The sequence below is a fragment of the Paenibacillus xylanilyticus genome, assembly GCF_013359935.1.
Classification (GTDB): Bacteria; Bacillota; Bacilli; order Paenibacillales; family Paenibacillaceae; genus Paenibacillus; species Paenibacillus xylanilyticus.
Genome location: NZ_JABMCB010000178.1, coordinates 57,672 through 115,342, shown reverse-complemented (window position 1 = coordinate 115,342; position 57,671 = coordinate 57,672). Strand labels below are relative to the sequence as shown.

The window sequence follows — 57,671 nt, the reverse complement described above, 5'->3', positions numbered from 1 at the left end:
GAGGCTATGGATATCAAACGTACACATAGTACGCGTGTGAATAAAGGTGAGCATCCAGCAGAATCTACGAATCTGAAAGGCTCTGTTTTCAAACGAATGGCAATCACAGCTTTATCCAAACTGTCTTTTCTCTGGAGATTTCTGTTGTAGGAAAGAACTCACAATCTTTTGAGTTGAATTTTGCTCCAGTTCATCAAAGCTTGCTTATATTTCTTGCGCCAAGACAAATGGATCTGTATCGGGTAAGAACTAGACCAATGGATTCAGAAATCTCATTTAGAATTCGCGATGTATGGACCGCGCCAACCGGCAAGTCATCACACGGGAGATATAATTTCATTGGAGTACCCGTCTGAATGTTCACAGAATGTTCACTTATGTGGAGGGTTTCCTCATCTCTATAATTACGAAGGTAAACAGAGAGGATGAGTGAATTGCCAACAAGCAAGAGGGATCAAATCATTTTCGGATTAATGATGTGTACAGGAATGGTCGTCGTCATGATGACTTTCAATTTATGGCACAGTGGGTTACTCGGTAAGATGTCCCCGCTTGAGATACTGCTTCAATTCATATTATGTTTTGTCATCGCGTTTGTGGTAGAGTCCTTCATTGTCGGACCTGTAGCGAGAAAGATTGCTTTTTCCTTGCCCTTTGACAAGTCCAACAAGATTTTGAGTGTGCTCGCCATGTCATTTTTCATGGTGATTGGCATGGTTCTGATCATGTCCTTGTATGGGATGGTTTCAGCATACCTGGCGGATCAATTAAATGGGGCATCCGTACTCCGTAAGTACCTTCATACAATCGCTCGTAACTTCAGCCTGGCGCTGCCATATCAATTGATCATTTTGGGGCCCCTCGTGCGATATGTATTCGGTAAATTCATCAAGGATAACGGGCCTGTAATGCCTGTTGTTAACAAGAGTGTGTGATGCAGCTGGACCCAAAGTATTTCCTGGGCAATCTTGTGCAAATGAATAGATCATATTCTCACCTGTAATGAAAGGTGATCTGAGGCAAAGATGGGGCACTTTCCACCGTAATTACAGCGCTAACGAATCGAGAACACCTTATTAGGCCAGTTTTTAGGGGAATGAAAAATCTAACGAATCTCAGCGGCGTTATTATGCTAAGAAACTGCAACGAGACCTTGAATTTGAGATAATTACCTAAAATAACGCCTCTAGGATTCGTTAGATCTCAAACATGTAGAAATGGAGGGGGATAGCGTGTGCTAGGTTCGTTAGAACAGAGTAACGCTAGAAAAAGATGTCCACTGCCAAGTCATGGCGGTGGACATCTCAATCTCTACAATAGGTATTTCTAATCCTCAGGAAAGGATGAACACATAACTGTTATGTCACAGAATCCGCTATATGTTTGTTCTGCCATTGATGCGTGATCACACTAATGACAAGCAGGCCAACCGCAAAGATGGCAAGCATCCATGCAGATTGATTAACCTCCAGATGATCAAGACTCCATCCCGTGGTCAATGGCAGAATAGCACCGCCGACCCCGCCTGAGGCAATCAAGATGCTTGGTGTGGATTCTTCTGTTCCAGGCAGCAGTTTACTAGCGAAGACAAGGGCAATGGAGAAGATGCCTGACATCGCAAGTCCAAGCAGTAAGATGATGAGAAATGCAGACCATATTTGGTTTGTAAATGGAAATACCATTAACAAGAGAACAGATGCGAGACAACTGTACAGGACATAGACGCGGTATTGGAATTTCTCTGCGATATACCCGGCGAAGAGTCGTCCCACAGACATGGCAATCCAGAAACAGGTGACACTAAGCGCTGCTCCGGCTTCCTTCATGTTCATTTTCTCAATCAGAATCGCTGGCATGAAGTTTGCAAGACTCATCTCCGTACCAACATAAAGGAAGAAGAAAAGCACGAATAATACCAGAAGAGTCATGTTACGGCCACGATAGGTTGGACCGGGTGTGCTGACAGCTACGGGATGCATCTCACCTGGTGCCCCGGCAGTGTGGGCATGTATTGAACCGTTATTAGAACTACGTCGCTCTAGAACCTCATCGAGTTCACCGAATGATCCTTTCGCCCAGAAAACAAAGGTCAGCGCTGCGCAGATCGCAACAACGAGAAAGGAAAGGCGCCAGTATCCGGCAGCAATCAGACCGCTGGCAATGAGTGGCATGACCATCGCCCCGATCCCGAATAACACTTCAAGTCGACTCATGGCAACGGCTGTATTGTCTTTGATTGCAGCAATGATAATGGTACCAATGACAGCTTCAACCATTCCGAATCCAAAGCCGGCTGCGGGTGCGATTACGTACATCCAGCCCCACGGTGGCAGCAGCATATAGGATAATTCTGCGATACAGAGCAGTGCTGTGGCGATTAACAGGCCTCCCCGTTTACCAAAGCGTCTGTTCAGCCATGGAGATAACAATACACCACCCAGGAATCCGGCAAATTGAGCGAAGATCAGCGTTCCGCCTTGGCTATAATCTTTGCCATAATGTTCAAGTGCAACCGGCAGAATGGAACCGAGCACAACGTGGGCAAGTCCAATCAGGAAATAGGATAGACATCCGATCCAAAGTAATTTTTTCATATAGAACTCCTTCTACTTATATACATAAAATGAGGATCACAATAAAGCGCAATCTTGGAGACAAAGTCTATCATAACAGGACATGTTAAGTTATGCCATGAATTCCGGATCGATACAGAAGGTTGCAATTAGGTCCGGCGTTCGTATATACTGAGACACAACAATTACAGATCGGAACCATGCCGTTGAAGAGCATCCAACTCGGAGGCGTTATCGCCAGGGGAGCGAATATATCCCCAAGTTAACCGGAACCGCCCGTTATCGCGGACCAAGAGGCTGAATGAGGATATCCTGATTCGGCAAGTTGGGTGGCACCGCGAGCAGAGCGCTCCTCGTCCCAAGGGATGAGGGCGCTCTTTGCATTTTTACAGCCAAAGGAGACGGTGACCATGTTGGACATGAAGTGGATTCGGGCACATGCAGATGAGGTACAGGCAGCGGCCGACGGAAAAAAAATCAATATCAGCATTCGCATATTGCTGGAACGGGATGAGGAACGCAGAGCTCTTTTGCAGGAAACGGAAGAAGGGCGCAGAATGCGAAACACATTATCAGCGGATATTGGGAAACTGATGCAATCCGGGGATCGGGAACAGGCCGAAGAACTGAGAGCTCGGGTAAAACAGCTGAATGAGCAGCTGGAACAGGTCGAAGCGAAGCTTGCAGACGTGCAGGAGGAAGTGACCAGGCTGCAATGGCTGGTGCCCAATGTTGTATCGCCGGATACGCCGAACGGAGCATCCGACGAGGATAATGTGGAGCTGCGGCGCGTGGGAGAAACACCGAAATTCGATTACACAGCCAAGGACCATGTGGAACTCGGAGAGCTCCACGATCTGATTGATATTCCGCGCGGGGTGAAGATCGGTGGAACAAGGAGCTATGTGCTGAAAGGGGCAGGGCTACTTCTGCACCGGGCTGTACAGCAGCTTGCGCTGGATTTGCTGCTGAGGCATGGATTTACACCCATGGAAGTGCCTTTAATGGTCAGAGAGGATGCACTTGTGAACACGGGGTTTTTCCCGACAGGACGCGATCAGGTCTACGAGTTGGAAGGTGAGGGCAAGTGGCTGGTCGGGACCTCGGAGGTACCGCTCGTATCGTATTATGCGGATGAGATTGTGGATGTACAGAAGCCGATCAAGCTGGCTGCGGTATCGACATGTTTCCGCAGTGAGGTTGGATCAGGTGGTCGTGATGTGCGAGGGTTATACCGGGTTCATCAGTTTGCCAAAGTCGAACAGGTCATTCTCTGTGCACCAGATGCGGCGGAATCGGAGCGCATGCTGCAGGAAATTACCGGACACGCTGAAGAGTTGCTGCAGCTGCTGGAGCTGCCTTATCGGGTAGTCGCGGTGTGCACAGGAGATATGTCCCAGAAAACGTATAAACAATATGATATTGAAACATGGATGCCGAGCCGGGGGGCTTATGGAGAAACCCATTCGTCGTCAAACCTGCATGATTTTCAGGCACGTCGTTCGAATATTCGCTGCCGTGATGCCGAGGGTAAATTGGCGTACTGCCATACGCTGAACAATACAGCCGTAGCTTCGCCCCGAATCCTTATCCCCTTGCTGGAGAATCATCAGCAGGAGGATGGAAGCATTCGCATTCCGGCGGCTCTCCAGCCTTATATAGGCGGTGCTGAATATTTGATTTTGCCGCATCAAGATGAAGAAAACCAGAAGTAATGGATTGTGAAAAATGTAAAAGCAAACGGAACCCTGATTCAGGGTTCCGTTTAATCAAACATATGGTCTGTTACCCACAGATATTCTTGTTCAAGCCTAGCTGCCAGCTTGGAATCTTCCCTTAAAGCAACTTCTCTCATATAGGATAGATCTATAGATTCAAACTGACTATAAATTAGATAACGTGCCCACTCTAAGCTGCGGGCATCAGTCCAATATTCGGCATTTCTTAATCGATCTAATATAAGATCATCGATCCCGATTACATAACAGTAACCTTCAGGGGTTATCAATTTGATAACTTTATCTTTCGAACCTTCTAGCGTATCGGATGGAATCTCAATAGGGATATCCATTTCGGAAACGTAATAATGCCTTCCCTCTCGCTTAAATCCAAGACGATCAAATAAACTCCGTGCCAAATCATCTCTAATCATAACAAGGTCAACATCTGTTGTCTTTAACTACCGGATGTGTACAGTTCAACAGCATGTCCGCCAACTATAACTGCAGGATCAGCATCTAATGCATCTAGAAGCGGGGTTATGATACCCATAACATAAAATTCTTTCAAGTTACTCCTTGTTTCATCTGCTGCAAGCTCTAGAAGTTTGCGTTTTGCCGACTGGATTTTCTTTTGCATTTCCGGATTCTCTAAACGTTCCATAGTTCACCCACATTCTTAACGGAGCTTCCATTCGCGCTTGTTAATAATCTCGATTTGTCCAGATTCTAAAGCTTTTCTAAATCGATTACGGGCCGTTTTCATTAGTAGTATCATTTCGTCCTCAGGTCTAATTTTGTTGGATGCCGAAGTGATAATGCTCTTCATGCGCTTACGATTATTTTTTGGTTTAATCATATCCAGCAAGTCTATTTCCTTCAAGCAAACCAACCCACTTTCTAGAGGTTTATATTCCAAACAGTATGTCTATACCTTTACATATTATACACTGGAAGTGGAAAATTGTTCACTGTCATGCAGTGCGTATTAACTAATCTAGTGTTTCTTGAATCCTGTAGGAAAATTGTCAATCCAACTTTTTTTGAACAGTGTATTCCTATAATATTCATTATTATGCATCCAATCTCCGATATAATATAATAGAAGTAAAATATTGGATTATAGGAGATGGGAGATTGAAATGAACAGAATCAAAATAACACTTCGAGGATTGCTTGCACTCATCATAGTATGTACCGTACTGGCTCCGTCACACATTCTGGCGGCTACGGGGGATGTGACCTCCATTGAAATTACCAACAGCAGTCCGCAGAAGTTAAGTGTGTCACAGACCGTTGCGCTTAAGGTGATGGCTGAAGTGGAAGGGTTTGATAACAAGCAGGATGTGACTGCAGGTGTCACGTGGTCTACGAGTAATGCAGCCGTTGCAACCCTTGTGAAGGGTAAAGTAAAGGCGGTAGCAGCTGGTGAGGCAACCATATATGCCGAGGTCGATGGAGCAAAGGCCCAGATCCTTGTTCAGGTTTCCGAGAAAATCAAAAGCATAAAAGCCTCGCCCAAATCCTACAGTTTTGTCAAAGGCAGTGAAAGCACGCTGCCCAAAGTCAGCATTGTACGTGCGAACGGCAAAGAAGAAGATGTTACGTCAGAGATCGTATGGACGGTATCGAATGAGTTGGCTGTGCTGGAAAATGGAAAGATCAAAGGCAATACGCCTGGCAGAGTGCTGTTACAAGGCAAATACGGCTCGGAAACCGTTAAAGTACCAGTCGCTATCACTGACATTATTACCAAAGTCGAGGTAACACCTACTGCATTGCAGCTGAACATCAAGAAATCCAAAGCACTTAAGGTTATTGGTACATATGCGAATGGAAAAACCATTAATCTCTCGAAGCAGGTGACCTGGACTTCATCGAATAATGCGGTGGCAACCGTTAAAAATGGGACGGTCAAAACACTGGCGGAAGGTCAGGCGACCTTGACAGGAACCTATCAAAATCAGACAATAAAGACAGAAGTTACTGTTGTTCCGCTGCTCAAAAAACTGATTCCAAGTCAAAAGAAGCTTGTATTATCCCGTCAGGGAAGCACTACGCTGACGGTCATGGCACAATATGACACTGGTAAAACGTCGGTTGTTACAAACAGTGCAGTCTGGAGCAGTACGAAACCAAGTGTTGCTACAGTAACGAATGGCAAAGTTGTGGCTGTGGGCAAAGGAAAAACAAGCATAACGGCCAAATGGAACAACAAGAAAGTGACGATACCGGTAACGGTAAAATAAAGCTTCATTAACAATAGCGATTGACACCATTATTTTTTATTAAAGCAATAGACAGCAGAGGGGGCGTAGACATACGCCCCTTTTTAGATACAAAAATTCGAAGTCACCCAGAGGTTGATTGCCTGCTGTGCACCCGGGTTGAAGGCATGAAGCAAAGTGCATGTAAAAAGTACAAAACAGGCTACCATTTGAAGTCCGATCAAAAGGGGAGGGCGGCTGAATAACAGGCTCCTGTGTAAGAGTACAGTTGGAATTCAACCATCTAGGAAGGTGATGTTGATCAGAGGAAGATTGATGTATCTTATTGCCGCAGTAATTACAATGGCAGCCGGGTTAGCCTCCCGGCATTTTGGGGGAATGCTGCCTGTTTTCTTGCATGAACATGCTGGTGACGCGTTGTGGGCAGGCATGGTCTATTTCGGGATACGTATGATTTGGATCAGTCGCAGCAGGGTTTGGGCCATCATGTTTGGCGTAATATTCAGCTCGGCGATCGAGTTCTCGCAAATGATCCAGACCCCTTGGCTTAATGAGCTGCGTTCAACGATGTTCGGAGCTCTGATCTTGGGACGCGGATTTCTTGTGGTAGATCTAATCAGGTACACGGTAGGGATTATGTGCATGTTTGTGTTAGACCATTATTTCCTGAGCAATAGGAGGAGTTAATATGAATATCGAAAAGCTGTTTGCCGAGTCACCAGAATTCGAAACCGAGAGATTGAGGCTGAGACGTCTTACGCTGGAGGATACACAGGATTACTTTGCATTTGCCTCCGATCCAAGAGTGAGTGCACAAAGTCTGTGGAACTGTCATGAGACGGTGGATGAGTCTGTTCAATACATTCAACGGGCACTGGACAATTATGAGAAGAAGTTCGTATATCTGTGGGGATTTGTTCTGAAAGATAACGGGCGCCTGATAGGTCGAGGAGGAATTTTTCATTTTAATGAATTGATGCAGAGTGCTGATCTGGGATATGCCATTGCCAGCGCCCACTGGAACAAAGGGATTGCTGCGGAAGCGATGCAGCCCATCGTCAATTATTGTTTTCAGGAATTGGACTGCAACCGGCTGGAAGGCAGGTGCAACGCAGGCAATATTGGATCAGCACGGGTTATGGAGAAACTGGGCATGTCATATGAAGGCTTGCTTCGCAAACAATTGAAGATTAAAGGTGTGTTCACGGATCAGAAATTGTACTCCCGTATCCGGGATGATCTATAATACGTTCAATGATGCACAGAGTACATAGAAGAAATAATAAGGAGGCGGAACAATGATCTACAGTATTATTTCCCGGTCGGTATGGGAGCAGGTATCCAAGGAGAACGTGTACGCACCAGACAGCCTGAAGACGGATGGATTCATTCATTGTTCCACCAAGGAGCAAATTCCATGGGTAGCCGCACAATACTACGCCGGGCGAACGGATCTGCTATTGCTCGGTATTGATGAGAAAGCATTGAAGCCTGAACTTGTATATGAAGACCTGTATGAATTGAATGAACTGTTCCCTCATATTTATGGAGAGCTTAATCTGGATGCGGTGCAGAAGGTTATTCCTTTTGAGCCCAATAAAGAGGGAGTACTTTCTTTTCCGGAGTAATGCAATCCCTGAAACGCGATCATTGATACAGAAAGGTGTTGGCATATTGGATATGAATATGAACCAGGCATTTCTGGAGACAGCCGAGAAGCAATTTCAATACTATAAACAGCTCGGGGAAAAGGCAATGGAACAGCTTGAGACCGAGCAATTATTTGAGGCATGGCATGAAGATGCCAACAGCATTGCGGTCATTGTGAAGCATTTGTGGGGCAATATGTTATCCCGTTGGACGGACGTGCTCACAACGGATGGAGAAAAGTCATGGCGGGAGCGTGATGCCGAATTCGTGAATGACATCTCCACCCGTGAAGAACTGCTGGACAAATGGGAAGAAGGCTGGAATTGTTTGCTGAATGCCATTCGTTCTTTTACACCGGAACAACTCTCACATATCATATACATCCGCAACGAAGGACATACCCTCATGGAGGCCATAACACGGCAATTGGCGCATTATCCATACCATGTGGGGCAGATCATCTACGCGGCCAAAATGCTCAAAGAAACACCGTGGAACAGCCTTTCCATTCCAAGGAATGGATCCGCAGTATACAATGGCGGCAAATTTGCCATGCCGAAAGCGCGCAGGCATTTTACCGAGGATGAGTTAGACAAGGATTGATCGATAAACATGAATTAAACGCCTATTACAGAACAAAGTGAGGAACATTATGACACAGTTTGCATTAATACGTCACGGAAGCACAGCGTGGAATAAGGAAAAGCGGTCTCAGGGACAGACGGACAATCCTCTGGATCAGGAAGGAAGAGAACAGGCCGTTTTGCTTGCTGAAAGGCTGAGTACAGAGTCGTGGGATGCGATATATGCGAGTGACTTGGAGCGTGCAAGTGAGACGGCAAGGATCATTGGACAGCGGCTGGGGATTAACGAGATTCACCTGGACTCAAGGTTACGTGAGATGGGCGGTGGACAAGTGGAAGGAACAACGGAAGCAGAGCGTATAGCCAAATGGGGCGCGGACTGGAGCAGCCTTGAGCTGGGACGGGAGGCTGCAGAGGCTGGAACTGTGCGCGGAAGTGCAGCGATCGAGGATATTTGTAAGGCGCACCCTGATGGCAAAGTGATTGTAGTCAGTCATGGGGCGATTCTGCGGAATACCCTCAGAGGCTTGGTCCCTGCCCTCGATATTAGTACCAAGTTGTCCAACACTTCAATTACCCGGATTGAAAAGAAAGCCGGAGCTTGGGCATGTGAACTGTACAATTGCAGTGTGCATCTAAATCGTTCGGAGAATTCCTTATAGATGGATGCAACTTCACTCAAAGAACAATTACTAATTATTCACTCAACCAATTTATCCGTAGACGCGATAGAGCAACCATACGAACTGGCACTACATATGATGGAGCATATTGGCAGTACAGATCCGGTTCTGCGAGATGAGCTCATCTATGTTACGTTTGCAACCTGGATCGGACAAGGGATATTTTCAAAAGAACAACTTCGTCTGTTGTTATATAAGGCAATGGATGATCAGCATCTTTTCTACGGAGTAGGTGAACAGGGAACGGACAGCGTATTTACCCGGGCATTTTCCGTGCTGTTGTTGCCTCCGATCTTAAATGCAGACCGCAAGGAGCCCTTTCTGACCAATAAAGACATCGAGGCTATTCATTACCGTTTGACAACATATCTGAAGAGTGAAAAGGATGTTCGTGGGTATGTCGAAGGTAAGGGCTGGACGCATACTCCTGCTCATGCATCCGATGCGGTGGAAGACCTTGCACAGTCACCTTATTTGGATGCAGCAGCTTTGTTAGACCTACTGGACTCGCTTGCTGTGAAAATAATGGAATCTGGCACAGTATACATTCATGATGAGGATCAGCGCATTGCCTATGCAGTCGTGACTATTCTCAGGCGTAATCAGCTCAATAGACACGATATTGCCTCTTGGGTCGATTTGCTGGGTCAGGCAGCAGATCAGACTCAGGAAAGAACTTATGTGGTGAATAGTCTAATGAGAATGAATGTACGTGTCTTTCTTCAGACTCTTTATCTGGCTATACGAAGAGAAGAAATGGATCCATTTCCGACTGTCCGCGAGCTTGTCCTAAATGTTTTGGAAAAGAGTGAACATTAATTCCTAAACTTGCCGGCAAGGGGGGAGATGACATGAGCAAAACCAAGTATTCGTGGACAGAAAAGATGCTGTCTCCACTGGGTGAGGCTGGAGTGATGATTCGGTGTGGAGAAACCATATCGGATGAGGTTCATCGCAGAGTGATCTCGGTCTGTACTTTACTGGAACAAAATCCTTTTCCGGGCATGCTCGAGTTGGTGCCATCGTTTGCATCAGTCGCACTGTTCTATGATCCTCTCATTATTGCATCGACTGCTGTATCAACGGCAGGAAAAGGAGCAAGAATATCTTCCCCTTATCAAGATGTGTGCACTATGTTATTAGCCCGGTTAAACATGCTGGAAGAATCGGTACATGATCACGCCAGAACCGTTGTGATTCCAGTTTGCTACGGTGGTGAATTTGGGCCTGACTTGAAGCATGTTGCAGAAGAACATGGGTTGACGTCAGATGAAGTCATTGCCATCCATACATCGGGGGATTACCTGGTTCACATGATCGGATTTGCACCGGGATTTCCCTATCTTGGCGGTTTATCTAAACGGATTGCTACACCCCGAAGGGCAACTCCAAGGCTGCGGGTGGAGGCTGGAACCGTAGGCATCGGCGGCGAGCAAACGGGAATATATCCAGTAGCCACTCCGGGTGGATGGCAATGTATTGGACGAACGCCTCTGACGCTGTTTCGCCCCGAACATGATCCGCCAAGCCTGCTCCAGGCAGGTGATCGGGTTCGTTTTGAACCGATTACCGAGCAGGATTATAAGGAATGGAAGGAGAGCGAAGGATGAGGATTGAAGTCATTCGCCCAGGGTTGATGTCCACGGTTCAGGATGAAGGAAGATACGGGTATCGACGGCATGGAGTTCATCCCGGCGGGGTCATGGACACATTTGCCGCCAGAGCGGCCAATATGCTGGTTAATAATTGCCGTAGTGCAGCCGTGCTGGAAATGACCATGACGGGACCTGAGCTTCGATTTCAAGAGAATCAGCTGATCGCCTTATGTGGAGCGGACTTGTCGGCATCTGTAGATGGCCAGCCGGTTCCGCTCTGGCGTCCGGTCGCGCTAATGGCTGGGAGTGTATTGAAATTAGGAAAGTGCCGATCTGGATTAAGGGCATATCTGGCGATTGCCGGGGGGATTGTGGTGCCTGAGATTATGGGAAGTCGAAGTACGGATCTCAAAACAGGTATGGGTGGGTTGGACGGCCGTGCCTTGCGTGCAGGAGATATGTTGCCAACGGGAGAGGCCTCTCCCGAAGCGCAAGCCATGCTCAATCAATTGCTGAGACAGGCCAAGATGGAAAAATTACCAATGAAGGCAGCTGCGTGGTTTCTATCAAGCAGGGAATGGCCCTCATATCAGGCTGAGCCTGTGATCCGTGTTATGCCAGGCATGGATGACTCCAGGTTTTCCGGGGCTAGTCTGGAGCAATTTTATAAGGGGCGATATGTCATTGGTCCCCAGTCGGATCGGATGGGTTACCGATTGGAAGGCGCGAGGCTAGAGCTTGAACAACCCCTGAGCCGGTTATCGGAAGCCGTTACTTACGGCACAGTACAGGTGCCTGCAGATGGTCAGCCTATCATATTAATGGCAGATCATCAAACCATTGGAGGGTATCCTGTCATTGCTCAGGTGGCCCGGGTGGATTTGCCCGTATTGGCCCAGGCGAGGCCAGGGATACGGGTAGCTTTTCAGCCAATTACACATGAAAAAGCGCAGCAATTGTTCCTTCACCAGGAACGGGAATTACAGTTGAGTGCAGCATTTATCCGCAGAAGATTGATTGAAACGGGGGACCATTAATGAAGACGGTGGATATCAATTGTGATCTGGGCGAAAGTTATGGTGTATATCGAATGCAGTGGGATGAAGCGGTACTGCCGCTGATTACTTCCGCCAATATCGCTTGCGGATACCATGCGGGGGATCCGGCGACCATGCGATCAACCGTGGAGCGGGCCTTGGAACATCAGGTTGCAATTGGAGCCCACCCCGGATTGCCGGATTTGCAGGGATTTGGCAGGAGACGTATGGAAATTACACCACAGGAAGCCTATGACATGGTGGTATACCAAATTGGCGCGCTTGATGCCTTTGTCCGATCATACGGTGGTTGTATGCATCATGTAAAACCACATGGCGCTTTGTACAATATGGCTGCAGAGAATATGGTGCTTGCTGAGGCTATTGCCCGGGCTGTTTACAACGTGCGGCCTGAACTGTACTTATATGGTCTAGCAGGCAGCCAGCTCATACAGGCAGCGGATCGCATCGGTTTGCGCAGTGTGAGCGAAGTGTTTGCAGATCGTACTTATGGTTCGGATGGGAAACTGACACCTCGCAGTCAAGCCGGGGCAGTTATTCAGCAGACCGAACTGGCGCTGGCCCAAGTTCTGCGTATGGTGAGGGAAGGAATCGTTGTTTCCACGGAAGGCGCACAGGTTCCCCTAAAGGCTGAGACCATATGTATACATGGTGATGGGGAGCATGCCCTTTTTTTTGCGAGGGAGATCCGCATTCGACTTGAAGCTGAAGGGATGATCCTCACTGCTGCAGGAACGCCTTAAGAGTGGTTCGGAGGCGGACTATCAGCAATACATATGAAATGAATAGGAGTAGATGAACACGATGAAACCCATACGCAACTCAGCTAAGGCGGTCATTATACATGACGGACGTTTACTTGTGATTCGACTGGAGGACCAATACGGTACAGCCTATGTTTTCCCCGGGGGAGGACAGGAGAAGGGTGAAGAACTCAAGGATGCGGTTGCCCGCGAGTGTCTGGAAGAGATTGGACAGGCAGTGACGGTAGGAGAGCTGCTGCATATCCGAGAGTATATCGGAAAAAATCATGAATTTGCCGAGTGGGACGCAGACGTCCACCAGGTTGAATTTTATTTCGAATGCACCCTGAAAGATGCAGGCGCGACAGTGTTCGAAGGCTCCAATCCGGATGATCATCAGGTCGCGGTGGAGTGGATCGCACTTGAAGATCTGCCTTCAGTCCGGCTGTACCCCAAAACCATTGGCGAATTGCTGCTGAAGCGTTTGCCATCACGGATTTACCTGGGGGATCTGAACTAGTATTCTTCCAATATTGTCACGTTTAAGAACAGATTCATGGATTCACCATAGGTGGGGTGGGTACACTATAAGTACAGGCTTTTATGTCACAACAACTTATATAAGCAGGCCGATGGTTATGCGCTAACATGAAGAACTGAGGAAGCCCACAAGACGGGTGATTAATAAGCATATTTAATGCACTTGGCCTAGCAATCCCAGATTTGAAGAGCTGGGGAGTAGTGAAGGGGACGGAATCGATTCTGAAGAAGCGTGAGCGGTCGCGTTTGTCTCTGAATTATAACCTTATAAAGATCAAATCAAGAAAATTTAGAGACAAGAGCGATCGGAAGAACGATCCGTAACCGTAACAATTGCCCACATGCTCATCAAAACAAACCCCAAACCGGAAGGAGCATGTCCCATGAATAAGACTGAACTGGAACAAAACATTGTAAAGGCATTGGAAAACAACCCTTTTTGCAGCTTCTCCACTGTGGAAAATGGTAAACCGAAATCACGCTATATGGCGCTTTTTAACGATGGCATGAATATTCATCTGGCGACGAACCGCCGTACCCATAAGGTGGAGGAGCTTGAGAACAACCCGAATGTAAGTCTTTTGCTCGGCTACGAGGCAGGTGGCTCCAAAGAAGTGGTAGAGATTGAGGGAACCTGTGAAGTGACCAAGAATGAGAACCTGCGCGAAGAAGTATGGAATGATGAACTGAAAGCCTGGTTTGACGGTCCGAACGACCCGAATTATGTCATTTTGGATATTACACCGGTTCGGATTGAATACACAGGCAAGGATCATGAACATCAGGTGTGGGAACAGTGACATAATCCCAATAAAGCACCTTTTGGAGTAGAAGGGATGATTGCCCAGCTATATCTAAAAGGACATATTAACCGTGGATGCCAAGTGGCTTCACGGTTTTTCTATGGAAAAGAACAAGGGAAATTGGATATACATGTAAGCCGCGTGTAATATACGTATTTAACATCAAACGTAAACTATATATTAACAAAAATAGCGAGAAAAATGTCGAAATTCCGCATGATTATGTAAAGTTATCTCCATATGTGCGGATAAAGTAAAAAATAATGCTTTTCAACCGCTTCACATTGCGTTATGATTTGGAATGTAAACGATACGCACAGATATGAATAGATGTTCATGTGAGATAAACTAACCTGAAATTCTGCTGGTAGAGACCGGGGGTTCCAGTACGCACAACCCATGAAATCTATCCTATTTCTGCGCCTATTCGTTTGCATACTAGGGCATGATTCAATGTACATAACCGGGAGGGGTTATTTTGAGAAAGAACAAAAAAGTATTATCGAGCCTGACTGCCGCTTTGGTTGCATTAAACGTGCTTGCAGTATTTCCGGTACCTGTATCGGCTGCAGATGCTGCCAAGGTAAAATTGCGGATCATGGAAACTACAGACATTCATGACAATCTGATTAACTATGACTACTATTCCGATAAAAAGACGGATGAGTACGGCTTGGCCAAAACAGCCACGCTGATCAAAAAAGCGCGTGATGAAGCGAAAAACAGCCTGCTGTTCGACAATGGTGACCTGATTCAGGGTAACCCGCTTGGAGACTATGTAGCCAAAATCGATCCACTTCAAAAGGGCGAGACTCACCCTGTATATAAAGCAATGAACCTGCTCGATTATGATGCAGGAAACATCGGGAACCACGAGTTTAACTATGGTTTGGATTTCCTGGACATGACGCTTGAAGGCGCGAACTTCCCTTATATTAATGCCAATGTCTATGTGGATGACGGTGACGACGATGAAACCAATGACAAGAACTACTTCACGCCATATGAAATTTTGGACAAAAAAGTAACGGATGAAAGTGGCAAAGAGCACACCATCAAGGTAGGTGTCATTGGATTTGTACCGCCACAAATCATGCAGTGGGACAGCGCTAATCTGGAAGGCAAAGTCATTGCCAAGGATATTATCGCTACCGCTAAAAAGTTCATCCCGCAAATGAAGGCTGAAGGCGCAGACATTATCGTGGCGATTCCCCACTCCGGTTTTGAGGATATTCCTCAAACGGATCTGATGGAAAACTCGGTGTTATACCTGAGTCAGGTGGAAGGCATTAACGCCATTTTGTTTGGACATGCCCACAAAGTGTTCCCAAGTGCTGATTTTGCCGGCAAAAAAGGCGTAGATCTTGAAAAGGGTACTATTAACGGTGTTCCTTCCGTTGAGCCAGGTTTCTGGGGTGACCACCTCGGGATCATCGACCTGGATCTGGAACTGGTAGACGGCAAATGGAATGTGGTGGACTCCGCAGTTGAGGCGCGTCCAATCTATGACACTGCCAACAAAAAAGCACTTGTTGATGCTGACCAAGAGATCGTCGATGCTGTTCATGAGGAACATGAAGGCACACTTGAATATGTGCGTGGCCCGGTTGGAGAGACGACAGCACCAATCAACAGTTTCTTCGCATTGGTTCAGGATGATCCATCCATTCAGATCGTGACAAATGCACAGAAATGGTATGTGGAGAAACATATGCAAGGAACAGAATATGAAGATATCCCGGTATTGTCTGCTGGAGCTCCGTTTAAAGCCGGCGGCCGTTCAGGTGCTTCGTATTACACCAACATCCCTGCAGGAACTATTGCGATCAAGAATGTAGCAGATCTGTACGTTTACCCAAATACGGTACATGCGGTTCTGGTTAACGGCGCCGAAATCAAGGAATGGCTCGAATGGTCTGCAGGCCAGTTCAACCAGATCGACCCGGCCAAGGGTGGACAACAGCAGCTGATCAACATGGATTTCCCAACGTATAACTTCGATGTCATCGACGGCGTAACCTATCAAATTGATGTAACACAGCCGGCGAAGTATGATGCAAAAGCAACCGTTGTTAATGCATCGGCAAGCCGGATCAAAGATCTGAGCTTTAATGGCAAACCGATTGATCCGGAGCAAAAGTTCATCGTGGCGACGAACAACTATCGTGCTTCCTCGTCCAAACTGGCCAATCCGGACGGCAAACGTATCGTTCTGGCTGCACCGGACGAGAATCGCCAAGTGATCATTGACTATATCCGTGATAACAAAACGATCAATCCGGCAGCGGATGGCAACTGGTCCTTGGCGCCAATCAAGCCTTCGGCAAGTGTCACTGCAGCAGCGCTGAACGATCTTGAAGTGGTGTTCGCATCTTCACCGGATGCCAAAGGGCTGGTTGAAGCAAACCCTGCGATGTCTTTCATTGGTACCAATGATGACGGTTTTGCTGAGTATGGCTTGAAACTGACTGGAGAAGCGACAGCAACTCCGGAACCGGGTACGACGGAGCCTGCTCCAACGCCAACGCCTGCTCCGACACCAGCACCAACACCTAAACCTGTGCCGCAACCTGAGAAACCAGCAGGAGGCAAAGTCGTGTATGTGGTGAAAAAAGGGGACAACCTGTACCGCATCGGGTTGAAGTATGGTGTGGACTGGCGCAAGCTGGCTACAACCAACAAAATTTCAAATGTGCACCAATTGAAAGTTGGACAGAAAATCGTAATTCCCGCTTCATAATTAATAAGCGGAAAATGAAGACCGACAGTCATCAGACTGTCGGTTTTTTTCTGCAAATATGTTTAAGACTGCAGCAATAACGTTCATACAGGAAGTCATCAAAACAGTAGAGATTAATTTTATGACCCATGCTATAATATTTACAAACTTTGGGTATATACCAGTAAAGATTAATTGAAATAGAATCATATACCGGCAAGGGGGTTCTACATGAATTGCAGTGGCTGCAGTCCAATCTATCCAATTGAGGATCAAGGTACTCTGTATCTGCGTCCCGTTTCCCCTGTTTTGCTGGAAGCGCTGCGAACGTTGGGTGTGCATGTTGAACATTCGGAAGAAGCAATTTGGATGGCTTATTCGAATTCTGACTCAGTACTCAACTGGCTAAAGGAGATACAGGAGCTCGAAGAGACCCTGGCAGAGTCCATTACAGTACAGGTAACTCCGATCCATGAAACAGCTGATCCGACAGGCTGGATTAGTTCTCAGATGCTGGAATCCCGATTCAAGCATGCAGATCTGGTGTCTATCATTCTGAACAATCAATTCAGCAGTCACATGCAGCCCATTGTCGATGCAAGGGAACAGATTATCGGATTCGAGTTCCTGCTGCGACCTGCCGATAATGGAGTACCATTTAGTCCTTATGATTTGTTTGAGGTTGCCCGCGATACTGGTCTGCATTCCTTCTTGGATCGGACCGCAAGGATTACGGCGATCGAGACAAGTGCAGCTTTTTTGCCTCATGGTGTTAAACGCTTTGTCAACTTCCTGCCTTCCTCTATATACAATCCCGAATATTGCCTGACCCATACGTTTGAAGCCATTGAGCGACTGGCACTGGATCCCAAGGATTTTGTGTTTGAAGTGGTGGAAACGGAACAGATCCAGCATATGTCCATCCTGCAGCATATCTTCTCGGTGTATCGTTCCCGTGGAATGTCGGTTGCACTGGATGATGTCGGGGCCGGTTATTCGACCATTGAATTAATGAATCGGTTGGAGCCGGATTTTGTCAAAATCGATCGAAGTTTAATCGATCAATGTGATACCGATCAGGTCAAACAACAGCAAATTATCGATATTGTCGAGATGTCACGCCGGTTTGGGGGACGTGTGCTCGCGGAGGGGATCGAACGAATGGAGGAATTTGATTTTTGTCGTTCGATAGGCATTGAATTGGCTCAGGGATACTACTTTGGCAAACCATCAGCTCAGCCGCCGCAGGGTCCATATCGTCAAACGTCTGCCTAGATACATAGGCTCGATAATAGAATACATAAACAAGTCACTTCGGATAAACGGGGTGGCTTGTTTGATATGTCATGTCATTTTTTTCAATCAAATAAATACGAACTTTTAGCCGATATAAAAGATAAGCCTGTACATCCATTCAGGTCTATAAAATAAGGGTTTAGCTTGACATGGATAGGGTCCTACATACAGAAAAAGACAGATTCATATTTTTAGGGGGAGAAGCATGATGGGTGAAGCTCTGGATCAAGGGAAAGCAAAAAATGCTGCCAAACCAGCCAAACAGAAAGAGAATAAAGCAAAAAAGAAGAACAAAAAGAAGGGCTTCGTCTGGAGTATACGCAATAAACTATTGGTGTCCTTTCTGGCGGTGTTGCTGCTGCCCAGTTTGACCATTGGGATCATCACATTGATGATTGCCGATCGTACGGTTGAGGGCCAACTGATGGATAGTGCCAAACAAAGTGTAAGCACAACCAATTCAATGATTGAGACCCGTATAGATGCGAAGATTCATGATATCAATTATTTTGCCGATTTGATTGGAACGGACTTGCTTAGTAGGGAAAATGGCAGTTCTGAGGCCGAGATGAAACTTCAGCAATATTTGGGATTGCATCCTGATGCGATGAATATATTTGTAGGAACTGAAGATGGCATTATGATTCGGGGAAAAGAAACAGCAGGCAGTGCGGAGGGATCCAATTATGACCCACGGGAACGGGATTGGTACAAACTTGCAATGGAGAGCCCCGGAACTCCTGCAGTCTCGGCTGTATCCAAGAATACAGATGGAGTAACCGTTGTTTTTATTTCCAAAACGTTAGAGGATCAATCCGGTGTGGTGGGGTTGTCCTTGGATCTGACGGATCTTAGCGAGCAGGCTTCCATCAAGGTGGGCAAGGAAGGATATGTCATCATCCTGGATGCGGAGAAAAACTATATCTCCTCACCTGTGGTGGAATCCGGTACACAAGAAACGTCCACAGAACTTGATCCCATGTACGCAGGCAAAGAAGGAACGTTTGATTACACCTACAATGGTGAATCCAAAATGATGATCTTCTCAACCAATGAAGCAACGGGCTGGAAAATTGCCGGTACGATGAAAAAAAGTGAACTGTCCCATGCCAGCCAAGACATTCGTATGGCAACGTTAATCGTTATTTTGGCTGCAACTTTCCTTACGCTGATATTTATTATCTGGTTTACGCGTTCCATGCTGCGTCCAATCCGGCGTTTGCAAGAGTCTGCCAGAGCGGTGAGTAAGGGCGATCTGACGGTCAAAATGGAAACTGGACGAAAAGACGAAGTAGGCGAACTCGCCAAGTATTTTGAACGTATGGTAGATAACCTCCGAATGATGATTCTGGGTGTGCAGGAAACGACGGAACAAGTATCGGCTTCCTCCCAGCAATTGTCCGCAAGTGCGGAGCAAACAACCAAAGCCATAGAGCATTCAACACAGTCTATTCAGGAGCTTGCGGAAGGCGCTGAGCAGCAAGTCAAAAGTGTAACGGACGGATCGGGACAGATGGGCCGTATGGCTGAAGATGTTCGTATTATGTCTGAACGCATGCAGTCCATTACAGCGAATATGCGGAATACATCCGGAGCAGCTTATTCAGGGAATGAAGCCGCAGGACAGGCTATGGAACAAATGGCCAGCATTCAGGAGACGGTGGAACAACTGGCAGTGGTGGTTCAGTCTCTGAATGCGCGGTCCACAGAGATTGGCAATATGGTTGATATCATTGCGTCCATATCCAAACAGACCAATCTGCTTGCATTAAATGCATCTATAGAAGCGGCAAGAGCGGGTGACGCGGGTCGTGGTTTTGCCGTGGTAGCGGGAGAGGTTCGGAAGCTGGCGGAAGAATCGGGCAGCTCGGCCGCACAAATTGGTGAGCTCGTTCATAATATTCGCCTGGACATGGATGCTGCGATGAACGCCATGACGGCTGCCCAAACCCGAGTGGAGGACGGAATTCAGGCAGTAAACACATCAGGACAGTCATTCGCCCAGATCCTGGAGGCCGTTGAAGATGCGGCCCACACACTTGATGATCTGTCTCAAACAACGAAGCAGCTGGAGGATGGGGCGGCTCGTGTTGCACGAGCCATGAATGATATTTCCACCGTAACCCAGGAGAGTGCTGCGAATACGGAATCAGTTTCGGCTTCCTCCGAGGAACAGCTGGCCTCTGTAGAAGAGATCGCTTCGTCTTCGGCACATCTGAACAGTATGGCGGAACAGTTACAAGGACTGCTGGGCATGTTCAAGATGGTCGAAGAAACACCGAAAAACAAGAATCAAGCGTAACCCGGTGACAGAATCTATTTATAGAAAAAATAAAGATAGACAATCCTCCTGCTGCCCTGTATAACTATATCGTCTGGTTTTTCGCTTCAATTGCGGTGTATTTATAATAGTAGTGATAGGGTGAGGTACAGGAGGATTTATGACATACGCAGCAATACTAATTTTTGCATTGACGGTTACATTGGTGATCTGGCAGCCTCGTGGACTGGGGATCGGTTGGTCTGCCTCAGGCGGGGCCTTGCTGGCACTGCTGTGTGGTGTCGTCAGCTTGAATGATGCCGCCGATGTGGCATCCATTGTATGGAATGCAACGCTGGCATTTGTCGGCATTATTATGATTTCATTGATCCTGGATGAGACCGGGTTTTTCGAATGGGCTGCCCTTCATATGGCGAGATTGGCTGGAGGAAACGGACGCAGATTATTTATTTATTCCATTTTACTCGGAGCAGCCGTGTCCGCTCTATTCGCCAATGATGGGGCGGCGCTCATCTTGACTCCGATTGTCCTTGCCATGGTGCGAGCGCTCAAATTCGATGAACGCATGGTACTTGCGTTTGTCATGGCAAGCGGATTTATTGCCGATACAACGTCACTGCCGCTGATTGTGAGCAATCTGGTGAATATTGTATCTGCCGATTATTTCGGTATTACTTTTGTGGAGTATGCCGCGCGGATGATGGTTCCCAATCTGTTTTCCATTGTGGCGAGTACGGGAATGCTGTTTCTGTTTTATCGTAAAAGCATACCGCTGCACTACGAGATCTCTGCTGCGCGTGACCCCAAGGAAGCCATTCGCGATCCGCGGATGTTCCGTATTGCCTGGTTTATGCTTGTGCTGCTGCTGGTTGCTTACATCTCCAGTGAGTTTCTGCCGATTCCGGTATCGGTTATCGTTGGCGCAGTCGCTCTGCTGTTTGCCATGATGGCGCGCAGGAGCGAAGCGGTTGACCTGAAGCGTGTCGTCAAGGAAGCGCCATGGTCGATTGTGGTCTTCTCGGTAGGCATGTATATCGTGGTGTACGGGCTGCGTAACGCAGGGTTAACAGATCATTTAAGCCGCTGGCTTGATGCCATTGCAGAACATGGCCTATTTGCTGCTTCGCTTGGCATGGGTTTAATTGCTGCGGTATTGTCATCGGTGATGAACAACCTGCCAACCGTCCTGATTAATGCACTGGCGATCCAGGGGGCACACACCGAAGGCATTGTTCGAGAAGCGTTGATTTATGCCAACGTGATCGGATCCGATCTGGGTCCCAAAATGACTCCGATTGGTTCACTGGCCACATTGTTGTGGCTGCATGTGTTGTCACGGAAGGGCGTTAAGATTACATGGGGATATTACTTCAAGACAGGTGTGATCCTGACGATCCCTACATTGTTAATCACCCTGGCTGGACTGGCACTATGGCTGTGGATCTTGGGTTAGTATAAACCTTCTCCAGATTGGTTCAGCACTCTTCGTTCTCGTGTAAATAGGCCAGTCCATCTTATTTCGTCAATAGTATTGTTGGTTGATCTTTCGTAAAAGGCTGCTTTCACTCTGGTGTACCATGCACCTGAGGAGAGGCGGCTTTTTTCTTTTCTTCTATATATGAAGTTTAAATATTATTTACAAACGACGTTAAACAAGACCAGCCTTTTATTGGCTGGTCTATTTTTTTCCTTGCCTCTCCCAGGCGGTGGATTGAAACGTCTGGAAGCGACCAAACAACACCGAAGCAGTGGAGGGGACGGAATCGATTCTGAAGAAGCGAAGCATTCGCCTGCTGCCTGGAGTTTTTAACATTACATTGGAACGGAGAGGACAGAAATAATCTGTAGAAGCGAAGCGCTCGCCTTTATCACCGGATTTTTACCAAAGGGAAAAAATGAATGAAATCCGGGGATAACAGCGATCGGAAGATTGTTCTGTCAGCGTAGTGGCACTATGTAATTTACGTGAGGCCGAGCCAATACAGCGATCGGAAGAACGATCCGGAACGGGAACGGTCGCTCGATTGTTGATCTTTGTCTTCCATATACTTCAAAACACCGCCCATAATTTTAACATTGCGTTTACAAAACATTGATTTTGAGATGACATACCGAAACTACAATGATAAAAGAGTTGATGGTGAACAAACAAATTCACAAAACGCCATCACTACATTGGGGGAGGAAAACAAAACATGTTTAAAAAGTTGCCGTTTATTTTGATGACCTTAACGTTCGTACTGGTACTCGCAGCATGCGGATCCAAAAATGACGCTGGTACAGAGGGCGCCGCAAGCAATGGTTCAGGATCAGGCGAAGCAGCTGCTGAGCTTAGCGGAAACATCCTGGCTGTTGGTTCAACAGCACTGCAACCTCTGGTAGAGCAAGCTGGACAAAAATTTATGGCAGTTGATGAATATAAAAATGTAACAGTTCAAGTGCAAGGTGGCGGTAGTGGTACGGGTCTGACTCAAGTATCCGACGGACAAGCTACAATCGGTAACTCTGACGTATTTGCAGAAGAGAAGCTGGAAGACGAAGCAAAAGCAAAAGAACTGGTTGATCACCAAGTAGCTGTTGTAGCTATTGCGCCAGTAAGCAACAAAGATGCAGGTGTAGATGACCTGACGAAGCAACAACTGATCGACATTTTCTCCGGTAAAATCACAAACTGGAAAGATGTTGGCGGTGCAGATCAAGCGATCGTTATCGTTAACCGTCCTAGCAGCTCCGGTACTCGTGCAACATTCGAGAACTTCGCTCTGGGAACGAAAGTAGAAGATATCCAAGGATCCATTCAAGAAGATTCCTCCGGTACAGTGAAGAAGCTCGTGTCCGAGACTCCGGGAGCAATTGGTTACCTGGCTCTGTCTTACCTGGATGACAGCTTGCAAGTATTGAAATACGAAGGTGTAGAAGCAACAGTTGAGAACGTAGAAGCTGGAACATATCCAGTATGGGCTTACCAGCACATGTACACTAAAGGTGAGCCGGATGCAGCGACTAAAGCATTCCTCGACTATATGTTGAGTGACGAAATTCAACAAAACGACGTAACGGAGCTGGGTTACATTCCGGTATCCGGTATGAAAGTGAAACGCGATGCAGCGGGTAACTTGACTCAATAATCTTTGAACTTGCGCATACAGCGAGAGAGGCGGACTAAGGTCCTGCCTCTTTGCGCGGTTTGAACTGAAATAATCCCATATTTTACATTACTCTATTATAGAAGGATGGTTGTTATGGAACAGACCGAAGGGGGAACGGTAATGAACAGCAAGTTGAAGTCACGCCGGCCCTTGAGAGAGAAACATTTCTGGGAAGAGTGGACAGGACGGATCTATACGTCGATTTGTGTCGTGTTATTGATCGTTGTCATGTTTTCCATCGTTTTTTTTGTAGCGTCCAAGGGTCTCTCAACCTTTTTTAAGGATGGCGTAAGCCTGAGTGAATTCCTGTTCGGCAAAACGTGGAGTCCATCGTCAGAACCAGCAGCCTATGGAGCATTACCGTTCATCACCGGTTCCTTCACAACCACCCTGCTGGCAGCCCTGATTGCAAGCCCGCTCAGTTTGTGTGCGGCACTCTTTATGACGGAGATTGTTCCGGGTAAAGGGAAAAAGATCCTACAGCCTGCAATTGAATTGTTGTCCGGTATTCCGTCCGTCGTATACGGTTTTATCGGTCTGAGTGTTATCGTGCCTTTATTGCGCAGCATCTTCGGCGGAGCCGGCATCGGGATTGCAGCCGGATGTTTGGTTCTGTCTGTTATGATTCTGCCTACCGTAACAAGTATCATGGCAGATGCTCTGTCTGCTCTGCCCAAAGGCTTGCGTGAATCGTCCTATGCTCTGGGCGCTACGCGCTGGCAGACGATCTACCGTGTTATTATTCCAACGGTTCTGCCAGCCTTGCTGACAGGGATCGTTCTGGGGATGGCGCGTGCCTTTGGTGAAGCACTGGCAGTACAGATGGTTATTGGTAATGCTCCGCATGTACCGACATCCCTGCTTGAATCAGCTTCCACTTTAACAAGTGTAATCACCCTGAGTATGGGTAATACCACGATGGGTTCTGTTCATAATAATGCACTCTGGAGTATGGCGCTTGTATTGCTTGTGATGACGTTTGTATTCGTTATTCTGGTTCGCTTGCTCGAAAGGAGGAACCGGGTATGAAAATGAAGGCGAAAACGGTAGATAAAATTGCTACGTCTGTCATTGTTGTTTTAGCCCTGTTCATCGTCGTATTGCTGCTTGGTTTGCTTGGATTTATCCTGTTTCGGGGCGTGGGACAAATTAACTGGCACTTCCTGACGAGTGCACCGCAATTGCTCAAAGGTGGCGGCGGAATTGGTCCACAGCTCTTCAACTCGATCTTCCTGCTGATCTTAACCCTGATTATTACCATTCCGCTCGGCTGGGGCGGAGGAATTTATATGGCGGAGTACGCTAAGCCAGGTAAGATTACAAGTTTCATCCGGTTGGTTGTCGAGGTATTGTCCTCATTCCCGTCGATCGTTATCGGTTTGTTCGGTCTCTTGTTGATTGTTAATACGTTCGGTCTTGGCTTCTCCCTGATCTCGGGAGCCATGGCGCTCGCGATATTCAACTTACCGCTCATGGTGCGGACTACGGAGCAGGCTTTCCGGGCTGTTCCGAAGGAACAGAAGGAAGCAGGACTGGCACTTGGTTTGTCCAAATGGAAGATCATTACCTCCATCCTGCTGCCGGTGGCGCTGCCAAGCTTGATTACTGGTACAATCCTGGCTTCCGGCCGGATTTTCGGTGAAGCAGCAGCCCTGATGTTTACGGCTGGAATGAGCAGTCCGCCACTGGACTTCACAGACTGGAATCCGACGAGCCCAAGATCGCCGCTCAATCCGTTCCGTCCGGCAGAGACACTTGCCGTTCATATCTGGAAAGTCAACAGTGAAGGCATTGGGCCAGATTCCAAGGAAGTGGCAGCAGGCGCTTCAGCCGTGCTCGTTCTTCTTGTGCTGGCGTTCAATCTGAGTGCACGCTGGATCGGCCGGGTTGTATACCGCCGCATGACAGCTTCGAAATAAGGAGGAACCAACATGGCCATACCTTTCGGTACGGAACAGTTAAGCATATATTATGGACATTTTCAGGCGGTTAAGCAGATCAGTCTGACGTTTCCTGAAGCCAGTGTAACAGCGCTGATCGGACCTTCAGGTTGCGGGAAATCCACGTTCTTGCGGTCCCTCAACCGCATGAATGATGAGATTTCCGGCTCCCGCACAGAGGGACACATCTGGATGGATGGTAAAGACTTGAACGAGCCAGGCACGGATGTAATTAAACTACGCCAGAAAATCGGGATGGTGTGGCAGAAGCCAAATCCTTTTCATAAGTCCATCTATAACAATATCGCGTTTGGCCCCCGCTACCGCGGTATTAAAGGTAAGAAGGATCTGGATGAAATTGTGGAAAAAAGCTTGCGCCGCGCTGCGCTGTGGGATGAAGTGAAGGACAGACTGAACGAGTCGGCCCTGTCCCTCTCTGGTGGACAACAACAGCGTCTGTGTATTGCTCGGGCATTGTCTGTTGATCCTCAAATTTTGCTGCTCGATGAGCCGGCATCTGCACTGGACCCGGTATCTACCGGTAAAGTGGAGGAATTGATTTCCGAGCTGAAGAAGGATCTTCGGATCGTCATCGTAACCCATAACATGCAGCAAGCGGCACGCATCTCGGATTACACAGCTTATTTTTATCTGGGAAGCATGATTGAGCATGGGGATACGGAGCATATCTTTACCAACCCGGACAACCGTTTGACGCAAGAATACATTATGGGACGTTTCGGTTAATTGAAGTTTGAAGTGCATTGCATTGGATAGAGTGTAATATAAAGAAATAACTAGAGACGAAAGCATAACACCCAAACGACAAAGTTTGGGGTTATGCTTTTTATATTTTAATAATGGTAGAGTTTGCCATGGCAAAAACAATCATGCTACGATAACCAGAGTTACGCTGACTTTTCACGTTTGCAGATTTACATTCAAAGGATTAGCGATGGAAGACCGATCACCTATAAACCCCGAAGGAGTTGTTAACTGTGGCGACGTCCCATGAACGATCCCTGGACAACTTGGCAGCTGAGGTTATAACACACTACCCCTTGAATAATCCATTAGTTTCTTTTATACGTCACAATGAAAACCTGACGTATCAAGTCGTTGATGAGGCAAGCGGACAAAAGTTTCTGCTGCGTATACATAAGGCTGCTTTTGCGAGCATGACGGGGATTCAGCATACACGCCCGGCACTGGAAGCGGAGATGAATCTTCTCCATGAATTGAAGTCAACTGCCGGATTACGTGTTCAGATTCCCGTTCGTAATTCATCTGGAGATTGGGTTACGGTCTGGCTCTCGGAAAGTGGGGAAGAGATCTATTGCACGGTGCTGGAATGGATTGAAGGCAGAGACATTCAGCAAGGAGAGCGACTGACTGCGGAGCAAGTTCATGACCTGGGGGAGCAGATGCAGACGCTTCATCAGTATGGTCGTGTACATAAGACATCTGAGACTTCTGGTCAGGGATCGGAAGAGGCAGCTTTTCGGGCAGACCAGACCGATGTTCGCCCATCTTACGGCAGCATCAAGGAAAATCTGAACATGCTCAGGCAGCTCGAGGAAGGCGTTAGATTAAGCATTTTTACTCCAGAAGATTTTGAACTGATACGTGAGACATTCGATAATATCAACAAACAGCTGGAAGCATACCCCCACCATGCGGAGACATGGGGAGTGATTCACGGAGACATCACCCGGGGCAATTTGCTGGTGACGGAACAGGGGATTTCCATGATAGACTTCTGTTTGTACGGTTATGGTTACTATCTCTTTGATGCTGGAGGTGCGGCCTTGATCTTCAACCGGGAAGAACGGGATGTGTTCCTGTCCGGGTATACGAAACAAAGGGCCCCGCTCACGGAACAAGAGATCAGGCTGATGGAAGGATTCATGCTGATCTTTACGTTTGGCTATTTTGCCTTCCAAATGGGAAACGAGTCCAGGCATGAGTGGATGAAGGATCGGATGCCCAAGCTTTGCAGCAAGTATTGCCGGCCATATATCCAGAATCAACAAATCTTCTATGATCTATAGCCTATTTCGTAATCAGAAAGGAAGACATAACGACAGCATGCGTCAACCAATGGAAGAGGGGGCGTCCTGGGATCAGGGGGCTCTTTTTGCGTACGCTTTACTGTATTTATGTCAAAGAAACGCATTTATGAAGAAAGTATAAACTCTGCGGAGGGATGAACATTCTTCACTACAATACAGTTATGGGGAGGATGAAACAGCGATGAGAGACAACATAAACATATTGCTGGTGGAGGATGACACGGAAATTGCCCGCATTTTAATGGACCATCTTCGGCGTGAGGGGTACGGGGTGACTTGGGCTTCGAGTGGTCTGGAGAGCTGGGAAGATTTCAGAGAAGGGACCTACCAACTGGTTTTGTTGGATTTGATGCTGCCAGAAATGGACGGGTTCACGGTATGCAAAAATATCAGACTGATCAGCGACGTTCCGCTGCTCATGATGAGTGCACGCATCGAAGAAGAGAGCAAAGTCAGAGGTCTTGGCTTGGGAGCTGACGATTATATTACCAAGCCATTCAGCCTGGCGGAACTGACGGCCCGTATTGAATCCCATCTTAGCAGATACCGTAGATATCAGGGCAACAAGCCTGACTCAACCCATCAACTATATAACGACGGGTTGTCGATCGACCTATTGAATCAGCGGGTGCAGCTTCATGGGGAAGATGTCGTACTGACCAACAAGGAATGGGCCTTGCTCACATTGCTCGCCTCTCATCCGGGCAGGGCATTCACCAAGGCGGAACTATATGAACATGTATGGAATCAGCCGGTAGCGGGAAGCTCAGGCACGGTTACCGTCCATGTGAAGAGCCTGCGGGCCAAGCTGGGTGATGAGCCCCACCAACCACGCTGGATTCAGACTGTATGGGGCAGTGGATACCGATTTGTAGGGGATCCTTTGGAATGAAGCTGAAATACTGGTTGATGATTGCTTTTCTCATTGTGATGCTGCTGCCTGTCGCCGCAGGCTGGGCGCTATTCTCCCTGTACAACTACTATAACGAACAGCTTGCCGTAACGGAGTATGTGGAGTTATCCGGACGGCTGGCTCCTATTGAGCAGGTATTATCTGAACCAGGTCTGTACCGTCTGCAATCGGCTGATGCCTATGCTACGCTCTCCAAACTGGCGAATGAACAAGTGAACTTTGATTTGTATTTGCCATCAGGCATTCGGGTGTATACATCTGGCGGGGATACCTGGTCTGCCGGTGCTTATACTGTCAGGGGCTCGGAATTATATCGGGATCTGTACGATATGCAGACTCGTCATCGCACGTTTACGCTGAAAAAACCGGTATGGGAAAAGGGCGAACTGGTTGGCATTTATGAAATCACCATGCTCCGTGGAGAGTGGCTTAAAGGCATCTCTATTCGGACAACCTGGGTCATTGGGTCCGCCGCCGTTTTCTTTATCCTGTTATATGGCACCGTGCTCTGGCTGCTATCCAGAAAGCTTTTTCGCCCGATGAGACAACTGATGGGCAGGATGCATGCTTTTGCGCAGGGGGAAATTCCTATGAATGATGTACCGATACGTCGTGACGAAATGGGTACGTTGCTGCAGCAATTTGATGCGATGCAGGAGGAAGTCAGACAGACTCAGGCAGAGGTGGAGAAGGAGCAGCAAGAGAAAGAGCTCATGGTCGCCTCGCTGTCTCATGACCTGAAGACACCGTTAATGTCCATTAGTGCCTATGCGGAGGCGCTTAGTGTTGATACATCCTTAGAGCCACTGGAGAGACAGGAGTACCGGGACGTGCTGTTTGGTAATGTGGAGCGGATGAAACGGATGATTGGTGAACTTGAGATGTATACAGCGCTGGGTTCCAGTGAATCGGAGATGGCCATGGTTGAGGTGGAAGGTGAAGAATTCTTCGACATGCTTCTTGGGAGTTATGGGGAACTCGCCGAGCGTGAACAAATTGACGTGAGGACGGTTGTCTGCACAAACCACCTGTACCAGGTTCATCCCGAACAGCTGATGCGCCTGACAGATAACTTGATTAACAATGCACTTCGCCACACAAGGACGAATGGTGTAATGGGGCTGGGTGTCATTGCTTCAGATCAGCCGCTGCCGGAATGGATCATGCCTTCGCTGGATTTGGAGCTGAATGAGTACAGAGCAGGGGCAACATTGATCCTGGTGCAAAATGAAGGACCTGCTATTCCTAAAGAACAGCTGGGTCGCATTTTCGAGCCCTATGTTCAACATCAGAATCAGGAGGAGAACGGTTATGCAGGAGGTTCGGGTCTGGGATTGAGCATAGCCAAACGGATTGCCATAAGGCACGGAGGGGATATGCGCATGTGGTCATCCGAGGGATACGGAACGCTGGCAGCATGCCGACTGCCTGAAGCGTAGAGATTTTGAACGAAATAAGAGAGGATGAGTGGTATGATGAAAAAAGGATGGATGATGCTAGGAACGGCCATACTTGCAGGTTCAATGCTCGGGGGTTGTGCGGAGAAGGATATGCTCGGCCTGTCTGGTGATGAGATGATCGAGAAGGTCGTCAGTGCAGAAACGGAACCCGCTTCGTATTACGCTGAAGGTGTCATGAAGGTGTGGTCGGATGACAAGCTGAACCACACCATGCACATCAAGGAATGGGTCGACGGAGAGACAGGGCGTAAGCGCACAGAAACAGAGGAGAATGGCAACGTAAGCTACGCGGTCAATAACGGAACGGACATTACCATTTACGAAAAGGAGACGGGTACGGCCTATTCGATGGACGTATCTGCCATGGGACAACAGCCTGAACAGACTCAAAAGCAGATGCTGGTGGATCAGCTGGAACGGTTGCGGGATTCCCATGATGTGGATATGATGGGACAGGAAAAGCTTCACGGACAGGATGTCATTCACATTAAACTGACGCCAAAAGAAGAAGGCACATTATCCATCTCCTCCGAGTATTGGGTAGACCCCAAAACGTGGATGATTGTTAAAGTCATTAGCACATATGGTGATGAAAAGTCTGAAATGGTCTATGATCCGATTCAATATGATCCTGAATTTTCTGAGGATACGTTCGTGATCGACATCCCCAAGGGGGTTGATGTGAAGGATCTGAATGATCTAACCCAGAGTTCGGAAGTGAGTCTGGAAGAAGCTGAACAAGCTTTGGGACAACCCTTTCTGCAGTATATGAACGGTGCGCTTGAACTGTCACGGATTGAGATGTATTCATCAAGTGGAGATTTCGGCAGGGACGAAGTGACTTTGTATTATGTCAACAACAACAAGGTGGAAGTGAGTCTGACGGTATTCCAGGCGCCGGATGAAAATGGTGATGATACACTGCTGCCTGATGAGTCCAAGATTGAGGTTCGGGACACCGAGGGTTCGTATATGAAGAGCATCCGGAACATATCATGGAGCGAGAATGGACTGCGCTACTCCATCATGGGTGAGAACGAAGAATGGACGAAGGAGAAGCTTCAAGCGTGGGCGAAGGATCTGACACTGCCCAATCAGCTTTAATTCGAATTGTAGGAGAGTGTGAGTTAAGCAATGGAAGCAATGGATTACACAGAGCATAATAACGGAGAACTGCGGCGTCTCCACCCCAAAGCCAAACAAGCAACAGCCCTGACGGCCTTAATGGTCAACGGGCTGTTGACTCTTCTGGCCATCGCATATCTGATTGTCGCATGGGTTAAGGAGTGGGTACAGTGGCCGGGTTGGATGGGTGTGGGGCTTTTCATCATTTCACTAATCTGGTACACCTGGATTCTGCCTGGATTGCGGTACCGGCATTTCAGTTTCCGGGTTGCTGAAGACGAGTTGGAAATTCACTCCGGCTGGCTGTGGCAGACGGATACGATTGTGCCGATGACACGTGTACAGCAGGTGGAACTGGAGAGTGGTCCGCTGCTGCGAAAGTATGGGCTTGCCAAAGTCAGCATCGTTACGGCAGCAGCCACGCTTCACATTGCCGGACTGGAAAGGGAAGAAGCGGAGCAGTTGAAGCGCAATATCGGACATCTGGCCAAGGTGGAAGATCACGATGAATGAACCGAAGCGTCTACATAAGTTGTACGTCTTATTCCCCTTTTTTAGCGTAATGAAGTCCATCATTCCAATCCTCGTTTTGCTCATCATCAAAGGCGTGAACTGGAGCAAGTTCCCCTGGTACGGTTATGCTGCGGCGATTGTAGTAATCGTGCTGCCTTTTGTCTTGTATGGTTGGTTTACATGGCGTAAATTCAGCTATACGCTGCAGGAAGATCGGATTGTTCTGCGCCGGGGCATATTTGTCCGGGAGGAGAAATCGATCTATTTCAGCCGGATTCACTCCATCCAGACACAACAGCCTCTGATTCAGCGGATCCTCCGGCTGGCTCAGCTCAAGATTGAGACGCCTGGAGGCAACGCAGAGGCGGATGGGGTGCTACCCGCTCTGGCAATTGCGGAGGCCGAGCGGGTAGAGCAATGGCTATATCAGAAGCGAAGTGAAGCTGCGAAGAAAGAGGAAGCACCTGCCGCAGCCGAATATGCTCATGAGCATGCTCACCATGAAGAGGGAGAATCTCCTGAGCAGAATGAGGGGGTTATACAGGAGGGGCCTGCTCCCCTTGTGCAGCGAGAGCGGGAGGTTCTGCTGCGGCTGTCAGCCGGCAGACTGTTTGCCGGAGCATTGACAACGATGAATCTGCCGCTTGTTGTGGTATTTGGTACAGGGGTCTATTCATTCGCAGATGACCTGCTACCGGATCATTTCTACAGCAGTCTGGTTGAACGGGCTGGACAGCTGTCAGCGATTTGGTGGCTCGGACTTGTTCCCGTCATGTTTTTGCTGGCTTGGATCCTGTCGGCAGTGCTGTTCACGATCAAATATGCCGGATTTACCGTAGAACAGGAAGGCGGTAATATTACCATTGTCTCCGGTCTGCTCGACCGGAAAAAGCATGTGTTTTCTCCTGGTAAGGTACAGGCAGTGGAGGTCAAGGAAGGGCTGCTGCGACAGCCATTTGGTTATGCCGAGGTGGAGATTTTTGTTCTGACTTCAGAGACGGAGAAAAAAATGATGCTGCATCCGCTGCTGCCGCTTCGTGATGTGAATGAGCTGCTTGCCCGAATTGTACCGCAATTCGAATTACAGCCACCCGTTACCTGCCCTCCGAAGCGGGCCCTCTGGCTGTTCATGCGCTGGAAATTGCTTGGTGCAGCCGTGCTCGGAACGGCGGGAACCGTGTTTCTGGGCCCAACAGGCGCACTGCTGTTTCTCTTATTGCCCTTATGCGCCGTGTGGGGATACGGATGCTTCAAAGATGAGGGGATGAGTATTCAAGGTAAGCTGTTAACACTTCGCCACCGGACCATATCCCGCAGTACGGCATTAATGCGCCGGCCTCATGTGGTCACGGTGAATACTGTTGCTACGTCTGGGCAGCGAAGCAAATCCTTATTATCCGTCCGGGCGAAACTTATGGTGAATCGAATCGGCTTTAAAGCGGTTTTTCTGGAACGGGAACAGGCCAATGCTGTTAAGGACTGGTTTCGGCAGGCTTCTGCCTTTATGAAGAGATGAAAATCGAATATCACGAAGAATGTACCCATTTAAGGCTGCCGGAATGCCGGCAGTCTTTTTTATGTTTGGGAGGCTAACTAAACGTGAACAACAACGTTTGGCATGATCCTTTTGTTACTGCGAAAGAAGATGAAATAGGGGATAATACATTTAATGGAATTTTCCTTTCTGTAATTAGATGATTCATTAAGGAGGGGTGTAATGGATGAGCAATGATCACAAAAAGGGGGAAGCGGAAACAAGCCGGCGAGGTGGATGGAAACATGCCGGATTGCTGCTTGGTGGAGTAGGCATATCCAATCTGGGGGATTTTATCTACATTGTGGCTATTAATCTGATGGTGCTCAACATGACTCAGTCTCCAGCAGCAGTAGCAGGATTGTGGATCATCTCCCCTATTGCCTCGGTATGCACCAAGTTCTGGTCAGGCAGTCTGATCGACCGCTATGACCAGCGGCAGATGATGATTGGAGCCGATCTGGTGAGAGCTGTACTCGTGGCAGTGCTTCCGCTGATGCCGAGTCTATGGATGATGTATGGCGTCATGTTTCTTGTCAGTATGTCGTCCTCCATATTTGTGCCGTCTTCACAGGTATATATTACCCGGCTGGTTCCTGCTGAGCGGCGAAAGCGATTCAATTCCCTGCAGGCGATGATCAGCTCAGGCGCTTTTATTACCGGTCCGGCCATAGCGGGAGTTATGCTGATCTATCTGTCTCCTGTGGCCGCGATCTATGCCAATGCAGCTTCCTTTGTTGTGTCTGCACTGATCCTGATGTTCTTGCCAAGGCTGGGCATTGGAGAGCAGAACCGCGGAACGGGGACAAGGCTAACCCCACGTCTGATTGCACAGGATTGGCGTGCCGTGCTGCACTTCAGTCATCAATCAGGTTATGTGGTCGGAGTCTATGCTTTGTTCCAGATCATTCTCGTCATCGGCATGTCGCTCGATGCGCAGGAAGTGGTGTTTATCCGTCAAGTAATGAACCTGTCCGAATCGCAGTATGGCGCGTTGATGAGTGTTACCGGAGTTGGCTATTTGGCTGGATCTCTATTGGTTTGGTTATTCGCCAAACACTTGCCTATCCGTCATATGATGGGCGGTGGTGTGCTCCTGGTCGCGCTTGGCTATTTCCTGTTCGCTCGTTCATTTTCGTTCGAGCTTGCAGCATTCGCCTTTATTATGCTTGGGCTGTGTTCCGCACTGGCGAACACGGGTCTGGTTACCTTTTATCAGAATAATATTCCGGTGGACCTGATGGGGAGGATGAGCAGCGTGCTTGGACTGATGCTGAGTGCTTTACAGGTCATCTCAATTTTGGCAATGGGGGGAGTTGCTGAAGTGATATCCCTTCGGACGGTGTATACGGTTGTTTCAGCAATTCTTATGCTGGGTGCTCTCCTATTGTGGCTTACTAGCTGGTTTCCTTCCAGACAACTATTTTATGGCGAACATGAGTCTTCCAAAAAATCATTTAGTGGTTAGGCATCATACTGTTTTCGACTGAACGATCCCGTGACAGGACGCATATAGATAGAAGATGATCTCGATCCGGCGACATAAGCTAGGAAAAGGGGGCATCGCAGAAAATGGCTGTCTTATCAACGGGGCCGATTGAAAATAGTATCGTGGTGGGAAGCGGTGTACGCCCTACCCAGAGAATTACGGTAAGAGTGGACAATCGGGATCCAGCAAACTTTGCAACCGTGCTGGTTCAGGGCTACTACTTGAATGGCATTCGTACATTATATGTGGAAGAAGTGTTTAATGTTTTGCCCAATCAGTCGATAACAAAAGATTATTATGCAAACTTGGATGCATTTGAATTCATCTTCACTACGGGGGATGCTGCTGCGGCTGATGTTCAGGTCTCCGTATGGGGGAAGGATCAGAATGGGGAGTTGGTAACAGCCCACCGTCTGGTGTCCGAGGAGTTGCTGGGAGCGTACGGGGGCATAGTTGGGGCGACTGGTGCTACTGGAGCTACCGGGACAGCAGGTATAGTGGGAACGACGGGACCCACAGGTGTTACTGGAGTGACAGGAATGACAGGTGTTACCGGCCCGCCGGGAGGAACGACCGGAGTGACAGGGGCGACGGGGATCACTGGAGCAACAGGAATAAGCGGGGTTACCGGGCTGACGGGCGCTACGGGAACGACTGGAATCACAGGAGTAACAGGGATCACTGGAGCAACAGGAATAAGCGGGGTTACCGGGCTGACGGGCGCTACGGGAACGACTGGAATCACAGGAGTAACAGGGATCACTGGAGCAACAGGAATAAGTGGGGATACCGGTCTAACAGGTGCTACAGGGACAACTGGAGTCACGGGATCAACGGGAGCCTCAGAACCGGCGAGTTCCTCACTATTTGCAAGCAGTCAGACAAATGCAATCGGTCTACCGCTTGCGGGAGAAACAACGATTCAGACACTCAATGTCCCCGTCGTAGTAGGTCAACGGGTAAAGATTGATAACAGTGCTCAAATTGCCGTTGTGGTTACGGCCAACTGGAGCGTGACATTCGCTATGCGACTCCGCAGAAATGGAGTTCTGATTAACGAGCTGATTATTTCCCGGACGGGAAATACTGCGTCTACGGTACGCTTTCTTTCATCTAATACCTACGTCGATACATCTATTGCAACGGGAACCAACGCCTACACGATAGGTATCCAGTTTACATTGGCTGCGAACGTAACCAGTGCCTCAGCTGAGACTCGAAATCTGAATGCCATTCGTTTTACATGATACTATTCCCAAGATGATAATGATACGTCACTTTTATTGACATTACGTGTGTTGCATATTAATCTGTTATATGAATGATTCATTTAAAAATGATAAGCGTTTGATATGTGTTCGAACGAGTATTGACCATACAGCGGATGAGAACGAGCGGGAGAGACCTGAGCCGGCCAAGTGTACAGTAAGGCTGCCAGGCACCGAAGGAGCAAGCTGCTGCGCACCCGGCGCAGTGGTTAATCTCTCAGGTAAATGTACCATCGTTGGACGCAACTCTGGAGAGTGCGCAGGTTGCGCCACCCAAGGGGTATATGATGAGAACGGTATGCCGACTGCGGCTGCCCCTGATCATGAAACTCTCAGGTAACGAGGACAGAGAGAGGGCCTAAGGCCTTCTACTGTCCTTTTTTGATGTCATCATTCAGTAATGAAGGAACATTATGGTGCATGTCTGGATGGATATGACGATATGGAGGGGTGCAGGATGCGGTTTAAAGATGTTTTTTCAATTATTGGCCCGTCGATGACGGGTCCGTCAAGTTCACATACAGCTGGGGCTGCAAGGCTGGGGAGAATTGCGCGTCAGTGGCTGGGATGTACCCCGGAACGTGCCAGGCTGACATTGTACGGTTCATTTGCTGATACGTATCAGGGTCATGGTACGGATCTGGCACTGATCGGCGGTTTGCTTGACTATGTCACGGATGATCCGCGTATACCGGACGCTGAGGAATATGCGGAGCAAGCGGGTATGGAGGTTGAATTCTTTACGAGTGGACTACCTGCTCCGCATCCCAATACGGTCAAGATTGAGTTGTGGTACGGTGAGCGTCAATGCTCGCTGATTGGTGCTTCCATTGGTGGCGGCAGCGTATCGGTACATTCGCTCAATGATTTCCGTGTACAGATCAGTGGAGAATTTCCAACACTGGTTCTGCGCCATTCGGACAAAGCAGGGGTGCTCGCGTCGGTTACGTCTACGATCAGTTCGTCAGGTGTTAACATCGGTTACATGCAAGTGGACCGGAAAGCCCGGGATGGCGAAGCGCTGACAGCGATGGAAATGGATGGAGTGCCAAGTCCGGAAATGTTGAACCGCCTGCGGTCACTGGATCATGTGCTGGATATTCGCGTTATTGATTTGAAGAAAGGGGTGGAACCGGATGCGGTTTAAGCACTTGCACGAACTGAATACCATCTGTACGGCTGAATCGAAAACCATTGCCAAGCTGATGATTGAGGAGCAGGTTCAGGAGACCAATACGCCTGAAGCGGACGTTGTACAGCAGATGTCAGAGTACTATCAGGTGATGAAGGAAGCTGTGCAAAAAGGGCTTATCGAGGATACAACTTCACGCAGTGGCTTGACCGGCGGAGACGGCAAGAAAATGGCGGAGTATATTCGTCAAGGCGAAACCTGTTCGGGTGATGCTTCTGCACTTGCGATGGTCTATGCCCTTTGTGTGTCTGAAGTCAATGCTTCCATGGGCCGGATCGTGGCTACGCCGACAGCAGGTTCGTGTGGCATTATCCCGGGGGTATTTATCAGCTCCCAAGAGCGATTCGGCTGGAGTGATGAGCATCTGGTCAACGGCCTATTCTGTGCAGGTGCGATTGGATATGTCATTGCCAACAACTCGTTTATCTCCGGTGCTGAAGGCGGCTGTCAGGCTGAAGTCGGTTCTGCGATCGGCATGGCTGCCGGTGCCATGGTTGAACTGCGCGGAGGAACACCCGAGCAGGTTGTTCATGCAGTAGGTCTCGCGTTAAAAAATACACTGGGCCTCATCTGCGATCCGGTTGCGGGCCTCGTGGAAATCCCATGCATCGTCCGTAACGGACTGGGCGCCGTAACGGCTCTGGCTGCGGCCGACATGGCACTGGCCGGAGTACGAAGCGCCATACCTTCGGACGAAGTCATTGACGTCATGCTGGAAGTGGGCAGTGCGATGCCAAGCAGGCATCGGGAGACAGCGCAGGGTGGATTGGCCCAGACACCAACGGGCCGGAAAATGATGGAGAAGCTGGCCAAACCGAAGGCGAAGCGTGCAGAGCCTGAGGAGGAGATGGGAAACGCGCAGGGAAATTCGGAAGAGCAGGCCTAGAACCGAGCAGCTAAGGCGAGCATTCATCATAGAAAACCAATAAAACAAGCGTCCACTGGCCCTTTTACAGGTCATACAGGACGCTTGTTTTCGATTCAGGAAATCTAATTAGCTCCTTTGGTATGCATAAGTAGGGGGAAGGTCGTGTGATCTACAATGCATGCCAAGTGACTACTTGCTCTGCTCTCGAGTGATCTCCGTACTTAGTACGGCATAACCATAAGCGGGCAGTTCAATGGCCAGAACATCGCCATCCTTGGCTGTACGATGGTTGCCGTCCAATAATTCGGTCCATTCGCCTGTACCTGCATCCAGTTCAATGATCGCCGTCTCCTCCGAACGATTGAACAGAATGAGAATACGTTCCTCATCACTCTGTCGTTCCAGGACCAGCTGACTTCCTTCTGCCCGAGCCTGCAGGAATCGAACTTTGCCTTCTGCGCGCAGAGCGGGGTGAGCATGACGAAGCGCAATGAGCTGTTGATAAAAGGCTAACAACTCGCGGTCCTGCTTCGCTTCATCCCACTCCATGCATTTCCGGCATCCCGGATCAGCTCCACCATCCAGCCCAATCTCGTCTCCGTAATAGATGCACGGCGTACCTATGTAAGTAAACTGGAATAGCGCCGCCAGTTTCATTTTGCGCTGGTCACCTTCACATAGCGTCAGCAACCTTGGTGTATCATGACTGTCCAACAGGTTGAACGCCACTTCGCTGGCTTGCAGCGGATAACGTGATAATTGCCGGCCGATGGAGTTCGCGAACGCCTCGGCATTCATTTTATTTTTCACAAAGAAACCATTCACGGCATCGGTAAACGGATAGTTCATGGAGGCATCAAACTGGTCGCCTTGCAGCCAGGCCGAGGATTCATTCCATATCTCACCGAGAATGTACGCATCCGGATTCGCAGCTTTCACCACCCGGCGGAAATCACGCCAGAATGCATCATCCACTTCGTCTGCGACATCCAGTCGCCAGCCGTCCATGCCTACTTCCTTGATCCAATACTCGGCAACCTTCAGCAGATAGTCTTTCACCTCGGGATTTTCCGTGTTCAGCTTGGGCATGTGCGGCTCGAATCCAAAGGTTTCATACGTAGGGATGCCATCCTTCACATCCAGCGGGAACTCGTGTACGTGGAACCAGTCTTTATACTTGGATTTTTCCCCGTTTTCCTGCACGTCCACAAAGGGAGCAAACGTCTTCCCGGAATGATTGAATACCGCGTCCAGAAGCACCCGAATGCCGCGTTCATGACACAGCTTAACCAGCCGTTTCACTGTATCTGCATCACCGAAATGCCGATCTACCCGGAGATAGTCTTCGGTATCATATTTATGGTTGGTGGTCGCTTCGAAGATAGGGGTAAAATAGATGGCGTTAATGCCCAGCTCGCTGAGATAGTCCAGATGATCAATCACACCCTGGAGGTCGCCTCCGAAGAAGTTGGACGGTGTAGGATCGCCGCCCCATGGCTCAACATTCTCCGGATTAAGGTCAGGGTTTCCATTGGCAAACCGCTCGGGAAAGATCTGATAGAAAACAGCATCCTTGACCCACTCAGGCGGCGTGAAGACCGCACCCGGGTGAATATAGGGGAACTGAAACATCTGCCCTGGATCGTCCGGTTCGTCTTCCTGGAAGTCCGTTTCGGACATCCAGATCTGCTCGTCTCCGCTTTTCAGCAAAAAGGAGTATTTCAGGCGATGGTACGGAGGTTTTATTTCACCCTCATAGTAGTCGAACATGGCGTCGGAGGTGAACTTGGCCAAAGGAATCAGCTCTTTGGTGTTTTCCCATGCGTATTTATCACCCGTCATGGCGTATACCTCGGTGAGATCATTCTTTTTGGCACGCAGACGCAGACGAACAGAATCCTTATCGTAGGCGTACGCCCAGTTTCGTTTGGGTTGATGATAGATGGCTTCCAGCAGCATGCTTAAATTCCTCCCCTTTTCACATATGGTATGTACTTCATAGACCTCATGGCATGGCATTTCTGAAGCTGCAGATTAAGGTATAATGAAAATTAAAGGTAACGGAGTATTCATCTAAGGAGTATCGTTTCGTTTATACATACAGCTTACTCCATTATGTTCAGATATATAATTAACCAAAAGGGTGCAGAAAGGAAACGAATTTACGCATGAAAACAAAACTGCTATACATTGAGGACGATACGGAAATCGCGACATGGGTCAGAGCCGACCTGGAGGAGCGTGGTTATGAGGTCGTATGGCTGGGAAGTGGAGAAGGTGCTGCTGAAGCTGCCGGGGACTGCTCGCTGATCATTTTGGATGTCATGCTGCCAGGGCTGGATGGATTTACGGTGGGGCAGCGGCTAAAAAAGGAACATCCTTCAGTGCCGATCGTCATGCTCTCGGCCAGAACGTCTATTGATGACAAGCTGCACGGGCTTGATTTTGCCGATGATTATGTAACCAAGCCGTTTCACCCCGATGAACTCGCTGCGCGAATTGAAGTTCAGCTGCGAAAGGCAGGGACTACGGTTTCCTCCGATGCTGCTCTGAAACTGGATCACCTGTCCATCTATGAGAAGGACAATCGGATCGTGAATGAGGAGACGGGGGAGGAGATCATTTTATCGGGAAAACAGTTTCACATCTTCGGCTACCTGCTCAGGCATATGGGCATGATCCGTACGAAAGAGCAGATTTATGAGGCGGTCTGGAATGAGCCCTATCTCGATGGAGACAAAACATTAATGGTACATATTCGCCACCTGCGCGAAAAGCTTGAACTTGATCCAGCGAATCCGTCAGTGATTCAAACCGTGCGCGGGGTTGGATACCGTGTGAAGAAACCATGATCGGGCGGTTCAAAGAGAAGGGGAAACGGAAAAGTCAGAGGGAACGGAAGGAGCCTGAAAAGCGTAAGCTTCGATTTGGTCGCTCGCTCATGTCCCGTTATATGATTCTGATTTTATGTGCCATTTTGTTTGTTCCCGTCGTTCTTCCAATCACATCCATCATTTATGTGGTGGTGGTGAACAATACGAGCAAAGGCAGTCAGGCTCCCTACGGTGATGTTACCCATATAACCAATCTCTGGTCGAAAGAATCGATGAAGCTGGATGAGGCAGCGCCTGCCCAGATCGATAAACGCATGAAGCAGTTACAAGCCAAATATCCCAAATCATCAATGTACCGGGTGAACGAAAAAGGGGAGACCGCGTTTATCCTCGGGGGTGAAGGTGTGGAAGTATCTGAATCTCCGGTGAATGGAACGACAATGACTATATTGAAATGGACGCTGAATAATCAAAAAAAGGAAGAAACTCGAATTCCTGCAGTCTGGGACGTAGCCAGCACCTTGCAATTCATGAAGGAGGCCAACTACCGTGATCCGCTGACTGTTGTTTCATTTATAGGTGGAGGGGATCAGAACAAGGGAAAAGGCTTCATGGTGATTGAAGTACCGCGATATTTACTGCAAAAGCCTCAAAGCAACTGGCCGATGGAACTCCTGTATCTCGGGTTGGTTATGACCATCATTTTTCTGGTATTTATTGTGATGTCGATCCTGTTCTTTGCACGGATTCGCAAACGGCTTATCCGTCTGCAGACAGCCATGATTACTCCAGGCAAGGAAGGTATTCCGCTTCCTGTCGATATCCGGAGATCGGACGAGATTGGTCAGTTGGAGGATTCATTCAACCAGATGGTGTATCAGCTGACAGACAGCCGCCTCAGGGAACGGGAAGAGGAACAGTTCCGCAAACGTCTCATTGCAGGGCTGTCTCACGACTTGCGCACGCCTCTAACGGTCATCCGTGGACACATGCATGCCCTGAACAAGGAAGCGCTCAGCGATAAGGGCAGCAGCTCATTGGCACGCATGGAAGCCAAGATGGATGATCTAAGTGGACTTATTGATAACATGTTATCGTACAATCTGCTTGCAAGCGGAAAGTATACCCTGAAACTGGAGGAGAAGGATGTCCTTCGAATCGTTAGGGAAACGGCCGCGGCATGGTACCCCGTATGGGAGAAGGAACAGTTTGATATCGATATTGACCTGCCGGATGAACCGCTGATCTGGCGGGTCGATGAACAGGGCATGCGTCGTATTCTGGATAACCTGTTACAGAACGTGATCCGGTATGCGGGGGATGGGAAGTACATCGGCATATCCACAGAACGAATTCAGGAAAGAACAGCCTTGGTGATTCGAGATAAAGGGCCTGGGATGCAGCATGAAATAGGGGCAAAAGGTACAGGTCTTGGGCTGTCCATTGTAGATCTGCTCGTCCGCGAGATGGGGCTGCGCAAGAAGGTGGACAGCTCGCCGGAGGGCGTCCGGATATTTATCTACTGACTCGAATAGGTGGGGTGGAAACCACGATTTAAACTAAACTTAAACTTCGGATCACTTTAGATTTAACCTTGGGCGGTTACGATGATATCCGAGGTGATCAAACAGTGAGTGATAACATTATTCAAACGGCTAACTTATGGAAAACATATCGGGATCGTGCAGCGGTTCGCGAATTGGATCTGCATATTAAGAAAGGGGATATCTACGGTTTCCTGGGGCCTAACGGTGCGGGTAAAACAACAACCATCCGCATGCTGCTGGGCTTGATCAAACCGACAAAAGGCGTCATTCGTGTCTTCGATAAAGACATTCGGAAGGATCGCATGGATATCCTGCGCCGGGTCGGTTCGCTCGTGGAGTACCCGTCCTACTACGGTCATCTGAATGCGGTGGAGAATCTGGAAGCCTTGCGCCGGATCCTGGGCGTGCCGAAATCAAGAATTGCCGAGGTGCTGTCCATTGTCGATCTGACAAGGGATGCGAAGCGCTCGGTGAAAGGATATTCGCTCGGCATGAAGCAGAGGCTGGGGATTGCAAGTGCTCTGCTGGGCGAACCGGAACTGCTGATTTTGGATGAGCCTACGAATGGGCTGGATCCAGCGGGGATTCAGGAGATTCGGGAGTTAATTAAACGCATGCCGCTGGAACATGGTATTACGGTGCTGGTATCCAGTCACTTGCTCAGTGAAGTGGAGCAGATGGCCAGCCGGGTTGGCATTATTCGTGAAGGTAAGATGGTGCTTCAGGACACAATTGCCAATCTGCATAGCCAAACAGGCAGTTCTATTCGATTGACCGTCTCTGAGCCAGAAGAAGCCATGAAGCTGGCGAGAGAGCAGGGGCAATTCGGTCAGCGGCAGGGGTCTGAACTTACATTCCCGTACATGGACAACAGTGCGATAGCGCTGCTGGTGCGCAGGCTGGTTGAGCAGGATCACGCCATTTACCGGGTGGAGGAGCACCGTCAGTCGCTCGAAGACCTCTTCATGCGGGTGATTGGTGAGGGGGCAATGGTATGACGGGACGTGCACTATCGTCAGACTGGCTCAAAATTCGTGGCAAAGGTATCTGGTTTCTTGTTTTTCTTGCCCCCATTGGACTTACGTTAATGCAGGCGCTGAATTTTGGATTGCGTCTGGATTATCTAAAAGGGGTATTTGGCGATGACATGTGGAACGGGCTTTTGGAAAATGTGGTTGTTTTTGTGCCGCTTTCATTGATGCTGGGCGCAACAATCCTGAGCTCCATGATTGCGAATATTGAGCATGAGCAGGGTTCTTGGAAGCAGCTTCTGGCCATGCCGATTCCGAGACCGGCGGTATATCTGGCCAAATTCCTTTTGGCTTGTGTGCTGCTTGTCATCTCTTGTCTGCTCCTAACAGCCGGAATCGTCATTCTGGGTCTGGTGTTCGGCTTCGACGCGGGAGAAATCCCGTGGGGACAGGCAATCAAGCTGGGGCTGCTTCCACTGGCTGGAGCACTCCCCGTATTGTCGATAGAGCTGTGGCTCACCATGATTGCCAAAAATCAGGCGCTTCCGGTTACCCTTGGTATTGTGCTTGCCATCACAGGGATGTTCTCTCTTAGTCTCTCGCCAAGCTTCCCGCTCGCATGGGCGCAGATGGCATGGAATGGACCGAATCCATTCATGTATGCAGGGATGGGGTTAGCTGCGGGAATCCTGATTATGCTCCTTGGAATGATGCATTTCAGCCGGAAGGATGTGGCCTAGGATGAACTTTACTACGGCGTATTTCCGAATCCTGTCTGCTGAACGGCTGAAAATGGGCAAGTCTCCGGTATGGCTCCTGATTCTGCTGAGTCCATTATTGGCCCTGCTGATTGGGCTGCTCAGTGAGCCATCAGGTCAATGGGAAGTGCTGATGAGCACGATGGTCTTTTTGCATGGAATGCTGCTCATGCCAATCCTGACCGGCGTATTCACCTCGTTTGTCTGTCGCTTTGAACATGCAGGCGGGGGATGGAAGCAAATGTTGGTACTGCCACTCACCCGCACAGGTGTTTATGCAGGAAAGTTAACCATCGTCCTTTTGCTTTTGGTGGGAACTCAAGTGTTGCTGCTAGGGTCCATACTGCTTGCCGGATGGATTCAGGGCTTAACGGAGCCTGTGCCGTGGGCATTTATAGGAGGCAAATTGCTGCTTGGTTTGTTCGCCTGTCTGCCTCTTGCTGCACTGCAAATGTTTGTTTCCCTGATATGGAGCAGCTTCGCTGCACCACTGGCTTTGAATTTTGCCTTAACCGTGCCCAATATACTGATTGTGAACTCGGCTACGTTCGGCCCCTTTTATCCGTGGGCTCAGCCGATGCTGCTAATGACACCGACGGAAGGCGGAGGGTTCGGAGCCTATAACGTTCCACTTGGTACACTCCTTACTGTCGTTGGAGGGAGCGCAGTGGTCTTCATTTTAATTGGAGTTCTCTACTTCAGAAAAAAAGAAATATAAAGATTCCTATATGCCATTCTAATTCTCGTTAGAATTAATACCCCCGCAGCCACCATCCGAGTATATATTCGTGTGGCCGCGGGGGATTTATTTCATCTTCTGACCCAGCCATCATGAATGGTGAGTTCTCGAACAACCTTTGCTGGCGTTCCTGCAACCAACGTATTCTCAGGTACATCTTTGGTAACCGTACTCCCCGCGGCGACCACTGCATTCTTTCCGATGATAACGCCAGGAAGAATTAATGATCCGGTTCCGATCCAAGCGTTGTCGTGAATGACAATTTTTTTGGCCATATTGCTTCCATCATCAAGGGAGTCAATCCGATGGTAGGCACTATCAAATATGCTCGTTCGTGGTCCGATCATCACGTTATTGCCAATGGTGATCTCAATATTGGCTGCAATTCCCACGCCGGCATTAATCACAACGTCATCCCCTATGATTAACCGTGCCCCTTTAACAACGGTTAGCTGCGTCCCCCAGGGTTTTCCGATGATATTGAGTCGTTTGCCCACATGGAGATCACCGAATTTATTTAAATACACCTTGCCTCTTATACGTGGCAATAATCCAAGCGATGGCTGAATTTTTCCAAACAAAGCCATTCCCCGAACCTTCCCGTAAGCAACTTTAACTCTGTTCGGCAGCATGATCTCCATCCTCTCCATATCTAGCAACGTCCTGTTGAATTCAGCAATGAGATAGGTTTCGTATACCTGTACAGGTACGTCCTTTGTGTATCGATTATAGCCTATTTGCATATAGCGACTTTCATTGCAATTTGCTTTAATTAAAAAAAAATGAAAATTCCATCATTTTCAAATGGGAATATTACAATTTTAGTGTGAGATTGTAAGCAAAATTAATCTGGAATCTGGTAAAATAAAAAAAGCTGTTTCTTGTTAGCCTTACATGGTTATTCGTGGGTAGACACTTAATACTAAAAATGCCTAGTGGCATTGTTAGAAGAAGAATAAGGCTGAGAAAAGAGGGGTAAGCCTTGGATACTAATAAAACGGAAACCCTGAAACGGATTATTTCTGAGGGAAGTTCTTACCAATCATTATTTTTCAATCATCCGGATGCCATATATGTAATGGACATTCATGGAAATTATATTGATGCCAATCCATCAGTAGAGCGGATATCAGGATATACACTTGATGACTTGATTCGTATGAACCCCAATCAGATCTGTCCAACTGACAGTGAACATTCGAGGCAGAAATATATTAACGAGGTTATTACTGGACGTTCAGTAAGCAACACTCTATCGTTTTATCATAAAAGTGGTTCGGTACGACAGGCGGAAATAACCTACGTGCCTATAACAGCTGGAGCAGAGGTCGTAGGAATCTACGGCATAGCCAAAGATGTGACAGAGATCGTGGCAGTGAAGCGGAAACTCCAGGAAACGCAAGAAAAGTATCAGGTGCTTGCGGATCACGCCCAGGACCTGATAACGACTAGCTCATTGGAAGGCGAGCTGTTGTACGTTTCTCCTTCAGTGTACTCTTTGCTGGGATATCAGCCGGAGGAAGTGACAGGCAAGTTTTTCAAGGATTATTGTTATCCCGGAGATTACCCTGATCCGTTGGAGCTATCGGAGATTGGCAATGGCTGCAAAATGCGTGTCCTGCACAAGAAAGGCCACTATGTCTGGATGGAGACTTTGGCGAAGCCTGTAGCTGGAGCGAAGGGCAGAGGCGTCCAGATTGTAAGCATAAGTCGGGATATTACCCAGCACAAGGATGCGGACAGACGTTTGAGAGAGAGTCGACAGCGCTACAAATCCCTGTTCGAACATAATCCGGCTGCGGTCTATTCATTGAATCTTGAAGGTAAATATAGTGCGGTGAACCGCAATTTGGTCAAATTGCTGAACATCCCTCGCAATAAGCTGATCGGACAGTCCTTTCTGTCCAATCTGGATTCTTGTGAGGTAGGGCGTGGCGAAACCTACTTTGAGCTGGTGAAGCAGGGCAAACCGCAGCATTATGAAACGCGAATTGTGAATGCCATGGGGAAGAAGTTTGACGCTTCCATCATTAATGTACCCATTATTGTCGATCAGGAATTGGTTGGCGTGTACGGGATATTATCTGATATAACCGAACGCAAGGAGTATATGGAGCGTATTCAGGAACTCAGCAAGCAGCATGCGTTGATTCTGAATTCTGTTACAGAAGGCATATACGGACTGGATGCGGAAGGGACCACCATGTTTATGAATCCGGCGGCTGCATCCATGTTTGGTTACGAAGTGGAGGAATTCCTCGGCAAAAACGCCCATCCCATCATCCACCACTCCCGTGCTGATGGAAGTTATTTTCCAAAAGAAGAGTGTCCAATTCACATGACTGTAATGGATGGACAGCGCCGCTCCGTGAAGGAGGATGTGTTCTGGCGTAAGGACGGCAGCAGCTTTTTGGTGAAATATCAGGTTACACCGATTATTGATCAGGAGCAAATACAGGGTGTAGTCATTGTCTTCAATGATGTAACAGATGAACGTGAAATTGTACGTGCCAAGGAAACAGCCGAGCTCGCAGCGCAGGCCAAGTCGGAATTTTTATCGATGGTGAGTCACGAGATTCGTACACCGATGAACGGAATTGTTGGCATGACCGAACTCCTGATCGGAACGGATCTGTCGGAAGAACAGCGGGAATATGCCCAGATTATCCAAGAGAGTGGAGACGCCCTGCTGAATATTCTGAATGATATTCTGGATTTCAGCAAACTGGAGTCCGGTAAGATGGCTCTTGCTTATGAACCGTTTTCTCTCCGCAAGATGCTGGAACAGGTTGCAGAGCTGTTCAAGGTTCGAGCAGAAGAGAAACAGTTGCAGATCAGGTACCGTCTGAATCCAAATATTCCGGAATTCATGTTGGGTGATGCGATGCGTATCCGTCAGATTCTGGTTAATTTGGTCAGTAACGCCCTCAAGTTTACGGACCAGGGCAGTATTGATGTCAATGTGGATATCGTTAAGGGCAGAAAGCCTGAAGATAGCGTACTGGATTTTGCGGTGAAAGACACGGGGGTTGGAATACCTGCGGACAAGCTGGATCAGTTGTTCCAATCCTTCTCTCAACTTCATCCGGTGATTAACCGCAAATATGGAGGCACAGGGCTGGGTCTTGTGATCTCGAAACGGCTTGTGGAGATTATGGGCGGAAGTATCAGTGTGGAGAGTGAGGACGGAAAAGGATCAACCTTCCGTTTTGCTGTGCCTGCCACAAGTGTGGATGATGCTGCCGAAGACACAGCACGTCAATTCTCCCATGACCGCACTCGCCAGAGCGACAAGGTCGCGATGCGTATTCTGGTAGCCGAGGATCATCCGGTGAACCGGAAAATCTTGACCGAGTACCTTGAAAAGCTTGGCTATGAAGCTGATGTTTGTACCAATGGGGTTGAAGCCATTGAAGCCATCTCGCAGAATGCCTATGATATTGTGCTTATGGATATTCACATGCCTGTTATGGACGGGATTAAGGCGACCGATCTTGTACACCGGCTCATTCCACAGGATCGTATTCCTGCAATTATTGCCGTGACAGGTAATGCCAAACGGGAGGACAAGGAAGCTTGTCTGGAAATTGGGATGCGGGATTTCATCAGCAAACCGGTGATGCTCAGTGAATTGAAGCGGGTGCTTCAGCAGTGGGGGCCAGCAGATCAGCCTCAGCTCGCACCGAATTAATGATATAGCATCCAGTACAACAACCGAACAGGCCAGTGAAGTCTCCGAGCAGGAGGCCGCTGGCCTGTTTGGTTTATCAAGATTATCCGATTTAAGAATGTTTCATAAAAAGGTCGAAGGGAAGCATTATGCCAAAGTCAGTCGATTAATATTGCCGGATAATATCGCACAGGAACGCTCGAATTTCTCAAGCTCGGACGAATCCAGATTCAACTCAATGATCTCCTGAATGCCATTCCCTCCAATAATCGCCGGAACACCGGCACAGACGTTGCTTTGGCCATACTCTCCCTCCAGAATAGCCGAGACAGCAATGATTTTGTGTTCATCATTAAGGATGGAACGTGTAATGTGAGCCAGTGCATTCCCGATTCCGAATTGGGTGGAACCTTTGCGGGTGAAAATCTCCCATCCGGCATCTTTGGTTTTGCGGGCGATATCATCGAGATCCAGATGTTTAAAACGTTCTTTATGCTGTTCCATAATGTGCATAATCGGTTTGCCTCCTATGGTCACATGCGACCAGGCTACAAACTGCGACTCTCCATGCTCCCCGAGCGCATATCCGTGCACGCTGCGTGGATCGATCGAAAACACTTCGGATAACAGCGTTTTGAGCCGGGAGGAATCAATGGAGGTCCCCGTACCAATGACATGTTCGCGCGGAAGCCCGGACAGCTTCCATACCATATAAGTTACTATGTCAACCGGATTGGCAGCGACGACAAAAATACCGCGGAATCCGCTCTCCATGATAGGGAAAACAATGTCCTTGGCAATCGATTCAGCTTCCTCCAGAATATCCAGCCGTGTCTGACCCGGTTTGGGATTCGCCCCTGCAGTCAGGACAATGACATCCATGTTTCCGCAATCTGCATAAGTACCCGCGTATACTTTGGTACGATTATGTGTGAAATCCATGCAATGCGAGAAGTCCAGCGCTTGCGCAACGGCGCGGTCATACGTCCGATCGACCATCATGATTTCCCTGCATATGGACTGATTAATCATGGAATACGCACAACTTGAGCCTACAAGACCCGCCCCGATGACCGCTACTTTACCTGATTTGCCTAACACTGTCGTTCAGCCCCCATATCCACTTGTTTTTCATCCGTACTTCAAACATATGTCAAGTATAGTCCTTTAATTTATGCCAAAATCCGTATTTACGTTACATAAGATAACACATGGAAAAGCTGTACAGCAATGATATCCTCTATCGCGGGAGCGTATTGGAGCAATGGAGTTAACAAAATTGACATGAATAATGTATTTTCAAGAAAACGACGGCGTTTGCATCAGCACGATTCGACCTGACATCATTCCTCCTGCTTGTCGGATCAAGGGGGATTTTTACGAATAAGAGACCTGACAAAAGTTCTTATGAATCCGCACAAACAGAACAAAACCGTCAAAGGGATCTCTGCATGAGCCGACGAATACCTATTGGCAAGCTAATCAAAATGCAATTTGGTCCATGAGACAGGTTGACCCGATCCGATGACAGTTCCAGAAAGGAACGCTGAAGCCACTATTTTTGAATCCAAAAGACTTCATTCCGGGAGGGAATAATAATGATTGAAGAAGCAGGAGCAACGACGGAAACGGCCAAGAGCCTGGGCATAGGAGCCAGTACTCTTCGTAAATATGCGGCAGCACTGGAAGAGCAGGGGTATCGATTCGAGCGTTCCGCCAACAAATCCAGATTGTTCAGATCAGACGATATTGAGTGCATTGAACGGTTAATGACAGAGCTCAGGGAGCATAACCTGCCGCTTGCGGATGCCGTGGTGACCGTTTTGTCACCAGAGGTGCCCGTAAGCGCGGAAGGGATTTCTTCGGAGAAGGAATGTGCGGCAGCCGCGATACCTGCCATGTTCCCTGAAGGAACAGAGCCAGCCGCCAGTCTCAGGTCCTATGAGGGTCTGGGCCAGCTTGTAAATGAAGTGACCTACGGTGCCGTTGAGCCAAAAGAGGATCGGGTGCAAATACTGCAGCAGCGAGTGGATGAGCTGGAGTTAACACTGCAGCAACTTGCTGATACCCATACGGCCCTGCAGGACCAGATCGAGAAGCAGCGTCTATGGATGAACGAGAAGCTGGAAGAGGAGCGGGATCGTGAACTGGTGACCAATTTGCGCAGTTTCCAGGGCCGAAAGCGCAAACCAAAAGGAACTTCGCTGCGGATGCTGTTTGGCTTGCTGCCCAAGAAGCACAAGGAAGCGTGAAAAGAAGAAGGGGTCTGTCGTGATTTCGCGCAGGCAGCCTGATATAATAAGCTCCATATCACAACAGGAAAACGGGCTGCTTGATCTGCTGTGTGGGCATATGGAATGCCGCATGGAGTTCGGGATGCCGGTGTGGGAGGACATGTGGAGCTGCAACGAAGTTGGCAAAGGTTACTTGGTCTGTGGACAGACCGTCCCCGGCGGGAGGGCTCATTGATCTTGGAACGATACAGGATACAAGAGCTGCTTGGCATGGGGAGCTATGGACTCACCTATCTATGTGTAGACGAGCAGAACGGCAAGGAAGTGGCATTAAAAGAATCAAAACCCAGCAAAGGCAGACTTTCCGCCCGATTGCTGGATCGGGAAGCGGACGTGATGAACCGGATGAATCACCCGGCAATTCCGAAGCTGCTGCATGCATTTAAATATAAGGGAAGAAGCTGCATCGTTACAGAATACATCCGCGGTGAGACGCTGGAACAGTGTATATTTGAGCAGGGCCTCAAGTATACAGAGCAGGAATGTCTGGCACTTGCTATCCAATTGCTGGCACCACTAGTCCATGTTCACGAGCAGGGATATATTCACGGGGATGTGCGCATTCCGAACGTTATTTTTCGTGAGGGGCAGATACATTTAATTGACTTTGGCCTGGCGCGGCGTATGGGGGAGCCGTTGCTGCCTGAGCTGAAGCGCAGGATGCGGGAACTGCCCGAGCCCGAAGATGAGCCTGCCTCACCTGATCAGGATTTGCAGGATCTGGGTCATTTTCTTCTGTTTATGCTGTACTCGGCATATGAGCCAGAGAAGGGCAAGGCACCTGCAAGTTGGCAGGAGGAGCTGGAGCTTACGCCTGAACTGCGCCATATGCTGGAGAGACTGCTGGGGCTTCGCCCAGGATACACAGCGGGTGCGCCTGAATTACAGGTGGAAGTGAAGCGCGTATTGGATTCCTATTCAAGTGAAAAGGGTACACAAATAGGGGATGTTCTGCTGCCGTGAGATTCGGCTGGCTGAACATCCCCTATTTGCATATATAGTCATTGCAGCACCATATTAGCTGGAGCTGTATTTTCTGCTTTTGTAATACCCCGAGCCGTGGCGGTTATCCCGGTATTTCATATCTGAAGATGAATAGCGTTTATATCCGCGCTTCCCTGAGGAACTGCTGTAACGTTTATAGGAGCGTCTGTCCGAGGAACTATAGCGCCTTCGGTGTGATGAAGATTTGGAATCAAGGAGTTTGCCAATTATTTTTTTGAACATGCATGATCACCCTTTCGTCTTCCGTTTTAAGCATATACGCAGCCTGAGAGAGGAGGGTTTCGAGTTTTTTATGGAAAGTGGTATTCATTGTACATATGGTTGGCGTATAATAGGATGTTGATAGTTTACGGAGTACACGAATTTTTTATTTTGAGCGTTTCGCGCTACAATAGAAGACAGGATAAGATTATAACGGACAGGAGAAGTTGTAATGATTACGTTAAAAACCAAAGAGCAGATCCAGAATATGAAAAAGGCGGGCGAAATTCTCGCTGCGTGCCATAAAGAAATTGCGAAAATGATCCGTCCAGGGATCACCACCCAGGAGATCGATCAGTTCGCAGAAGCTTTTATGAAGAAACATGGTGCAACACCGGAGCAAAAAGGGTACAACGGGTACCAATATGCGACATGTGCGTCTGTAAATGACGTGATTTGTCACGGTTTTCCGGGAAAATATGTACTGAAGGACGGCGATATCGTCACGATTGACATGGTCGTGAACTTGAATGGCTGGCTGGCCGATTCCGCGTGGTCTTATGCGGTGGGACAAGTGACACCGGAAGCCCAGCATCTGCTGGATGTCACAAAAACGTCCCTTTACAAAGGCATTGAGCTTGCCGTAGTCGGCAACCGGATCGGTGATATTTCCAATGCCATTCAGACGTATGCTGAAGGAGAAGGCTTGTCTGTCGTACGAGAGTTTATCGGTCACGGTATTGGTGAAAAAATGCATGAAGAGCCGCAAGTTCCTCACTATGGCCCACCGCATCGTGGTCCCCGCCTCAAGGAAGGCATGGTGATTACCATTGAGCCGATGCTGAACATCGGAACGTTCCGCAGCAAGCTGGATGCCGATGGCTGGACCGCACGTACACAGGATGGAAGCCTGTCTGCTCAATACGAACACACCATTGCCATTACGGCAGATGGTCCTGTGATTTTGACTGCACAGGAGTAGTGATTCATTCGTCGATCGTGGCAATAAAATGATATTTGATGTTTTCAAGGCGGCCCACGTTTGTGATCCGCCTGTTTCGGTTTAAACTATTAAGAGTCAGCATTTAGCACTGTGTGATAACGGGAGCTTCGGGGAATATTGAATTCCTGAAGAACAGCCCGAACCCGCGGGCGAGCTTCATGCTTGAAGAGATAACATATTGTGCTGGTGGTATAACATATATGATGATAGAGGTTATATTCAGGCCACTGGCAACAAGGAGGTCATTAAGTTGTCTGAAAATGAACAGATTGTACTTGCATCACGTCCGGAAGGTGCACCATCCCGAGACAATTTCAAATTCATTCACACTCCGCTCCCTGAACCGGAAGCAGGTCAGGTTCTGGTGCGTACACTATATTTGTCGGTTGACCCTTATATGCGTGGCCGTATGAAAGACACCAAGTCTTATGCACCTCCATATGCGCTGAATGAAGTCATCAAAGGCGGGGCCATCGGACAAGTGGTAGACTCCTCGGAACCCAATTTGCGCAAAGGTGATTTTGTCTCAGGCATGTGGGGCTGGCAGCGGTATGCGGCAGTCAACACGGGAGATCTCTCCCTTATTGATACGGAGGAGGCGCCCCTTACAGCATACCTCGGTGCGCTTGGCCTGACGGGGTTAACGGCCTATTTTGGCATGGAGGATATCGGCAAACCGAAGGATGGCGAAACGGTAGTGGTGTCAGGCGCAGCGGGAGCTGTAGGCATGATTGCCGGTCAGATCGGCAAGATCGTAGGTGCAAGAGTGGTCGGTATTGCAGGTTCTGATGAAAAATGTGCATATTTAAAAGAAAAGCTCGGATTCGATGTTGTCCTGAACTACAAGCGGGAGAACGACATGTCTGCAGCCATTGAACGGGTGTGTCCGGATGGCGTAGATGTCTATTTCGACAACGTTGGCGGTGATATTTCAGATGCCGTGCTCAGACATATCAATCGGAATGCACGCATTCCGCTGTGCGGGCAGATTTCGTCCTATAATCTGGAGAAGCCGGACATCGGCATGAGACCACAGACATTGCTGCTGACCAACACAGCGCTGATGAAGGGTTTCTTGCTTGGTGACTATGCGAAATCCTTCAAGGAAGGACGCGCTAAATTGGCAAAATGGATGAAGGAAGGCCTCATTCAGTATGAGGAGAACATTGTGGAAGGATTCGAACAGACTCCGGAAGCCTTTATGGGCCTGTTCTCGGGGGATAATCTAGGTAAACAGCTGGTGAAAGTTGCAGATTCCGAGTAAAGTCGCATTATTTATGCATGCCAGGCAAACAGGTTCATGTAAACAATAACAAAAGACACGTCTCGCATTAGCACATGCTGAGAACGTGTCTTTTTTAATGATTCAGTCACAATCAAGACGCTGTGGCAACGACTTCCTTATAGTGTTTGTACATATATACCCGCCAGCGCACAATCATGCCGAAGGCCAAAAGGAAGAACAATCCACCTGTCTGCGGAATGGTGATGTACTGCTGAATGACCTCATGCAGGATCAGACGTACTGCCAGCAAGCCGAGCAAAATAAAGGCGAAACTGCGGGATCGGGTGGCGAATATCTCTTCGTTTATCTTTTCAAACCGGGTACTGCGAATGAGAGGATAAGAGAAGAGAAACCAACCAACCAGCAATGCAATGAATGCCCAAAGCAGCGGAACATGGGTCTCTGGTACAACAAACATCAGGAATCCGGTACTCATGCCCAGCGGCGGAATAAGTATTTTTCGAATGGTTACCGGCCGGTGACTGGCCTTCATACGAATGAAAATGGCAAGCAATGCCATGACAAGCATACCCAGGGTTGCGCCGATCTGAAGGTAATACGGACTGATTTGAGCCACGAAAGTATCCCTCTTTCTGGAATAATATATGATCCGGCTATTCGGATGATCAAACGAATCTCAGAATTTGTTGTTTCTATTATATCACAAACCAATAAAGCCGATAGAATGCATAGTGCATAATTTGCACGAACTCATCATAACGTGATTAGCACCATTTGATTATTGAAAATTTGTACTATTTTGTCCACTGCAGGTTCATTTATGCAAGCAAGGGCAAATCAGGTAAACCATGGACTATACAAATGCATGAAGAGAGCGAGACACCCTGGGAGGAAGACACAGCATGAAAAGAAACCACAGGCCATTAACCGTATGGTTGCTGGCTTGTCTGACAGTGATATCGGTGGCTCTGGCTGTTCCCTGGATCTGGTGGCAGTCTCAAGCCCCGGTGCTGCTGAACATCATGATTATCGACAAAACGAGTCCGAAAGCACCTTATCCGGGATATAAAGGCTTGGTATGGCTGCTGAATCAGCAGAAAATTGTGCAGAGGACCGGAGAACGGTACTTCTATGACGAAAATAATGACGAGGATAGCACGGTGAATGGTGTTTCTCCTGTAACAGGAACACCCCAGGATGAGATAGCCGAAACGGATCTGATCTACTTGACCTCATCGAGAATCAACCCTGGACCTGATGTTAGCCCCAAACAGTCTAAAAACGAGGGGGATGAAGGGCTAACGATATATGATGCCCATAAAATTCGGGAAGCAGCCGACAGAGGGGTAACGGTTGTTGTGGAATACAATACACAGTCCCTCTGGACATCCAATAATGTCAGGGAGCAGCTCTACCCCATCCTGGGCTTGAAGAGCAGTGGTTGGCGGGGAAAATATGTATCCAGCCTGCAAAGTCGGATTGAAGTGCCTGAACAGGTACGCATTGATTATGAGCACATTGCGGGACAGGAGTGGCCCTACTACGGACAAGGCATTCTGCTTGTTCATGAAGATGGCCGGGTTATCGTGCTGCGTGGCGGGAAGGATGTACGGGCGGGTGAGCTCAGGCTGTCTTTTACTGAGATAGGCAGACAGTGGAGCGGAATTCATCAGGAGATTCGGTACAGCAGCTGGTTCGATGTCGTTGTGCCGGATCAACCGGATGCTGTACTGGCGAGGTACAAAGTCGATCTGACCGCGGAAGGTCGGCAGAAGCTCGTCAATGCAGGTATCCCGAGTGATTTTCCGGCTATCGTGCGTAATGACATGAATTATCGGGCTTACTATATGACAGGTTCATTCGGAGAGCTGGAGCATTACTCGTTCTGGCGCAGAATCAAGGGATGGGATGTTATCAAGGGATGGCTTACATCGAATCAGAAAGGAATACCGGATATGTTTTACTGGAAGGTGTACGTGCCTGTTATGAAACAGATTCTGGAGGAGGTCCAAGCCGAAGAACTTGTCTGGCGATAGAGAAAAACCGTTCTGAAGGAACGGTTGGAGGAAAAAAGGGAATGCAGCAATGAGCTGTATTCCCTTTTTTCGTATGATAGTAGGCGGATCAGTCTTGATGCAGATGTTGAAGCCCATAAATGAAGGCTTTAACGGTCAGGCGAAGGCTTTCATGGGGTTCGAAGTCCATGTTGAACCCGCCTTGCGCTTCAATGGATGCGAAGCCATGGCACAGACTTCTTAAGCCGCGTACCGCATGCAGGGCTTCGGCTTCGGAGAGCGGGTATGGCTGCAATGCCCGCAACAGAATCTCAAGTGTAGCTGTGCTGGCAGCTGCGAGCTCCGGTTCATCGCGATCCGGAGCGTGGAAGGAGGCTTCGTACAGCCCTGGATGCTGGCGGACAAAGCCGATATAAGCTGCGGCGATGGCCTGAATGGCCTCGTCGCCAGTGTGTTCAGCGGCAGCCGAGGCTAGTGCCTGGCTGAGCTGCTCGACAGACATCAGCGCCAGCTCCTGGCGAAGCCCGGGGAGACCGCTGATGTGGTTGTACAGCGACGGAGAGCGCACATCCAGCCGCTGGGCGAGTGCCGCCAGCGTGAGCGCCTGGAAGCCGTCGCTGTCAGCAAGCTGGGCCGCGGCGCTCAGCAGTGCGCCGCGATCCAGCCCCTGCCGCGGGCTCACAGGTGCCCTCCGGCAGGGCGCAGCCGCTGCTCCGCGTCAGCCGCCGCCGCACGCATGGCGGTCGCGGGCTGGCGCAGCATCCGTCCGTGGCCAACAGCCAGCACGGACGGTTCCAGCTCGGCCAGGCGTTTCGCGCTGGTCAGAGCAAGTTCACGGTTCCACGTCGCCAGTGCGGGGAACGGAAAGAGCGGGCGCAAGCGGCCGGACACGGCGAGGCCGCCATGCAGCTGGTACGCATCGCCTGCGATAAGCACGCGGCTGCGCGTATCCATGAAGGCCATGTGCCCTGGCGTATGGCCTGGAGTGGCTATGGCGATCAGGGAGCCGATGCGATCGCCGTCTTCCAGCAGCCGGTCCGGACGGGTGCGGATTCCTTTGGGCACACTGCCGCGTATCGGAGTCTGTGGTTCCCCCGGAAGCAGGGTGGCATCTCCCATGAGCAGCTTGGCATCACGCTTGGAGATGATGACCTCTACTGAGGGCAAAGCGTCCTTAAGGCCATCCAAAGCACCAACATGGTCGCCGTGGGCGTGGGTCAAAATGATTCTGGTGATCGGTTTGCCAATGGATTCGGCGGCAGCCAAAATTCCTTTCAGACTAAACGGCATCCCTGCATCAATAAGGGTTAAGCCCTCTTCCTCCTCCACGAGATAAACGTTCACAGGGAAGAGACGAGGAAGGAATGAAATTTGAATAACGTCATGCTCACGGG

Annotated in this window: 53 protein-coding genes and 2 riboswitches (2 of these 55 cut by a window edge); of the genes, 44 read left to right on the top strand and 9 right to left on the bottom strand. The window is 48.7% G+C overall.

Annotated features, from left to right (window positions below; translation table 11 throughout):
* Positions 1 to 150, top strand: the 3' end of a protein-coding gene (locus HP552_RS12800; protein ID WP_175395845.1) for a phospholipase D-like domain-containing protein. It extends 1,140 nt beyond the left edge of the window; only the last 150 of its 1,290 coding nucleotides appear in the window; the start codon falls outside the window, past its left edge; it ends in the stop codon at positions 148 to 150.
* A 275-nt stretch (positions 151 to 425) separates the two neighbouring features.
* Positions 426 to 935 carry a DUF2798 domain-containing protein gene (locus HP552_RS12795; protein ID WP_312884288.1) on the top strand — a complete coding sequence of 170 codons (510 nt, stop codon included), beginning with the start codon at positions 426 to 428 and terminating at the stop codon, positions 933 to 935.
* A gap of 423 nt (positions 936 to 1,358) precedes the next feature.
* Here the strand turns inward: HP552_RS12795 and HP552_RS12790 are convergent, their stop codons facing one another.
* The gene (locus HP552_RS12790; protein WP_175395844.1) at positions 1,359 to 2,594 is read right to left on the bottom strand and encodes an MFS transporter; all 1,236 of its coding nucleotides are present in this window, start codon (positions 2,592 to 2,594) and stop codon (positions 1,359 to 1,361) included.
* 389 nt (positions 2,595 to 2,983) lie between these two features.
* Between HP552_RS12790 and serS the strand changes: the two genes are divergently transcribed.
* Positions 2,984 to 4,288: a serine--tRNA ligase gene (gene serS / locus HP552_RS12785; protein WP_175395843.1), complete on the top strand. Its 1,305-nt coding sequence runs from the start codon at positions 2,984 to 2,986 to the stop codon at positions 4,286 to 4,288.
* A 50-nt stretch (positions 4,289 to 4,338) separates the two neighbouring features.
* On the opposite strand, the gene HP552_RS12780 is transcribed toward serS, so the two are convergent.
* On the bottom strand, positions 4,339 to 4,725 hold the full coding sequence (locus HP552_RS12780) for a hypothetical protein (protein WP_175395842.1): 387 nt from the start codon (positions 4,723 to 4,725) through the stop codon (positions 4,339 to 4,341).
* 23 nt (positions 4,726 to 4,748) lie between these two features.
* Positions 4,749 to 4,955 (bottom strand): hypothetical protein, encoded by a 207-nt coding sequence (locus tag HP552_RS12775; RefSeq protein ID WP_175395841.1) that lies wholly within the window; start codon positions 4,953 to 4,955, stop codon positions 4,749 to 4,751.
* Between the two features lie 478 nt (positions 4,956 to 5,433).
* On the opposite strand from HP552_RS12775, the gene HP552_RS12770 reads away from it, so the two are divergent.
* The 30 genes from HP552_RS12770 (at position 5,434) to sdaAA (ending at position 38,012) form a co-directional block, all read left to right on the top strand.
* A complete protein-coding gene (locus HP552_RS12770; protein WP_175395840.1) occupies positions 5,434 to 6,540 on the top strand; it encodes an Ig-like domain-containing protein in 1,107 nt (368 codons plus the stop codon).
* A 294-nt stretch (positions 6,541 to 6,834) separates the two neighbouring features.
* Positions 6,835 to 7,206: a ribosomal maturation YjgA family protein gene (locus HP552_RS12765; RefSeq protein WP_246310865.1), complete on the top strand. Its 372-nt coding sequence runs from the start codon at positions 6,835 to 6,837 to the stop codon at positions 7,204 to 7,206.
* Between the two features lies 1 nt (position 7,207).
* Positions 7,208 to 7,765, top strand: coding sequence for a GNAT family N-acetyltransferase (locus HP552_RS12760; RefSeq protein ID WP_175395838.1), 558 nt, complete (start codon positions 7,208 to 7,210; stop codon positions 7,763 to 7,765).
* Positions 7,766 to 7,817: 52 nt separating this feature from the next.
* A complete protein-coding gene (locus tag HP552_RS12755; RefSeq protein WP_175395837.1) occupies positions 7,818 to 8,147 on the top strand; it encodes a DUF952 domain-containing protein in 330 nt (109 codons plus the stop codon).
* A gap of 52 nt (positions 8,148 to 8,199) precedes the next feature.
* The gene (locus HP552_RS12750; protein ID WP_175395947.1) at positions 8,200 to 8,772 is read left to right on the top strand and encodes a DUF1572 family protein; all 573 of its coding nucleotides are present in this window, start codon (positions 8,200 to 8,202) and stop codon (positions 8,770 to 8,772) included.
* 49 nt (positions 8,773 to 8,821) lie between these two features.
* The gene (locus HP552_RS12745; protein ID WP_175395836.1) at positions 8,822 to 9,415 is read left to right on the top strand and encodes a histidine phosphatase family protein; all 594 of its coding nucleotides are present in this window, start codon (positions 8,822 to 8,824) and stop codon (positions 9,413 to 9,415) included.
* Positions 9,416 to 10,255: a DUF2785 domain-containing protein gene (locus tag HP552_RS12740; RefSeq protein ID WP_175395835.1), complete on the top strand. Its 840-nt coding sequence runs from the start codon at positions 9,416 to 9,418 to the stop codon at positions 10,253 to 10,255.
* A gap of 32 nt (positions 10,256 to 10,287) precedes the next feature.
* Positions 10,288 to 11,046, top strand: a complete 759-nt coding sequence (gene pxpB / locus HP552_RS12735) for a 5-oxoprolinase subunit PxpB (protein WP_175395834.1) — start codon at positions 10,288 to 10,290, stop codon at positions 11,044 to 11,046.
* Positions 11,043 to 12,068, top strand: coding sequence for a 5-oxoprolinase subunit C family protein (locus tag HP552_RS12730; protein ID WP_175395833.1), 1,026 nt, complete (start codon positions 11,043 to 11,045; stop codon positions 12,066 to 12,068). The genes pxpB and HP552_RS12730 overlap by 4 nt, the downstream gene beginning before the upstream one ends.
* On the top strand, positions 12,068 to 12,832 hold the full coding sequence (locus tag HP552_RS12725) for a 5-oxoprolinase subunit PxpA (protein ID WP_175395832.1): 765 nt from the start codon (positions 12,068 to 12,070) through the stop codon (positions 12,830 to 12,832). The genes HP552_RS12730 and HP552_RS12725 overlap by 1 nt, the downstream gene beginning before the upstream one ends.
* A gap of 61 nt (positions 12,833 to 12,893) precedes the next feature.
* Positions 12,894 to 13,352 carry an NUDIX domain-containing protein gene (locus HP552_RS12720; protein WP_175395831.1) on the top strand — a complete coding sequence of 153 codons (459 nt, stop codon included), beginning with the start codon at positions 12,894 to 12,896 and terminating at the stop codon, positions 13,350 to 13,352.
* Positions 13,353 to 13,755: 403 nt separating this feature from the next.
* Positions 13,756 to 14,172, top strand: coding sequence for a pyridoxamine 5'-phosphate oxidase family protein (locus tag HP552_RS12715; RefSeq protein WP_095291705.1), 417 nt, complete (start codon positions 13,756 to 13,758; stop codon positions 14,170 to 14,172).
* Positions 14,173 to 14,653: 481 nt separating this feature from the next.
* Positions 14,654 to 16,915 (top strand): bifunctional 2',3'-cyclic-nucleotide 2'-phosphodiesterase/3'-nucleotidase, encoded by a 2,262-nt coding sequence (locus HP552_RS12710; RefSeq protein ID WP_175395830.1) that lies wholly within the window; start codon positions 14,654 to 14,656, stop codon positions 16,913 to 16,915.
* 210 nt (positions 16,916 to 17,125) lie between these two features.
* On the top strand, positions 17,126 to 18,169 hold the full coding sequence (locus HP552_RS12705; protein WP_175395829.1) for an EAL domain-containing protein: 1,044 nt from the start codon (positions 17,126 to 17,128) through the stop codon (positions 18,167 to 18,169).
* A 226-nt stretch (positions 18,170 to 18,395) separates the two neighbouring features.
* Positions 18,396 to 20,492, top strand: a complete 2,097-nt coding sequence (locus HP552_RS12700; RefSeq protein WP_246310864.1) for a methyl-accepting chemotaxis protein — start codon at positions 18,396 to 18,398, stop codon at positions 20,490 to 20,492.
* A gap of 139 nt (positions 20,493 to 20,631) precedes the next feature.
* The gene (locus HP552_RS12695; protein ID WP_175395828.1) at positions 20,632 to 21,924 is read left to right on the top strand and encodes an arsenic transporter; all 1,293 of its coding nucleotides are present in this window, start codon (positions 20,632 to 20,634) and stop codon (positions 21,922 to 21,924) included.
* Between the two features lie 742 nt (positions 21,925 to 22,666).
* On the top strand, positions 22,667 to 23,599 hold the full coding sequence (locus tag HP552_RS12690; RefSeq protein WP_175395827.1) for a phosphate ABC transporter substrate-binding protein PstS family protein: 933 nt from the start codon (positions 22,667 to 22,669) through the stop codon (positions 23,597 to 23,599).
* Between the two features lie 114 nt (positions 23,600 to 23,713).
* Positions 23,714 to 24,649 carry a phosphate ABC transporter permease subunit PstC gene (gene pstC / locus HP552_RS12685; RefSeq protein WP_246310863.1) on the top strand — a complete coding sequence of 312 codons (936 nt, stop codon included), beginning with the start codon at positions 23,714 to 23,716 and terminating at the stop codon, positions 24,647 to 24,649.
* 2 nt (positions 24,650 to 24,651) lie between these two features.
* A complete protein-coding gene (gene pstA, locus HP552_RS12680) occupies positions 24,652 to 25,539 on the top strand; it encodes a phosphate ABC transporter permease PstA (protein ID WP_175395944.1) in 888 nt (295 codons plus the stop codon).
* Between the two features lie 12 nt (positions 25,540 to 25,551).
* Positions 25,552 to 26,307 (top strand): phosphate ABC transporter ATP-binding protein PstB, encoded by a 756-nt coding sequence (gene pstB, locus HP552_RS12675; protein ID WP_175395826.1) that lies wholly within the window; start codon positions 25,552 to 25,554, stop codon positions 26,305 to 26,307.
* A 251-nt stretch (positions 26,308 to 26,558) separates the two neighbouring features.
* Positions 26,559 to 27,611 (top strand): phosphotransferase enzyme family protein, encoded by a 1,053-nt coding sequence (locus HP552_RS12670; protein ID WP_175395825.1) that lies wholly within the window; start codon positions 26,559 to 26,561, stop codon positions 27,609 to 27,611.
* Positions 27,612 to 27,813: 202 nt separating this feature from the next.
* The gene (locus HP552_RS12665; protein ID WP_175395824.1) at positions 27,814 to 28,524 is read left to right on the top strand and encodes a response regulator transcription factor; all 711 of its coding nucleotides are present in this window, start codon (positions 27,814 to 27,816) and stop codon (positions 28,522 to 28,524) included.
* A complete protein-coding gene (locus tag HP552_RS12660) occupies positions 28,521 to 29,984 on the top strand; it encodes a sensor histidine kinase (protein WP_175395823.1) in 1,464 nt (487 codons plus the stop codon). Before HP552_RS12665 ends, HP552_RS12660 begins: the two co-directional genes overlap by 4 nt.
* 33 nt (positions 29,985 to 30,017) lie before the next feature.
* Positions 30,018 to 31,109, top strand: a complete 1,092-nt coding sequence (locus HP552_RS12655) for a LolA family protein (protein ID WP_175395822.1) — start codon at positions 30,018 to 30,020, stop codon at positions 31,107 to 31,109.
* Between the two features lie 30 nt (positions 31,110 to 31,139).
* Positions 31,140 to 31,643: a PH domain-containing protein gene (locus HP552_RS12650; RefSeq protein ID WP_246310862.1), complete on the top strand. Its 504-nt coding sequence runs from the start codon at positions 31,140 to 31,142 to the stop codon at positions 31,641 to 31,643.
* On the top strand, positions 31,636 to 33,159 hold the full coding sequence (locus tag HP552_RS12645; RefSeq protein ID WP_175395821.1) for a PH domain-containing protein: 1,524 nt from the start codon (positions 31,636 to 31,638) through the stop codon (positions 33,157 to 33,159). The genes HP552_RS12650 and HP552_RS12645 overlap by 8 nt, the downstream gene beginning before the upstream one ends.
* A 205-nt stretch (positions 33,160 to 33,364) precedes the next feature.
* Positions 33,365 to 34,645 carry an MFS transporter gene (locus tag HP552_RS12640; protein WP_175395820.1) on the top strand — a complete coding sequence of 427 codons (1,281 nt, stop codon included), beginning with the start codon at positions 33,365 to 33,367 and terminating at the stop codon, positions 34,643 to 34,645.
* Positions 34,646 to 34,749: 104 nt separating this feature from the next.
* Entirely contained in the window at positions 34,750 to 35,913 is a 1,164-nt protein-coding gene (locus HP552_RS12635) for a hypothetical protein (protein ID WP_175395819.1), read from the top strand.
* A 138-nt stretch (positions 35,914 to 36,051) separates the two neighbouring features.
* A riboswitch (glycine riboswitch) is annotated at positions 36,052 to 36,176 on the top strand.
* 4 nt (positions 36,177 to 36,180) lie between these two features.
* Positions 36,181 to 36,285, top strand: a riboswitch (glycine riboswitch).
* 106 nt (positions 36,286 to 36,391) lie between these two features.
* Positions 36,392 to 37,081, top strand: coding sequence for an L-serine ammonia-lyase, iron-sulfur-dependent subunit beta (sdaAB, locus tag HP552_RS12630; RefSeq protein ID WP_175395818.1), 690 nt, complete (start codon positions 36,392 to 36,394; stop codon positions 37,079 to 37,081).
* A complete protein-coding gene (sdaAA, locus tag HP552_RS12625) occupies positions 37,071 to 38,012 on the top strand; it encodes an L-serine ammonia-lyase, iron-sulfur-dependent, subunit alpha (protein ID WP_175395817.1) in 942 nt (313 codons plus the stop codon). Before sdaAB ends, sdaAA begins: the two co-directional genes overlap by 11 nt.
* Before the next feature lie 171 nt (positions 38,013 to 38,183).
* Here the strand turns inward: sdaAA and HP552_RS12620 are convergent, their stop codons facing one another.
* On the bottom strand, positions 38,184 to 39,953 hold the full coding sequence (locus HP552_RS12620; RefSeq protein WP_175395816.1) for an alpha-glycosidase: 1,770 nt from the start codon (positions 39,951 to 39,953) through the stop codon (positions 38,184 to 38,186).
* A gap of 209 nt (positions 39,954 to 40,162) precedes the next feature.
* Here HP552_RS12620 and HP552_RS12615 point away from each other — a divergent pair, with 209 nt between their 5' ends.
* The 5 genes from HP552_RS12615 to HP552_RS12595 all read left to right on the top strand — a co-directional run bounded on the left by HP552_RS12615 (position 40,163) and on the right by HP552_RS12595 (position 44,822).
* Positions 40,163 to 40,846: a response regulator transcription factor gene (locus tag HP552_RS12615; RefSeq protein WP_175395815.1), complete on the top strand. Its 684-nt coding sequence runs from the start codon at positions 40,163 to 40,165 to the stop codon at positions 40,844 to 40,846.
* The gene (locus tag HP552_RS12610) at positions 40,843 to 42,354 is read left to right on the top strand and encodes a HAMP domain-containing sensor histidine kinase (RefSeq protein ID WP_175395814.1); all 1,512 of its coding nucleotides are present in this window, start codon (positions 40,843 to 40,845) and stop codon (positions 42,352 to 42,354) included. The genes HP552_RS12615 and HP552_RS12610 overlap by 4 nt, the downstream gene beginning before the upstream one ends.
* Positions 42,355 to 42,458: 104 nt before the next feature.
* Positions 42,459 to 43,373: an ABC transporter ATP-binding protein gene (locus HP552_RS12605; protein WP_175395813.1), complete on the top strand. Its 915-nt coding sequence runs from the start codon at positions 42,459 to 42,461 to the stop codon at positions 43,371 to 43,373.
* Positions 43,370 to 44,086: an ABC transporter permease gene (locus HP552_RS12600; protein WP_175395812.1), complete on the top strand. Its 717-nt coding sequence runs from the start codon at positions 43,370 to 43,372 to the stop codon at positions 44,084 to 44,086. Before HP552_RS12605 ends, HP552_RS12600 begins: the two co-directional genes overlap by 4 nt.
* Position 44,087: 1 nt before the next feature.
* Positions 44,088 to 44,822: an ABC transporter permease gene (locus HP552_RS12595; protein ID WP_175395811.1), complete on the top strand. Its 735-nt coding sequence runs from the start codon at positions 44,088 to 44,090 to the stop codon at positions 44,820 to 44,822.
* Between the two features lie 92 nt (positions 44,823 to 44,914).
* On the opposite strand, the gene HP552_RS12590 is transcribed toward HP552_RS12595, so the two are convergent.
* Positions 44,915 to 45,475: an acyltransferase gene (locus HP552_RS12590; protein WP_175395810.1), complete on the bottom strand. Its 561-nt coding sequence runs from the start codon at positions 45,473 to 45,475 to the stop codon at positions 44,915 to 44,917.
* 350 nt (positions 45,476 to 45,825) lie between these two features.
* Here HP552_RS12590 and HP552_RS12585 point away from each other — a divergent pair, with 350 nt between their 5' ends.
* Complete coding sequence (locus HP552_RS12585) at positions 45,826 to 48,534, top strand: PAS domain-containing hybrid sensor histidine kinase/response regulator (RefSeq protein ID WP_175395809.1); 2,709 nt, start codon at positions 45,826 to 45,828, stop codon at positions 48,532 to 48,534.
* Positions 48,535 to 48,660: 126 nt separating this feature from the next.
* On the opposite strand, the gene HP552_RS12580 is transcribed toward HP552_RS12585, so the two are convergent.
* Positions 48,661 to 49,614: an L-lactate dehydrogenase gene (locus tag HP552_RS12580; RefSeq protein ID WP_175395808.1), complete on the bottom strand. Its 954-nt coding sequence runs from the start codon at positions 49,612 to 49,614 to the stop codon at positions 48,661 to 48,663.
* A gap of 497 nt (positions 49,615 to 50,111) precedes the next feature.
* Between HP552_RS12580 and HP552_RS12575 the strand changes: the two genes are divergently transcribed.
* The 4 genes from HP552_RS12575 to HP552_RS12560 all read left to right on the top strand — a co-directional run bounded on the left by HP552_RS12575 (position 50,112) and on the right by HP552_RS12560 (position 54,280).
* Positions 50,112 to 50,765, top strand: coding sequence for a hypothetical protein (locus HP552_RS12575; protein ID WP_175395807.1), 654 nt, complete (start codon positions 50,112 to 50,114; stop codon positions 50,763 to 50,765).
* A gap of 219 nt (positions 50,766 to 50,984) precedes the next feature.
* On the top strand, positions 50,985 to 51,770 hold the full coding sequence (locus tag HP552_RS12570) for a serine/threonine protein kinase (RefSeq protein WP_246310861.1): 786 nt from the start codon (positions 50,985 to 50,987) through the stop codon (positions 51,768 to 51,770).
* A 475-nt stretch (positions 51,771 to 52,245) separates the two neighbouring features.
* On the top strand, positions 52,246 to 52,995 hold the full coding sequence (gene map, locus HP552_RS12565; protein WP_175395805.1) for a type I methionyl aminopeptidase: 750 nt from the start codon (positions 52,246 to 52,248) through the stop codon (positions 52,993 to 52,995).
* Between the two features lie 271 nt (positions 52,996 to 53,266).
* Complete coding sequence (locus tag HP552_RS12560; protein ID WP_175395804.1) at positions 53,267 to 54,280, top strand: NADP-dependent oxidoreductase; 1,014 nt, start codon at positions 53,267 to 53,269, stop codon at positions 54,278 to 54,280.
* Positions 54,281 to 54,392: 112 nt separating this feature from the next.
* On the opposite strand, the gene HP552_RS12555 is transcribed toward HP552_RS12560, so the two are convergent.
* Entirely contained in the window at positions 54,393 to 54,878 is a 486-nt protein-coding gene (locus tag HP552_RS12555; protein WP_175395803.1) for a CcdC family protein, read from the bottom strand.
* 286 nt (positions 54,879 to 55,164) lie between these two features.
* Between HP552_RS12555 and HP552_RS12550 the strand changes: the two genes are divergently transcribed.
* Positions 55,165 to 56,298: a hypothetical protein gene (locus tag HP552_RS12550; protein WP_175395802.1), complete on the top strand. Its 1,134-nt coding sequence runs from the start codon at positions 55,165 to 55,167 to the stop codon at positions 56,296 to 56,298.
* 88 nt (positions 56,299 to 56,386) lie between these two features.
* Here HP552_RS12550 and HP552_RS12545 read toward each other — a convergent pair whose 3' ends face one another.
* The gene (locus HP552_RS12545) at positions 56,387 to 56,959 is read right to left on the bottom strand and encodes a TetR/AcrR family transcriptional regulator (RefSeq protein ID WP_175395801.1); all 573 of its coding nucleotides are present in this window, start codon (positions 56,957 to 56,959) and stop codon (positions 56,387 to 56,389) included.
* Positions 56,956 to 57,671, bottom strand: the 3' portion of a protein-coding gene (locus HP552_RS12540) for an MBL fold metallo-hydrolase (RefSeq protein ID WP_175395800.1). It continues 10 nt past the right edge of the window; only the last 716 of its 726 coding nucleotides appear in the window; the start codon falls outside the window, past its right edge; the stop codon is at positions 56,956 to 56,958. The genes HP552_RS12545 and HP552_RS12540 overlap by 4 nt, the downstream gene beginning before the upstream one ends.

What these genes read in the sequence shown, in the direction of transcription:
- HP552_RS12640 (WP_175395820.1), top strand. Translation starts at nt 33,365, where the DNA reads ATGAGCAATGATCACAAAAAGGGGGAAGCGGAAACAAGCCGGCGAGGT.
- HP552_RS12690 (WP_175395827.1), top strand. Translation starts at nt 22,667, where the DNA reads ATGTTTAAAAAGTTGCCGTTTATTTTGATGACCTTAACGTTCGTACTG.
- HP552_RS12750 (WP_175395947.1), top strand. Translation starts at nt 8,200, where the DNA reads ATGAATATGAACCAGGCATTTCTGGAGACAGCCGAGAAGCAATTTCAA.
- HP552_RS12665 (WP_175395824.1), top strand. Translation starts at nt 27,814, where the DNA reads ATGAGAGACAACATAAACATATTGCTGGTGGAGGATGACACGGAAATT.
- HP552_RS12590 (WP_175395810.1), bottom strand. Translation starts at nt 45,475, where the DNA reads ATGCTGCCGAACAGAGTTAAAGTTGCTTACGGGAAGGTTCGGGGAATG.
- sdaAA (WP_175395817.1), top strand. Translation starts at nt 37,071, where the DNA reads ATGCGGTTTAAGCACTTGCACGAACTGAATACCATCTGTACGGCTGAA.
- HP552_RS12720 (WP_175395831.1), top strand. Translation starts at nt 12,894, where the DNA reads ATGAAACCCATACGCAACTCAGCTAAGGCGGTCATTATACATGACGGA.
- HP552_RS12615 (WP_175395815.1), top strand. Translation starts at nt 40,163, where the DNA reads ATGAAAACAAAACTGCTATACATTGAGGACGATACGGAAATCGCGACA.
- serS (WP_175395843.1), top strand. Translation starts at nt 2,984, where the DNA reads ATGTTGGACATGAAGTGGATTCGGGCACATGCAGATGAGGTACAGGCA.
- pstA (WP_175395944.1), top strand. Translation starts at nt 24,652, where the DNA reads ATGAAGGCGAAAACGGTAGATAAAATTGCTACGTCTGTCATTGTTGTT.
- HP552_RS12635 (WP_175395819.1), top strand. Translation starts at nt 34,750, where the DNA reads ATGGCTGTCTTATCAACGGGGCCGATTGAAAATAGTATCGTGGTGGGA.
- HP552_RS12595 (WP_175395811.1), top strand. Translation starts at nt 44,088, where the DNA reads ATGAACTTTACTACGGCGTATTTCCGAATCCTGTCTGCTGAACGGCTG.
- HP552_RS12700 (WP_246310864.1), top strand. Translation starts at nt 18,396, where the DNA reads ATGATGGGTGAAGCTCTGGATCAAGGGAAAGCAAAAAATGCTGCCAAA.
- map (WP_175395805.1), top strand. Translation starts at nt 52,246, where the DNA reads ATGATTACGTTAAAAACCAAAGAGCAGATCCAGAATATGAAAAAGGCG.
- HP552_RS12725 (WP_175395832.1), top strand. Translation starts at nt 12,068, where the DNA reads ATGAAGACGGTGGATATCAATTGTGATCTGGGCGAAAGTTATGGTGTA.
- HP552_RS12655 (WP_175395822.1), top strand. Translation starts at nt 30,018, where the DNA reads ATGATGAAAAAAGGATGGATGATGCTAGGAACGGCCATACTTGCAGGT.
- HP552_RS12550 (WP_175395802.1), top strand. Translation starts at nt 55,165, where the DNA reads ATGAAAAGAAACCACAGGCCATTAACCGTATGGTTGCTGGCTTGTCTG.
- HP552_RS12775 (WP_175395841.1), bottom strand. Translation starts at nt 4,955, where the DNA reads ATGGAACGTTTAGAGAATCCGGAAATGCAAAAGAAAATCCAGTCGGCA.
- HP552_RS12650 (WP_246310862.1), top strand. Translation starts at nt 31,140, where the DNA reads ATGGAAGCAATGGATTACACAGAGCATAATAACGGAGAACTGCGGCGT.
- HP552_RS12765 (WP_246310865.1), top strand. Translation starts at nt 6,835, where the DNA reads ATGTATCTTATTGCCGCAGTAATTACAATGGCAGCCGGGTTAGCCTCC.
- HP552_RS12730 (WP_175395833.1), top strand. Translation starts at nt 11,043, where the DNA reads ATGAGGATTGAAGTCATTCGCCCAGGGTTGATGTCCACGGTTCAGGAT.
- HP552_RS12695 (WP_175395828.1), top strand. Translation starts at nt 20,632, where the DNA reads ATGACATACGCAGCAATACTAATTTTTGCATTGACGGTTACATTGGTG.
- HP552_RS12705 (WP_175395829.1), top strand. Translation starts at nt 17,126, where the DNA reads ATGAATTGCAGTGGCTGCAGTCCAATCTATCCAATTGAGGATCAAGGT.
- HP552_RS12600 (WP_175395812.1), top strand. Translation starts at nt 43,370, where the DNA reads ATGACGGGACGTGCACTATCGTCAGACTGGCTCAAAATTCGTGGCAAA.
- HP552_RS12795 (WP_312884288.1), top strand. Translation starts at nt 426, where the DNA reads ATGAGTGAATTGCCAACAAGCAAGAGGGATCAAATCATTTTCGGATTA.
- HP552_RS12575 (WP_175395807.1), top strand. Translation starts at nt 50,112, where the DNA reads ATGATTGAAGAAGCAGGAGCAACGACGGAAACGGCCAAGAGCCTGGGC.
- HP552_RS12755 (WP_175395837.1), top strand. Translation starts at nt 7,818, where the DNA reads ATGATCTACAGTATTATTTCCCGGTCGGTATGGGAGCAGGTATCCAAG.
- HP552_RS12745 (WP_175395836.1), top strand. Translation starts at nt 8,822, where the DNA reads ATGACACAGTTTGCATTAATACGTCACGGAAGCACAGCGTGGAATAAG.
- HP552_RS12740 (WP_175395835.1), top strand. Translation starts at nt 9,416, where the DNA reads ATGGATGCAACTTCACTCAAAGAACAATTACTAATTATTCACTCAACC.
- HP552_RS12770 (WP_175395840.1), top strand. Translation starts at nt 5,434, where the DNA reads ATGAACAGAATCAAAATAACACTTCGAGGATTGCTTGCACTCATCATA.
- HP552_RS12610 (WP_175395814.1), top strand. Translation starts at nt 40,843, where the DNA reads ATGATCGGGCGGTTCAAAGAGAAGGGGAAACGGAAAAGTCAGAGGGAA.
- pxpB (WP_175395834.1), top strand. Translation starts at nt 10,288, where the DNA reads ATGAGCAAAACCAAGTATTCGTGGACAGAAAAGATGCTGTCTCCACTG.
- HP552_RS12660 (WP_175395823.1), top strand. Translation starts at nt 28,521, where the DNA reads ATGAAGCTGAAATACTGGTTGATGATTGCTTTTCTCATTGTGATGCTG.
- sdaAB (WP_175395818.1), top strand. Translation starts at nt 36,392, where the DNA reads ATGCGGTTTAAAGATGTTTTTTCAATTATTGGCCCGTCGATGACGGGT.
- HP552_RS12620 (WP_175395816.1), bottom strand. Translation starts at nt 39,953, where the DNA reads ATGCTGCTGGAAGCCATCTATCATCAACCCAAACGAAACTGGGCGTAC.
- HP552_RS12790 (WP_175395844.1), bottom strand. Translation starts at nt 2,594, where the DNA reads ATGAAAAAATTACTTTGGATCGGATGTCTATCCTATTTCCTGATTGGA.
- pstB (WP_175395826.1), top strand. Translation starts at nt 25,552, where the DNA reads ATGGCCATACCTTTCGGTACGGAACAGTTAAGCATATATTATGGACAT.
- HP552_RS12645 (WP_175395821.1), top strand. Translation starts at nt 31,636, where the DNA reads ATGAATGAACCGAAGCGTCTACATAAGTTGTACGTCTTATTCCCCTTT.
- pstC (WP_246310863.1), top strand. Translation starts at nt 23,714, where the DNA reads ATGGAACAGACCGAAGGGGGAACGGTAATGAACAGCAAGTTGAAGTCA.
- HP552_RS12760 (WP_175395838.1), top strand. Translation starts at nt 7,208, where the DNA reads ATGAATATCGAAAAGCTGTTTGCCGAGTCACCAGAATTCGAAACCGAG.
- HP552_RS12715 (WP_095291705.1), top strand. Translation starts at nt 13,756, where the DNA reads ATGAATAAGACTGAACTGGAACAAAACATTGTAAAGGCATTGGAAAAC.
- HP552_RS12780 (WP_175395842.1), bottom strand. Translation starts at nt 4,725, where the DNA reads ATGATTAGAGATGATTTGGCACGGAGTTTATTTGATCGTCTTGGATTT.